This window comes from Stenotrophomonas sp. YJH_SMC_33, assembly GCF_059372295.1.
The window spans coordinates 1-56,455 of sequence record NZ_JCAFVJ010000004.1; the positions used below are offsets into that span (position 1 = coordinate 1).

Below are 56,455 nucleotides of genomic sequence, written 5' to 3' on the forward strand. Positions count from 1 at the left end.
CCTTTCGGGGCTGAGGCGGGGGTGCTGTCAGCCGATCTTGTTGAACAGCGACATCGACTGCATCTGCGAGAAGATCGTCTGTGCCGCCTGCAGCGCGGTGCTCTGCAACTGGTACTGGCTCAGCGCATCGGCGTAGTCCAGGTCGCGCATCTGCGACAGCGTGGTCTTCAGCGTCACGCTGTTGGCTTCGCGCATGTCGGCGGCGTTGTCCAGTGCCTTCAGCTGCGCGCCACCGGCCGCACGCGAATCGATCATCCGCTCCGACGCGCGCGCCACGTCACGCAATGCACTCTGCAGTTCGTTCTGCTGGGCGCTCATCTTCGCGGTGGTGCCGGTGTCGGCATCCAGTGCGGCGATCAGCTTGTCCATGGTGTCAAAGATGTCGCGGCTGCTCGCCGGCTTCACGTTGAAGCTGTCGCCCGCTGCCGGCGCGCCGGTAATCTGCAGCCGCACGCCGTTCACTTCCACGTTGTCACCTGCCTTGAAGGTGCCCGTGCCGGTCACGTTGCCGGCGCCATCCAGCACCTCGTACTGGTCGGCAGCGGTGAAGCGGATGCTGACGGACTGCCCGTTCCAGCTGTCGCTGCCATCGCGGGTGATGTTGGTCAGCACGCCGTTACCGGTGTTGCCCGCTGCGGCACCGCCATCGACGAAGCCATCGCCGGTGGGGATGCGCATGAAGATCTCGCTGCCGGGCAGGGCATCGCGCACGTAGGTATCGGGGCCGACCTCGATCTGGCGCTGGGTCTGGTCACCGCGGTAGACCACCTTGCCATTGATCCTGGCAAACGGCGGATCGCCGTCGTTGGTGCCGCCGAATACATAGCGACCCGTGCCGTCCTCGGCGTTGGCCAGCGACAGCAGGCCGTCGCGGATCTGGTTCAGTTCGGTGATCAGCGTCTTCTTGTCGGACGCGCTCAGGGCGGGGTTGCTGGCCTGGATGGTCAGGTCGTTGACGCGCCCCATCAGATCATTGACCTGGGCCAGGGTGTTTTCCTGCACGCCCAGCCGGTTCTGCACGTTGCCGGCGTTGAGCTTCATCCGTTCCAGTGCGGCCAGGCTGCGGTCCAGTCCGACCGCTGCGCCGGCCCCGACCGGATCGTCCTTTGCGGAGACGATCTTGCTGCCGGTGGCGATCTGCTGCTCCAGGTGGCTGAGCTTGGCCTGCTTGGCCATCATCAGCGACACCGACTGGTTGTACATCATGCTGGTGGAGATGCGGCTGCTCATCGGCGGACGGCTCCCAGGATGGTCTGGAACATGCTGTCGGCGGTGGAGATCAGCTGCGAGGCGGCCTGGTAGGCCTGCTGCAGGCGCAGCATGTCGGCCGCTTCCTCGTCCAGGTTGACGCCGGACACTTCATCGCGCGCTTCCTGCGCCTTGTCGTTGATCACCAGTTGCGCTTCCAGCGAGTACTCGGCCGAACGGGCCGCAGCACCCACCTGGGTGGTGAGGCCACCCAGCGCGCCGTTCAGCGTCACCGTGCCGGCATTGAAGGCCTTGGCGCTCTCGACCTTGGCCAGCCTGGAGGCGTTGCTGTTGTCGGAGGAGCCGGCCGGCGTCGGGGTGATGTTGAAGGTGTCGCCGACCTTCGGCGCACCGTCCAGCACGAAGCTCCAGCCATTGGCGCTGATGGTCTGGCCGGGCGTGTAGGTCTGCGGCGGGCCACCATCGATGGTGTAGGTGGTGGCCGAGGTGAACACGATCGCGGCCGGATTGCGCAGGTTGGCGTTGCTCGAATCGGTCACGGTCACGCCACTCAGCTTGCCGGTGCCCGTGTTGGCCGTCGCGGCGGCGCCCTTTACCGCGGCAGCGGCTGCAATCCGGGACGGATCGGTGATGGCGATCTCCATGCTGCCGGCGACGCCTGCGGTGGGCTGCAGCAGGAATCGGTCGTTGGCAGCGGGGGTGCCGCCCACGACCAGCGTGACGCCGTTGATCACCAGCGGATCGGCGGCGGTGCCGGTGCCGGCCAGCGGAACGCTGGCGCCGGTGTCGGCCCGGCTGGCCTTCCAGTTGCTGCCATCGAACTGCAGCACCACGTTCTGCGCGTCCAGCTTGCCCAGGTCGCCATAGGTGGCGCTGAGGCTGGCGGTGCCGGTGTTGGCGTTGTTGGCGGTGACGCGCGGGTTGCCGATGTTGAAGAAGTCGCCCCCGAGCTGGCCATACATGTCCACGCCCTGGTGATGGGCCTGGTTGAAGGTCTCGGCCAGGCCGACAGCCAACTTGCCCAGTTCGGCCTGGGCCGGGGTCAGCACGGTGTCGCGGAACTCCATCAGGCCGCCGATCTGGCCGCCTACTGCCTTCGGGTCGAGGCGGATGGTGTTGCCCTGCGTTTCCAGGGCCAGCTGCAGGCGCTCGGGCTGGTACGGGTCGGCCACGGTGGTGACCTTGGTCGCGGTGGTGCCCACCACCAGCGCGTTGCCGCCGGCGGTGTAGACATTCATGATGCCGCCGTCCTGGATCACCGCGGTGCCGCCGGTGTAGCCGATCAGCTGGGTGATCAGCTGGTCGCGCCGATCGAGCAGGTCGGGCGCGGCGGTGGCGATGTTGGTGCCGATCGCACCGTTGATCTGCGCGATCTCCTGCGCCAGGCGGTTGACCTCGGTGGCACCGGCCAGCAGGCCGTTGTTGACCTCGCTGTTGAGGTTGTTCAGGTGGGTGTTGAGCTGCACAAAGCGGTTGGCCAGGGCCTTGCCGCCATCGAGCATGTTCTGGCGATCGGCCGTGCCGGAGGCATTGGAGGACAGGCCACTGACCGAGTCGAAGAAGTTCGACCACACACCAGAGACATTCGTGGCCGCATCAGAGAACAGCGCGTTGACCCGGTCGGCCATTCCCGAAAGCTGTTTCAGGCGCGCCAGTTCACCGCTGCTGTCGAGCAGGCGCGAGATGGCCAGCTGGTCGGCGGTGCGGCGGATGTCGGTGATGCGGGTACCGTTGCCGACCGTGCCGTAGCCATAGTTCTGCGGATCGGCGGTGGCGAAGTTGACCTTCTGCCGGCTGTAGCCGGGCGTATTGAGGTTGGCCACGTTGTGGCTGGTGGTCGCCAACGCACGCTGGAAGGCGAGCAGGGCACCGGTACCGGTGGAAAGTACGCTGGACATGGGATTCCTCAACGACGGGTGATACCCAGCGCCGCGGTCGCGGTGCTGGCGAAGGTCTGGCCAAGGCGCGAGCCGGCGTCTGCCACGGCGGCGACGGCGCGCTCGATGGTCGGGCCGCCGGCGATCGCGGCGATCTTGGCCGCGTAGCGCGGATCGGTGGCATAGCCGGCGCGCTGCAGGCCACGGGCGAAGCCCTGCACGTCGGTGCCGGCCTGCAGGGCCTGCTGGTAGCGCGGGCTGGTCTTCAGCAGGCGCACGTAGTCGGCAAAGCTCTCGGCCGGCGAACTGTAGGCGCGGAAGCTGGCGGTCTCGTTGCGGCGCACGCCATCGACATATTCATGGGTGCCGGCTACGGCGCGCTGGCCGCTCCAGCCATTGGCCTTGATGCCGAACAGGTTGTGCGAAGTGCTGCCGTCGGCGTGCTTGATGTGGCGCTTGCCCCAGCCGGTTTCCAGCGCGGCCTGGGCGACCAGGGCGCGGGCATCCACGCCCAGTTCCTTGGCCGCACGCTGCGCGTGCTGCCAGATGCTGGCGACGAAGCCTTCCGGGGTGTGCTCGCCGAGCTGGGCGACAGCGGTGCGGGTCGCCATCGCATCGGCCGGGCTGATCGCGGTGCCGCGGTTGCTGGCGGTGGCCGACCACTGGTCGCTGTTGGCGGCCCAGTCCTCGCCCTGCAGGCTGCCGATGTACGGATCGTCGGTGCCCAGCGAGCGGTGCATGCTGCTGCTCTCGCGCCCGGCGATCAGGTCCAGGGCCTGCTCCATCGGCGCCACTGCCGCCTGCGCACCGTGCTGCGCACCGGCGGCCATCTGCTGCAGCAGGCGCACCGCCTGGCTGCCGTCTTCCAGTGGCAGCGACGGTGCCGGCCTGGCCGGTGCATTGAGCTGGTAAGCACGGCTGGCCTTGGCCGGATCCACGCGGGTATCCAGCGCCGGGCCATCGGCGGCCTGGCCGGACAGCTGCCGGCTGATCATGCTGGACAGGCCCAGGCCTTTGCCGCGGGTCATCGCCTCGGCAATCTTCTGGTCGTACATCTCGCGGAACATCTTGTTCTCGCCGGGAAACAGCGAGTCACCGAAGCTGGCGTCACGCATGCTCTTTACCAGCATCTGCGCGAACTGGCCTTCCAGCTGGCGCGCCACCTTGTCGATCCTTGCCGGATCGTTCTGTTGCGCCGGGTGCAGGTCGAATGCGGGATTGATGCGCATGTCAGATCACCTCGAGCTCGGCACTCAATGCGCCGGCCTGCTTCAGGGCTTCCAGGATCGCGATCAGGTCGCCCGGTGCCGCACCTACGGCGTTCACCGCATGCACGATCTCGTCCAGGGTGGTGCCGCCGCTGAACTTGAACATGCGGCTGCCGTCGTTGGTGGCGGTGATGGTGGACTGCGGGCTGGCCACGGTGCGGCCGCCGGACAGGGCATTGGGCTGGCTGACGTTGGTGTTTTCCTGGATGGTCACGGTCAGCGAACCGTGCGAGATCGCCGCGGGTCCCACGCGCACCTGCTGGCCGATGACCACGGTGCCGGTGCGCGAATTGACCACCACCTTGGCCGGGGCGCTGCCCGGGGTCAGTTCCAGGTTCTCGATGCGCGCCAGCAGGCCGACGCGTGCGCCGGGGTCGGTCGGCGCGGTGACCGCGACGGTCACGCCATCGATCGCGCGTGCCGCACCTTCGCCGAAGGCGTTGTTGAGCGCGGCGACCATGCGCGAGACCGTGGTGAAATCGTTGTTGTGCAGGTTCAAGGTGATGTCGCCGCCGTTGGCCAGCGGATCGGGCAGGGCACGCTCCACGGTGGCGCCGTTGGGAATACGGCCGACGCTGGGCACGTTCACCGAGACACGGGAACCATCCTTGCCCTGCGCACCGAAGCCACCCACGATCAGGTTGCCCTGGGCGATGGCGTAGATCTGCCCGTCGGCCCCGCGCAGCGGGGCCATCAGCAGCGAGCCGCCGCGCAGCGACACCGCGTTGCCGATCGAGGACACCGTGATGTCGATCGGCTGGCCGGGCTTGGCGAACGGCGGCAGCTCGGCATGGATCGCAACGGCGGCCACGTTCTTCAGCTGCGGGTTGACGTTCGGCGGCACGTTCACGCCCAGTTCGCCGAGCAGGTTCTTCAGGCTCTGCACGGTAAAGGGCGCCTGGCTGGTGCGGTCGCCGCTGCCATCCAGGCCGACCACCAGGCCGTAGCCAACCAGTGCGTTGCCACGCACGCCGCCGACCTGTGCCAGGTCCTTGATGCGCTCGGCGCTGGCCGGGGCTGCCACGACCATCAGCATCAGCGCGACGAACGACGCCACGCGGCGCTGCCAGGAAGAAGAGGGGAGGAGTTTCATGGCCATACTCAGAACGGCGTCAGGCCGGAATTGAAGAAGCGGCTCAGCCAGCCCATCGCGTTGGACTGCGCGACCGGTCCGCGGCCGCCGTAGACGATGCGGGCCTCGGCTACGCGGCTGGAGGGAATGGTGTTGTCCTGGCTGATGTCGCCAGGGCGCACGATGCCCTGCACCTGCACCAGTTCATCGCCCTGGTTGAGCCGCAGGTTCTTCTGCCCCTGCACCACCAGGTTGCCGTTGGGCAGGCGCTGGATCACGGTGACCGTAACGCTGCCCTGCAGGCGGTTGCTCTGCGCGCTGTTGCCCTTGCCGGTGAAATCACGCTTGCCTTCCGCACTGGCGCTGAGGATGTCCTTGCCGCCCAGGGTGACCGGCGCGCCAAAGATGCTCGGGCTGCCCAGGCTCAGGTTGGACTCCTTGTTGGTGGCGGTGTTTGCACTGGTCTGCGCGGTGGTGCTTTCCAGCAGGGTGATGGTCAGCAGGTCGCCGACATCGCGTGCGCGGCGGTCTGAATACAGCTGCAGGGTCGGGCCGGCGGCATAGATCGCCCCGGCGGTGGGCGCGGCCTGCGGCGGCATGATCGGCTGGATCGGCGCCATCGCCGGGTAGGGGCGCACGTCGCCCGCGATCACGCAGCCACCGAGCAGGGCGGCCACGGTGCAGGCGAGGGCAGTGCGGGCGAAGTTGGAAATGGGCGACATGGCGGTTTCCCGGTTGGGCCGGTCAGATCTTGTTGTTGAGATAGCCGAGCATCGAGTCGGTGGTGGAGATCGCCTTGGCATTCATTTCGTAGGCGCGCTGGGTTTCGATCATCGACACCAGCTCTTCCACCACATTGACGTTGCTGCCTTCCAGCGCCCCCTGCACCACGGTGCCGAGGCCGTTCAGGCCGGGATTACCGTTCTGGGCCGGGCCCGAGGCCGTGGTTTCCAGGAACAGGTTCTCGCCGCGCGCCTGCAGGCCGGCCGGATTGACGAAGTCGGTCAGGGTCAGCGCACCGACTTCCACCGACGCGGCGTTGTCGGCCATCTTCACGCTGATGGTGCCGTCGCTGCCGATGGTGACCGACTGCGCGCCCTCGGGAATCTGGATGCCCGGCTGCACCGGGTAGCCGCTGTTGGTGACCAGCTCGCTGTCCTGGTTGATCTTGAACGAGCCATCACGGGTGTAGGCCGAGCTGCCGTCGGGCATCTGCACTTCGAAGAAGCCGCGGCCGTTGACCATCACATCCAGGGCGCGACCGGTCTGCTGCTGGCTACCCTGTTCGAAGTTCTTGGCGGTTGCTACCACGCGCACGCCGGTGCCCAGCTGCAGGCCGGTCGGCAGCTGCGTCTGCGCCGACGAAGAGCCGCCGGGCTGGCGCACCTGCTGGTACAGCAGGTCTTCAAAACTGGCACGGTCCTGCTTGAAGCCGGTGGTGTTGGTGTTGGCGAGGTTGTTGGAAACCACCGACATGCGCATCTGCTGCGCATCCAGTCCGGTTTTCGCGATCCACAATGCCTGGTTCATCTTCGATGTCCTGTCTGGTGAAACCGGCCGCGTGGTGCGGCCCTTGTATGCGGGTGTGCAAGCGGTGTGCCAGCGCCGGCATCCGCCGGCGCCGGAATTCCGTCAACTGCCCAGGCGCAGCATGCTGTTGGCGCTGCGCGCGTTTTCGTCGCCGTGTTTGATCACCTGCACCTGCATTTCGTACTGGCGCTGCAGCTGGATCATCTGCACCAGTGCCCCGGCCGCATCGACGTTGCTGCCTTCCAGCTGGCCGCTGTGCACTGCGGTGCCCTGTGCCGGTGCGAACGGCTGTTGCGGGTCGGTATTGCGGAACAGGCCATCCAGGCCGCGCTCGAGGCGCTCGTCCGGTGCCTGCACCACCTTGATCCGGCCGATCTGCGCCATGGTCTGCGGGCCTTCACCCTGCGGGATGATCGAGATCGTGCCGTCGGCACCGATCTCCATCGCCTGGTAGGGCGGAATGGCGATCGGGTTGTTGTTGTCATCCAGTACCGTGCGGCCGCCGGAGGTCACCAGCTGGCCATTGGGGGTGACCGACAAGGCCGCGCCGCGCGTATACGCCTCGCTGCCATCGCTGGCCTGCACCGCCAGCCAGGTGCCGCTCTGCAGCGCCAGGTCCAGCGGTTTGCCGGTGATGTGCTGCGCGCCGGGCGTGCGGTTGAAGCCAGCGTCGACGTGCAGCGCATCCACCCGCGAGGCAAAGCCGGGGCCGCGGATCGGGAAGGCTTCGGTGTTGGCCAGCGCTTCCTTGAAGCCGGGGGTGTCCGAGTTGGCGAGATTGTGGCTGAGCGTTCCCTGCGCCTGCAGGGAGGCGCGGGCACCGGTCATCGCCACGTAAAGGGCTTTATCCATGCGGGGAGTTCCGTGACAGGGTCAGCGGGTCATCAACGGATGTTGATGACCGTCTGGGTGATCTGGTCCTGGGTGGTGATCATCTGTGCGTTGGCCTGGAAGTTGCGCTGCGCGGTGATCATGTTGACCAGCTGCTCGGTGAGGTCGACGGTGGACGCTTCCAGCGAACCTGCCTGGATCTTGCCGAGGTTGGAGGTATCGGGCATGCCGGTGCGCGGCGTGCCCGACTCGAAGGTCTCGACCCACAGGTTGTTGCCCTTCGATTCCAGGCCCTGGGTGTTGTTGAAGGTGGTCAGTGCGACCTGGCCCAGCGGCTTGTCGTCGCCGTTGGAATAGCGGGCGTAGACCACGCCGGATTCGGACACGGTGATTTCATTGAGCTTGCCGGCGGCATAACCGTCCTGCTGGGTGTTGCGCAGCGCGAACTTCTCGCCGTACTGGGTCGAGCCGTTGATATCCAGCGTCATGTTCAGCTGGCCGGCGCCGGTGGTGGGGGTGAACGTGCCGAGGCCGACCTTGCCGTTGGCCGGGGCGGTCAGCTTGCCGCTGTTGTCGAAGGTGACCGCGGTCGGGGTGCCAGCGGGCTGGCCATCGACATAGTTGTGCACGGTCCATTCGTTGGGGTTGGCTCCCTTGACGAAGTACGAGACCTGGATGTGGCTCACGCCCAGCGAGTCGTACACGGTGATGCCGCCGCTGGAATGGTTGTAGCTGTTGGAATCGGCCGGGTCGAAGGTGGCCACCGTCGGCTGCTTGGCGTTGGCCGGCAGGGTGAAGCCGACCTTCACTTCGCTGGTCTGCTTCGGCGGGCTGTCGGTGGTCAGCAGCTGCAGGTCGACCAGGCGGCCGGCGTCGAAGTTGGTGCCATCGGCATTCGGTGCGAACACCTGCAGGCGCGCACCCTGCGGATTGACCACGTAGCCGGCCGAATCGGTCTGGAAGTTGCCGGCACGCGAATACACCCGCGAACCGTTCATGTTCATGGTGAAGAAGCCCTCACCGGAAATGGCCATGTCCAGGCTGCGCCCGGTCTGCTCGTTGTGGCCCTGGATGAACTGCTGGGCGACGTTGGAAACGCGCACACCCGAGCCGGTCTGGTTCTTCGACAGGCCATAGCTGGTGGAGGCGAACAGATCGGCGAACTCGGCGCGCGACTGCTTGAAGCCGGTGGTGTTGACGTTGGCGACGTTGTTGGCGGTGACGCTCAGGTCGGTGTTGGCGGCATTGATGCCGGACAGCGAGACATTGAAGCCCATGGGATGCTCCTGGTTGATGCGGGATGTGCGGCTCAGCTGACGCGGAGCACGTAGTCGATCGGGGCCGTGCCCAGGCCCTTGAGGTTCAGGTACAGGCCGTCGGAACCGACGGTCACGCTTTCCACCGGCGCCTGCACGTAGGTGGACAGCTTGGTGCTCTTGCCGGCGGTATCGACATGGTTGGCGACGATGGAGTACTTGCCCGGCTCCATGCGTTTGCCGTTGGCGTCCTTGCCGTCCCACTGGAAGGCGGTTTCGCCGGCGGCAGTGGCTTCCACGCTCAGCGAGGTGACCTTGGCGCCGTTGGCATCGGTGATGTCCACGGTGATGATGCCGGCCGACGGCGCGGCCACCGTGCCTTCGACGCTGCCCTCCTTCTCCAGTACCAGCTTTTCCGACGGCACCAGCACCTGGTGGCCGACCAGTGCCGCGCCACGCAGCACCTGGTCGCTGGCCATCGACTCCTGGAAGCCCTTCACCGTCTTGTTCAGATCGGTGATGCCCTGCACGGTGGACATCTGCGCCATCTGCGCGACCATCTGGGTGTTGTCCATCGGCTTCAGCGGGTCCTGGTGCTGCAGCTGCTCGGTCATCAGGCGCAGGAAATCGGCCTGGTCCAGCGTGTTCTTCTTCTTGGTGGCGTTGCTGTTCGGGGCGTTCAGACCAAGTGCGGTATAGACGTCCTGGTTGGTCTGGTTGTTGACGGCGGTGGTCATGGCGGTATCCGGTACTGCGGGCCTCAGCGGCCCATGGTCAGGGTGGCCAGGGCCAGTTCCTTGGCGGTGGTCAGCATCTCCACGCCGGCCTGGTAGTTGCGCGAGGTCGAGATCAGGTTGACCATCTGCGCCACCGGGTCGACGTCGGGCTGGTAGATGTAGCCATCGCCATCGGCCAGCGGGTGGCCCGGCTCATAGCGCTTGATCGGCGCCGCATCGCTCTGGGTGATCTCCTTCACCTTCACCGAGGTGATGTTCGGATCGTTCTTGCTGGTGACGGCCTGGAAGATCGGCTCCAGCGGCTTGTACACGGCGTCGGCGGAACCGGCGACGGTATCGGCGTTGGAGAGGTTGGAGGCGATGGTGCTCATGCGCACCGACTGCGCCTGCAGCGCGGAACCGGCGATATCGAAGATCGGCAGGTTGCTCATGGCTTATTGCCCCGTGATCGCGGTCAACATGGAACGCACCTTGCTCTCGACGAAGCTGAGCGAGGCGCGGTACTCAAGAGCGGCGCGGCCATAGGCGGCACGCTCGGCATCGGGATCGACGGTGTTGCCGTCCAGGCTGGGTTGCACGCCTTCGCGCGCGATCTGGAACGGGTTCAGGCCGCTACTGATTTCGTAGTGCTGCTCATGGGTGGTGGCCATCAGGCCATTGGCATCCTGCCCCTGGGCATGGCGCAGGGCGGCGTCGAAGTCCAGGTCCTGGGCCTTGTAGCCGGGCGTATCGGCATTGCCGAGGTTGCTGGCGATCAGCTTCATCCGCTGTTCGCGCAACGGCATGGCCTGGGCGTGGACGCCCAGGTAGTCGGTAATCAGGTTGCGCACGGTGCACTCCCACGGGAACGTTGCCCGGGAAGCTGCAAGGGGTATGCCAAAGCACGCGCGACATCGCGTCCGCCGGGCATGGCCCGGCGCTACCCCAGGGGTCGGGGAGGTTGTGGTAGCGCCGGGCCATGCCCGGCGGAGACCCGTGACGCGGCCTTACGCCGCCATCGCGACCTTGCGCAGGCGGTCCAGCACGAAATCGGCCAGCTCGTGCGGCGAGTACTTGGCGACGAAGGCATTGGCGCCGACGCGCTCGACCATCGCATTGTTGAATACGCCCGACAGCGAGGTATGCAGCAGCACGTACAGGCCGGCAAGGCCAGGGTGGCGCCGGATTTCCGTCGTCAGCGTATAGCCGTCCATGGCCGGCATTTCGATGTCCGAGATGACCATGGCATAGCGCTCGGCCGGGTTCTCGCCCGAGGCGTGGATCTGCAGCAGATGGTCCAGCGCCTGCTTGCCATCGGAAAGCAGGGTGGCGCCAACGCCCAGCTGGTCCAGCACGCTGCGGATCTGCTGGCGGGCCACGCGCGAATCGTCCACCACCAGCACCTGCAGCTGCGGGCCATCGGCAGGCATTGCCATTGCTGGATCGAGTACGGCATCACCGCGTACCTGGGCGATATCGGCCAGCACGCTTTCAACGTCGATCACCTGGATCAGCTCACCCTGGAAGCGGGTCACCGCCGTCAGGTAGCTCGATTCGGCACCCAGTTCCGGCGGCGGGTGGATGTCTTCCACCGCGATGTTGACGATGCGCTCCACGCCGCTGACCAGGAAGCCCTGGATCGAACGGTTGAACTCGGTGACGACCAGGTAGCCAGGCGAGGTGTCCGCGTCAGGCTCACGCTCGGGGTGGCCGATGGCCAGGCCCAGGTCGAGCACCGGCACCGAGCGGCCGCGTACGTCGGCCACGCCGGCAAACTGGCTGGGCAACCCGGGCACCTGGAACAGCTCCGGGCGCCGCAGGACTTCCTGCACCTTGAAGACATTGACGCCAAAAAGCTGACGTCCGCCGAGACGGAACAGCAGCAGCGCCAGGCGGTTGTGGCCGGCCAGTCGGGTTCGCTGGTCGATCCGGTTGAGCAGGTCATGGGACATGGCTGCTGTATCGGCGGGGTGGGCGCCAAACTTGAGGGCGCTCTGCCGCCTGCGCGGTCCGCACCACGTTTGTAGAGTCGACTGTCAGTCGACCGCTCTTCGATCCGATCACGGGAAACCCCGCGCTTCGCGCGAAAGTCGACTGACAGTCGACTCTACCCATCCGGTCGCATCCCCATCCCGGATCCGATCAACGGGTCCCGGCGCTCTGGCACACCCCTTGCACGCACCAGGGCCAGATTCCATCGACAGGAGGCGCCATGCGCCGGGTCACACCTCTATTCGCCATCGTGCTGGCCGTGGCCTCGCCGTGGGCGGCTGCCGCCGACTGGCAGCCGGTGGCAAGCATCCGCGCGGCGGCCTTGTCGACGCTGCCGGCGGGCAGCGAGGGCGAGGCCCAGGTGGCCGATGCGCTGCGCCTGCCGAAGTGCGGGGGGGCGTTACAGGTGCAGCCCACCGCCAACACCACGGTGGAAGTCAGCTGTCCGGATGCGGGCGGCTGGCGCCTGTTCGTGCCGGTAAAGGTGCGGCGCAACCAGACCGTACTGGTGCTCAACCGCGGAATCGGCACTGGAGAAACCCTCACTGCCGCCGATATCACCACTGCCCAGCGTGACGCTGCCCGGATTGCCGGTGTGGTGCTGGCCGATCCCAACGCAGCGATCGGCCGCATCGCCCGCCGTCCGTTGCAGGCCGGGGCCCTGCTGTCGAGCAACGATCTGCTGGTGCAGCGTCTCATCAAGCGAGGAGACAATGTGGCGCTGGTCTCGCGTCGCGGCTCGGTCGAGGTCCGTATTGCAGGCCGTGCGATGGGTGACGCGGGTGAGAACGAGCGGGTCTCGGTCGAGAACCTGTCCTCGCGGCGGATCGTGCAGGGCACGGTCGACGCCGCCGGTGACGTAATCGTGGCGCGTTGAATTACCGCAGAATATCCCTAAAGATCACGGCCCTGCGGCCGTTATCCCATGTGAACGGCAACTCCAGGACACCCCATGAGCCAGAAAATCGACGGCAACCTGCAGGTCCCCCAGGCCCTGCGCAGCGTGACGACCCCGGCCAACAAGCCCGGTGTAAGCACCGATGCGGCGGCACGCCCGGTCGAGGCGGCCGACAGCCTGCGCCTGACCGGCGAGGCCACCAATCTGCAGGCAATCGAGCGTGAGCTGACCACCGCCCCGGCAATCGACGCCCAGCGCGTGGCCGCCGTGCGCGAGGCGCTGCAGAACGGCACCTACAAGATCAATCCGGACGCGATCGCATCGCGCATGCTCGAGCTGGACCAGCAGCTGCACGGATGACTGCGGCGATGAGCGAGCCGCTGCAGCGTCTTGCCCAGGCCCTGGACGTTGAACGCCAGGCCCTGGTCGAGCACGACGTGCACGCCCTGATCCAGGCCACCGGCGCCAAGCTGGAAGCGCTGCGTGCGCTGGAAGGCGCGCCGCCGGTCGGGGAAGGCGAGCAGCTGCAGGAACTGGCCGAACGCAACCGCGCCAACGGCGTGCTGCTGTCGCGCCGGCGCCGCGAGGTCAACTGGGCCCTGCGCCAGCTCGGGCGCACCGAAGATGCCTCGGCCTACGATGCCAAGGGGCAGGCGCACACCGTCACAGCGCGCCGCCCACTCGCCGTCGCCTGAGGCGGCGCTCGAACAACCCCATCACGCGGGCTGAAGCCCGCTGCACGAGCGCGTATATTGGGCGTCTGTTCGAATGCCCCCGAGTCGCCGTGTCCGCTGCCAACGCCCTGGTTACCGCCCCCCTTCCGCCACAGCCGGTACTGCAGGCCCTGCTTGAGCGCCTGCGCGAAGGGCTGCTGCTGTTCACCGAAGACGGGCAGGTTGCGCTGGCCAATCCAGCCGCGCAGAACCTGTTGGCAAGCGGTGAGGATGGTGCATTGCCGCCCCCGCAGCGGCTTCGCGAGCTGCTGCCCCCCGATGCGCTGGAACACGCGCGCCAGCATGGTCACTGGAACGGCAGCCTGCCGCTGGGCGAGGGCGTGGTCATCGCCCACCTGTATCACCACGGCCCGGTGGGGCAGGGGCACTTCCTGGCCTTGTTCCGCCATATCGAAGGACAGGAAGACTACGAGCGAGAACTGCAGCAGCGCCACGCCGAGCTGCGCCAGGCCTACCTGCGGCTCAACGGTACCCAGGAGAAACTGCTGCAATCTGAGAAGATGGCCTCGATCGGCCAGCTTGCTGCCGGCGTCGCGCACGAGATCAATAATCCGATCGGCTACGTGCACTCAAACCTGGGCAGCCTGCAGGAGTACCTGCGCAGCCTGTTCACCGTGATCGAAGCCTACGAACGCGCATTGCGTGCGCCGGACCCGAAGGCGCTGATCCCGGAGATCGATGACATCCGTGACCGCCTGGACATCGATTTCATCAGCCGCGACCTGCCGCAGCTGATGGCCGAATCGCGCGAAGGCATCGAACGGGTGACGCGCATCGTGCGTGATCTGAAAGACTTCTCGTATTCCGGGCGTGACGAGTCGTGGAAGCTGGTCGACCTGCACGCGGGCCTGGAATCGACCATCAACATCATCTGGAACGAGCTCAAGTACAAGGTCACCCTGGTACGCGAGTTCGGCCAACTGCCGCTGGTGGAATGCCTGCCATCGGAGTTGAACCAGGTCTACATGAACCTGCTGCTCAACGCGGGCCATGCCATCGCCGAGCGCGGCACGATCACCGTGCGCACCGGCGTCGATGGCGACCAGGTGTGGGTCGAGTTCGAGGACACCGGCGGTGGCATCTCGCCGGAACTGCGCCAACGCATCTTCGATCCGTTCTTCACCACCAAGCCGGTGGGCAGTGGCACGGGCCTGGGCCTGTCGATCTCCTACAGCATCATCAACAAGCACCATGGCCGGATCGACCTGGACAGCACCCCGGGCGTGGGCTCGCGCTTCCGCGTGGTGCTGCCGGTGAAGCAGCCGCGCTGACCGCTTCGGGTAATGCCGGCCGCTGGCCGGCAACCTCATTAACCCCGTCACGTAGCAGCCGGCCAGCGGCCGGCTCTACCAGGGCCTGTCCCGGCCTGCGTTCGCGCTGGCTCTACCAGGGCCTGTGCCGGCCTGGGTCGCGCCTCGGGTAATGCCGGCCGCTGGCCGGCAACCTCATTAACCCCGTCACGTAGCAGCCGGCCAGCGGCCGGCTCTACCAGGCTGGATTGTTACCGCAGCGGGCGGTCCTCGCCGCCGTCTCCGCTCTCCACCGGCGCCGGCCCGGCGTTGCTGCGGCGCTGTTCCTCGTACGTGCGGAACGCCTGGTGGATATGCTTGCGCAGCTCGTCGTCGTTCCATGGCTTGGTCAGGAAGCGGTAGATCGCGCCGCGGTTGATCGCATCGGTCACCGTGTTCAGATCGGTATAGCCGGACAGCACCAACCGGATCGTGTCCGGATACAGCATCTTCACCCGGCCGAGGAACTCGGTGCCGCTCATGTCGCTCATGCGCTGGTCGGACAGGATCACCTGCACGTCGTTGATCGCCAGCAGGTCGAACGCATCACGCACGTTGCCGGCCGCCAGGATGCGGTAGCCGTCGCGACGGAACAGCCGCACCAGCGATCGCAACACGTTCTCTTCGTCGTCCAGCAAGAGCAGCGTGCGGTCGGGACGGGTCTCGGCGAAAGCTTCCGGGCGCAGGTAGCGGCGGCGCAGGGTCATGCCTGCGGCATCGGCCGACATCGGTTCGCCGAACAGGTAGCCCTGGAACACATCACAGTCGTTGCGACGCAGGAAGCCAAGCTGCGCCTGCGATTCAACGCCGTTGGCGATCACCGTCATGCCCAGCTGATGGCCCATGGCGATGATCGCGCGGGCGATGGCCGCCTCGCGGTTGCCGGCCGGCGCGCTCTTGATGAAGCTGCGGTCGATCTTCAGCTTGTCCACCGGGTAGCGCACCAGCGCACTGAGACTGGAGTCACCGGTGCCGAAGTTGTCCAGGCTCAGGCTGATGCCCTCGTTGCGCAGGTTGGCCAGCGTCTCATGCACGAAGTTGACGTTGTTGGTCAGCGCGCTTTCGTTGATCTCCAGCGTCAGCATCTGTGCCGGTATGCCCGCGGCCTGGATCAGGCCCATCACTTCGGCGAAGAAGTTCGGCCGCAGCAGCTGCAGGGTGGAGACGTTCACCGCGATGGTGAAATCGTCGAAGCCTTGGTCGCGCCACAGGCGGGCCTGCTTGAGTGCACCTTCCAGCACCCAGGTGCCGATCTGCACGATGATGCCCAGCCGCTCGGCGGTGCGCATGAAGCGCTCCGGCACCAGCATGCCCAGCGTCGGTGACTGCCAGCGCAGCAGCGCTTCCATGCCGACCACGTGGCCATCGCGGGCGCTGACCAACGGCTGGTAGCGCAGTTTCAGTTCGCCGTTGGGAATGGCATCGACGATCTGCCGCGCGATGATGCTCTCGCTGTGCGCGCTCGGCGGCGTGTCCACGGCGTGGATGCGCACCGCGTTGCCGCCCTCGCGGGCGGCCTGGTACAGCGCATCTTCGGCGTGGTCCAGCAGGCGTGAAACGTTGCTGGCATGCTCCGGGCACAGGCTCACGCCCAGCTTGCCGGTCATGAACAGCGTGTACGGCAGGACCGACAGCGGCAGTTCCATCTGCTGCCGGATTTCCTCGGCGAAATCCTCCGGCAGTGGCACCTCGGCTGTGCGTGGCACCGCGATCAGGAACTCGTCGCTGCCGTGGCGCCACAGTTTGCCGCGCCCTCGCAGGTAGGACTGCAACCGCTGCGCAACCAGCACCAGGGCCTGGTCACCTACCTCGGCGCTCATGTTTTCGTTGACAGAGGCGAAGTGGTCGATGTCCACATGCATCAGCATGAGTGCGGTACCGCCCGAGGCCGCCTCGGCGACCATCACCTGCAACTCGGGGTTGCCGGCACCGAGGCGATCAGGCGCATCATCGATGCTGACCGGGGGCTGGTTGGGATTCCACATAGGCTCAGTAGTCCGGTGACTCGGCGGCGGCCATGCTGGCTGCCTGGTAGGGGAGATGAACGTCGATCAGGGTGCCTTCACCGTGCGCGGATTCGATCCGTACATGGCCACCGACGCTCTGCGCACGCTCGCGCATCACGATCAGGCCCAGTCCGCGCGGGCCGTCGGGGTCGAAACCCTCGCCGTCGTCGCGGATCTGCAGGTGCAGGCCGCGCTGGCCGACGTCGCGCAGCTGCAGCTGTACCTGGCTGGCACGGGCGTGGCGCAGCACGTTGGTCAGGCTTTCCTGGGCAATACGGAAGCAGGCCTGCTCGATGCTGTTGTCGGGACGGTGCGGCAGCGGCTCGATCTCGGCCAGCAGCTCCACCGGCGAGGAACGGAACAGTACCCGTGCCTGCCAGCTCAGCGCCGCTTCCAGGCCCAGTGCGTCCAGCTGCGGCGGCCGCAGCAGGGTAGAGATGTCGCGCAGCTTGGCCACCGTGGTATCGGCCAGGCTGACGATCTGTGCCAGGTCCTCACCGCGGCGTTGCGGATCGTCCTCGTCCTGCGCGGCATAGGCAGACAGCTTGATCGCCGTGATCGCCTGGCCGATATCGTCGTGCAGGTCGCGCGAGATCGCGCGGCGCTCATCCTCCTGCAGCGAGAACAGGCGGCCGGCCATGGCCTGCAGTTCGCGGTTGCTGGTTTCCAGTGCGCTGCGGATGCGTTCGGAATCACTGAGATCGCGCACGATCAGCAGCTTGCAGTCGCGGCCGCCATAGCGCACCTCGCCCACTGCCAGGCCGGCATGGAAGCTGCGGCCATCTGCGCGCTGCATCGCCACCACGCTGCTGTGGCCCGGCCCCAGGTGCAGCTGGCCCGCACGCAGCTGGCTGCGCACGCGGGCCAGATCGGCGCTGTCCACCAGTGCCGAAAGCGGTTCGCCCAGCAAGGTGTGGCTGCCATAGCCGAACAGGCTGGCGGCCCAGGCGTTGGCGTACAACACGTGTTCGTCGGCGAGGATCACCACACCATCGGGCAGCACCCGCACCAGCTCGCGGAACTGTTCCTCGCGCTCGCGCAGCAGGCGACGCGACTGCTCGCGCTCGGTCACGTCCTGCAGGGTGCCCAGCACGCGGCTGCGGCCAGCTTCATCGATACCGCTGGCGGCGCGCAGGTGCACCATCAACGCGCGCCCGTCCATCGACAGGACGGGCAGCAGCACGTCCACCTGCACCGGCTCGCCGGAGCATAGTTCGGCCAGCAGCTGTTCGGTCTGGGTGGCAGTGGCCGGATCGGCCGGCACCAGCAGTTCGTCGAAGCGGTGCCAGCGGCGGGCCTCGGGCGGGCGGCGGCCAAGCAGCCGGTAGACCTGGTTGGAGTAGCGACCCAGCCCGGTGGACGGGTCCAGCTCCCAGGCGCCGATACGGGCCAGCTCGTGGGCTTCCTCGACCCGGGCCAGCGCCTGGTCGCGGCGCAGCTGGGCCAGGTCTTCGGCGGTGCGGTCGATGGCAATCAGCAAGCGGGCGTTGTGGCCGTCATAGCTGATGGCGTTGGACCGCAGCTCCATCTGCCGTAGCGAGCCATCACGCAGTTGCAGCTGGGCACGCAGGATGCAGAGCTCCTGCGGCGCCTCGCGGATCGCCTCCAGCTTGGTCTGCAGTGCCTGGTCCTGGCCGGGCGGCCACAGCACGTCGATGGTCTTCTCCAGAAGGTCACCGCGCTCCCAGCCGAACGCGGTGCAGGCAGCCGGATTCGCGTCGAGGATCGCCAGCGTGTCCAGGTCGTAGACCAGGATCGGGCCGGGATTGCCCTCGAACATCTGCCGCAGGCGCAGCTCGGAGGCCTGTTGGCGCGCGTGGGTGTGCAGCACGTGCTCGGCCAGCGGGCGCAGCAGCAGATACAGCAGGCCTGCGCTGGCCAGGGCGAAGAACGAGCCCTTCAGGCCCTGCCACAGTGCCGCCTGCTGCGGATCGGGCACCAGCGCCTGCACCACGCTGTCGGTAGAGATCATCCAGGCCAGCGCCATCACCAGGTAGCTCAACACCACCCGGCGCCGGTCACGGCTCAGCGCCTGAGCCATCCGCGGGTCGGGAACAGGGGCGTTGCCGGTCGGTTCTGCAGGCATGGACGAGGCGGGTGACAGGGGCGCTGGTCATCTTACCCCGCAGCGCGCCGTGACCACTCAATTATCCGCCGCAGGCGCCGTTAACCACTGCGTGCCCCGCTGACGGGCGTGTCATCCGGAGCAAGATCGCGTGGACCAAGGGATCATCGCCAGCCTGCTGCAGCACCCGCTTGCGTCGGCGCTGGTCATCGTCGACCGTACCGGGCGTCCGCTGGCGGCCAATCCGGCCGCGCGCGAGCATGGCCTGCCAGCCACCGTGGCGGCCTATGCGCCGATGCTGGAAGATCTGCGCCTGATGGCCGCCGATGGCGGCATCGTGGCCTGCACGCTGCCGGGCGGCCCGCGCGGCCACTACGACGGCCACCTGCGTGCGGTGCACGACGGCGCCGGCAACCTGCTGGCCTTCACCCTGAGCATCCCCGAGCCGGTGCCGGTGGACGGGGGAGGGCGCTGGGAGCTGGCGCTGGACAGTGCCGGCCACAGCCTGTGGGACTGGGACATCCCCAGTGACCGCGTGATGCGGACGCCGGCGCTGGGCGACGAGACCGCCACCGAGCTGCTGGCTCGGGTGCACAGCGAGGACATCGCCCTGGTGCGCGCAGCGCTCGACGAGCACCTGCATGGGCACAGCGAGCAGTACAGCGCACAGTTCCGTTTCCGCCAGGCTGATGGCCAGTGGCGCTGGGTGCTGGACCGGGGCCGCGTGGTCGCGCGCACCGCCGATGGCCAGCCCCTGCGCATGGTCGGCACGCATACCGATATCGAGCAGCAGAAGCAGCTCGAATCGCTGCTGCAGGAACAGCAGCTGCACCTGAGCGAGGCCCAGCGCATCGCCAGCATGGGCAGCTGGTCGTTTGATCCCAACAGCGGCCATTTCTGGTGGTCGCCGGAACTGCGCTCGCTGCTGGCGCTGGAGCAGGGCGCCGTGCCCGGCCAGCGGCGCTGGTTGAAGCAGCTTCACCCCCGCTCGCGGGGTGCGTTGCGTGCGGCCTGGCGGCGCTTGTGGCGCGATGGCCGCGCTGCCAACCTGGAGCTGGAACTGACCCGCGGCCATGAGCCTTCGCAGCATCTTCGCCTGTGGATGCAGCCGCTGCTGGACATGGACGGCCAGCCCAAGCGCCTGCTCGGCCAGGTGCAGAACATCACCGAGCAGCACCAGACCGATGCGCTGATCCGCTGGCGCACCGAACTGCTGAACCGGGTTTCCGCGCTGGGCCGCATCGGCGGCTGCGAGATCGAAGTGCAGACTCGCAGCATGCAGTGGACCGAGGAGTGCTACCGCATCCATGGCCTGCGCAAGGAACCGATCACCCTCGACCAGGCGTTGGCGCTGTACACGGAGGACTCGCGCAACGCGTTCGAGGCGGCACTCGCCCGTATCGCCAACGGCGGCCTGCCCGAGCAGCTGGACCTGTGCTTCTACCGCCAGTCCGGCCTGCGCGTGTGGGTGCAGGTGCTGATTGAACTGGACCGCCGTGATGGCCTGCCGCCGCGCTTCGTGGTGCTGTTCCGTGACATCACCCGCGAACGCGAGGCCAACGAGCGCATTGAACTGCTGGCCCACTACGATCTGCTGACCGGCCTGCCCAATCGTGTGCTGCTCGGCGAGCAGACCGCCGAGGCCATCGAGGAAGCACGCGACCGCGGAACCTCGCTGGCGATGCTGTTCATCGATCTGGATGGCTTCAAGACCATCAACGACAGCTTCGGCCATGCCACCGGCGATGCGCTGCTGAAGGCGGCGGCCACCCGCCTGCACCAGAACCTGCGCAACAATGACCTGTTCGGCCGCTTCAGTGGCGACGAGTTCATTGTGGTGCTGCGCGACCTGGCCGAGCCGGAAGACGCCGGCCACGTGGCGCGCAAGCTGATCGCCTCGCTGGCCGAGCCGCTGCGCCGTGGCGAGACCACGTTGAAGGTCGGCGCCAGCGTCGGCATCGCGATGCTGGGCGATGCGCAGACCGACTTTGATTCCCTGCTGCGTGCTGCCGACGCCGCGATGTACGCGGCCAAGGAAGCCGGGCGCAATACCTACCAGTACTACAGCCAGGACGCATTGGCCCGCATCCAGCGCCGGCTGGACGTCGAGCATGCCCTGCATGGGGCCATCGAGCGCGACGAGTTCAGCCTGGCCTACCAGCCGTTGCTGCACGCTCACCACGGTGAGCCACCGGCGATCGAGGCACTGTTGCGCTGGCACCGGCCCGGGATTGGCTACTGCAGCCCGGCCGAGTTCATTCCCATTGCCGAAAAGTGCGGCGAGATCGTGCGCATCGGCGACTGGGTGCTGAACGAGGCCTGCCGCCAGGCCACCGCCTGGGACCGCGCCGGACTGCAGTTTGATCGCATCGCGGTCAATGTGTCGGCGGTGCAGCTGCGTGATCGTGGCTTCGCCGAACGCGTGATCGAGATCTGCCATGCCCATGGCTGGCCGCCGCAACGGCTGGAACTGGAGCTGACCGAGTCGGCGTTGATCCGTGACACCGACATCCTGCGCCATTGCTTCGACGTGCTCGAACGGCACGGCGTGCCGCTGGCGGTGGACGACTTCGGCACCGGCTTCTCCAACCTCAATTATCTCAACCGCTTCCCGGTGGGGCGCCTGAAGATCGACCGCAGTTTCGTGCAGGGCATGCTGCACGACTCCGGTACGGCCGAAGTGACCCAGGCCATCGTGCACCTGGGCCATGCGCTGGGCATGAAGGTGGTGGCGGAGGGCGTGGAAACGCACCAGGAAGAAGACATGCTGCGCCGGCAGGGCTGCGACGAGATCCAGGGCTACCTGTACTCGCGCCCGCTCAGCCCGCGCGACCTGGCACAGTGGCTGCGCCAGCCGCAGCCGGTTTCGCTGCGCACCGATGCCAGCGGGGAAGTGGTGCTGGTGCGCTGACAGCCATACTTTGGTAGGTGCCGACCGTTGGTCGGCACGAATGCATGTACCTCGCGATCACCCACGCTCGGCGTGCAACTACTTACCGCGGGTATCCAGTTTGGTTGGTCGCGCCTTGGCCACTGTCGCAGCAAGGGCTTCCAGCTCAGCGAGACGATCTGTCTTCACCAGATGCGCCGCATTCCAGCCACCTTCGGAAACCGCGGGCGAAAAGCTGTACATCTCATTCGGAGCCAATGGCCCAAGTCGGTCAAGTGCATGCGCATGCAGGGGCCGCTCATCGTCGTCGGTGACGTCAAGATAGGGCCCATCCAGGGCCTCCAGCAGGAACGCCAGTTTCCAGTTGCGTTCCGCCGCATCGGCGGGGTCTGGCACATCCGATTCTGTCGTGACGTGTCCACTGTGTGGATCGATGCTGATCTGCGTGGAGGTGTTCTCCCCACACAGCAGAATCTGGCCGAAAGCTGTTACCGCGTAGACATGGAGAGTATCGGCACCCTCCATGGGATTGCCTTGCAGGAACGCAGTAGCAACCTCCGCATACAGGTGCGGATCGACCAAGGCGAGCTTGTCGTCCCGATAGCGTGCGAACCCGTCGCGTTGCCACAGCGCCAGCAGCAATCCTGGCAGCTTGCCTTCCCACGCTGCAAAGGCCGCTTCGGAAGCAGGTTCACCTTCGCTGCTCATAGCGAAATTCTGCATGAAACCGTCGGAATCGATCTCTGCCGCCGTCACGTCAGGGTTCGGCCCGGCCAGGGAGTTCGAACCCAGGTTGATGGGCAGGTAGTCCAGGAAATTCAACATTGACTCCGCCTGTGCGGTTTCCTTGTTTGCCTCCTGGGTTGAAATGACGGTCGCTGTGCTTCCAGAGACAAGCAACAACGTTCCCGCCGGAAGGCTTTGCCATGGCTCGTTCAGTACAAGATAGCGCTCGGATGAGTCGTCAACATCAGCGTCCAGGATGATGACCTGTGGACCATCCTTCACACACCCGGCGGAGATCTCGACAGTTGCATCGGTCACACCTGCATCAGGATCGGTCACATCTACAGGTGCGGAGTAGGGCTGTTGAAATTCGCCGAAGGACTGGAGCGCTTGGTGAAGGGCGAGCAGGGAGTCGGGATCTACGGCAAGCGGTTCTGAAGCAACCGGGAGCTGCAAAGCGAGTGAAAGGCAGAGGGCGGCGCTGGTCATCGGGCTGATCTGAACCGGAATCGGCCCTTTACGATGAAGGGCCGAGCGCTCACGATCCATGCAAACAATCCGAAAATCGTGAGTCGCGGGGCATCATCCACGCATGGCGTGGATCTACCTCGAAAATTCCGCCTTCAACTGCATGCGCAGGGCCTCGACGACGGCCGCATAGCGCCGCTTCTGGACCAGATAGCTGGCCAGGAACAGCGGCAGTACCAGCAGCATCGGCGCCACCATCGGGCGCATCGCCACCAGCGGCAACAGCAGCAGCGACAGGATCGCCACGAACCAGCTGCACAGGCCCGTCACCCGCACCTCGTGCCGTCGCGCGTTGAGTACGATGCGACCGCGCATCACCGGGAAGTAGCGCAGGCCGAAGCTCGGCGCAAAGCTCTCACGGAACGCCATGCTGCCGTCAGGCAGCGCATGGAAGGCCAGTTGCAGCCACTTGTCCTGCGGCAGGTCACGTTCCAGGCTGCCCAGCGAGAGGCGGGCCTGCATGGCCGGTGACGCCGCAATGCGTTCGTTGAACAGGGTGATGCCCCAGCTGAAATAGCCGGCCACCCAGGCCATCATAAGGACGGTCTCGATCAGCAGAAGTGCGATCAGAGCGATGGCCATCGGTCTTCCATGAAGGGTACCGGTGGATCATGCCATGCGCGACGGCCCATCCACGCATGGCGTGGATCTACTTAAGCGCATCCCCATCCAGCCCGAGATCCCAGGCCAGGCCCAGCAGCGCCTCGTCCGCCCGCGACGGGGCCGGGCGCGCGTCCGCCAGTTGCTGCAGCTCGCGGATCTCCTCGCGTGCCACATCCTCCAGCTGTTGCAGCTGCTCACGCACGCTCGCGTTGCGCGGGCGTTCGGTGTCGGTGAGGGCGGGCAAGGCGCGGATCAGGGTCATGGTGCGCGTACAGGATGCATCCAATGGCGGGTTACAGGCAAAGGCCCCGGACGAACCGGGGCCTTGCGGGCTGCTGGCGAGGGCAGCGGACATCAGGATCAGAACAGCTCGACGGTGCCGGCGCCCATGCTCTGCTGGGCAACCGGCTTGTGCGGCGGGCGTTCCCATTCGCTGCGCAGTTCGCGCAGGCGGTTGCCGGTGCGCTGCAGGGCGGTGGCGATCTCTTCGTCGAACACGCCGCCATTGCGGTGCAGCAGCTCCTGCAGGGCCACCGCTTCGCGGTTGATCGCGGTCAGGCGGTCCAGGTGGGTGTGCACGCCGCCCAGGGCCTGGGTGGCGATGTCCTCGAACTGCAGGGCGCGCACGGCCTCGGCCACGCTGCCATCGATCGCACGGGCGCACTCGGACACTTCACGCATGCCGTCGCCCAGCGACGCGTTGATCTGCGCGACGTTGTCGAGCATCGCCGCCGCTTCCTGGCGTGCTTCGCGGGAGCGGTCCATGTCGCGCGAGGCCATGTGCGAGACCGTCTCGCGCACCTTGGCAATGGCGTCCTTGGAGCTGTGTGCCAGCTTGCGGATCTGCTCGTTGAAGGTGGTCGAGCGCTCGGACAGGTTGCGCACTTCGTCGGCGACCACGGCGAAGCCACGACCGGCTTCACCGGCACGCGCCGCTTCGATGGCCGCGTTCAGCGCCAGCAGATTGGTCTGGTCGGCGATCGACTTGACGTCTTCCAGCAGCGCGAAGATGCCATCCAGGTGCTGCGCCATCTGGTCGATGTGCTGCACGGTGGTGCTGCTCTGGCCGCTGACCTGTTCCAGCGCTTCCACCAGCTGCTCCATGCGGTGGCTGGCGTGCTGGGCGAAACGGGCAACGTCGAGGCCGGCGTTGCCTTCATCACCGGCGCGGTCGACGATGCGCGACAGGGCCTGGCTCTGCTGGCGCGACTTGCGGTTCATCGCATCGAAGCTGCCACCGAGGCTGGAGACGGCCTGGCGGATCAGGTCACGGGCGCGTTCCACTTCGCCGCGCGAACCGTCGATCTCGTTGCCGACGAAATTGCGCAGTTCGGTCAGCAGCTGGTCCTGCTCACGCAGGACACGGGCATGTTCCGGGGAACGGTGCGCCTGGGCGCGGGTGGTCCACCACGCAAAGCCGAGCCAGCTCAGCGTCATCGTGGTCAGGATCGCCCAGCGCAGGGCGGCCGGCCATTCGAAACCGATGGCGAAGGGGAGCAGCAGGGTCAGAGCCAGGGGGGCGGCCAGACGGATGAAAATGCGTGAGTACATGGACGTTCTCGGGAGGTGCACGGAGGATGTATCGGCCGTACCCCCTTTCTCTTTAACGTCGATGTGCCCCGAAGTGCATTCTGAATGCACCGGTTTTCCGGCGCTGGCGGTGATTCGGTGTCCGATTCCCTTTTCCATGGAAAAGCGCCCGGACCCCATGCGCTTACGCCAGCTGGCGGTCCACCGCCTCGATCATCGCCTTGCGGCCGAACAGGAAGTCCCAGTAGCTGCCGCCCAGCTGCCGCCACAGCACCGCCGAGCGCACCGCTGCCAGCAGCAGGGCGCGGATCTCGGCCACCACGCCAGCCTGGCCCAGGTAGTGCGGGTTGCCCTGCACCATCACCCGCGGCTTGAGGTGGCTGATGGTGTCCGCGTACAGGCTGCCCAGGCTGGCCAGCACATCCGGGTGGCCGCTGTCGCCCAGCTCGGCGGCCTGGCGCTGGGCGCGCTCGATGCCCGAGGCGACCTTGTTCACCGTGGCGCCATCCTGAACGAAGCGGCGCTCCAGCTGCAGCACCGACAGGGCCAGCTTGGGCAGGATCGGATCCTGGCCCTGGTTGCGGAAGTAGTTGTGCAGCAGGCGCAGCCCGGCCTTCAGTGCATGGCGGTCTCCGAACACCGCCTGCGGCGAGGACGCATCCACGCGGAACACGCTGTCCACGGCGGTGCGCACGGCGGCGGCGTCGGAATGGCCGGTATCGGCGATGCGGCGGACCTGCTGCAGGGCCTGGGCAATGCCGGCCAGGGCCAGGACGCGGTCGTCGACAGTGAAACTCATGCAGCGGATACCTCAAAAGGGGAAGGGGTGGTGCGCAGGCGCTGTTCCAGCGGCGCATCGGTGGCGGCGATCACCGCGCCACCCAGGCACACATCACCGTCATACAGCACCAGCGATTGACCGGGGGTAACGGCACGCTGCGGGCGCGCGAAGGTGACCAGCACGCTGCCATCGTCCAGCACCTGGACCGTACACGGCTCGTCAGGTTGGCGGTAGCGGGTCTGGGCGGTGCATTCGAAGCGCCGTGCCGGCGGCGAGCCGGCGATCCAGTGCGCGGTTTCCGAACGCAGCCGGTTGGAAAGCATCCACTTGCTGTCGCGGTCCTGGTCGACGTACAGCACGTTGCTGGCCACATCCTTGCCGACCACGTACCACGGTGCGGCCGGGCGGCCGCGTACGCCGCCGATGTTCAGGCCCTCGCGCTGACCCAGCGTGAAATAGAACACGCCCGGGTGTTCGGCGATCACGGTGCCATCGGCCGGGTCCACGATCTGCCCAGGCTTGGCCGGCAGGTAGCGACCGAGGAAGTCGCGGAAGTCGCGCTCGCCGATGAAGCAGATGCCGGTGGAATCCTTCTTGGCGTGGGTCGGCAGGCCGACGTCGCGCGCAATCCGGCGCAGGTCGGTCTTTTCCAGGTCGCCGATCGGGAACAGGGTCGCTGCCAGCTGCGCCTGGCCCAGCTGGTGCAGGAAGTAGCTCTGGTCCTTGGAGCGGTCGGCGCCACGCAGCAGCAGCCATTGGCCACCGCGCTGGGCTACGCGCGCGTAATGGCCGGTGGCGATGCGCTCGGCGCCCAGCTCGCGGGCGGCATCCAGGAAATGCTTGAACTTCACCTCGCGGTTGCACAGCACGTCCGGGTTCGGCGTGCGGCCAGCGGCGTACTCGGCCAGGAAGTGCTCGAACACACCCTGCCAGTACTCGCTGGAGAAGTCCCGGAAGTGGAACGGGATACCGAGCAGGCCGCATACGGCGACCGCATCGCGGCGGTCATCCTCAGCGCGGCAGTCACCGCTGCCGTCGTCGGCCCAGTTCTGCATGAACAGGCCTGCCACGGCCTCGCCCTGCTGTACCAGGCGCCAGGCCGCGACGGAAGAGTCTACGCCACCGGAGACGCCCACCATCACGCGCGGCGTGCTCATGCGACCTCCCGGACCAGCGAAAGCGGATGGCGCTGGCCACCCAGGTAATCAGCCACCACCTGCCAGACCAGCGGGCTGCGCTGGCGCTCGCCGGCGGCCTGCAGCTCGGCCGGGGTCAGCCACAGCGCGCGGTCGATGCCGGTGTCCAGCGGCTGCGCCGGGTCGTGCGAGAGCGGGCGCGCGGCGTAGCAGAAGCGCAGGAACGCGGTGCCGTTGCCGGCAGTCCACTGGTAGCAGCCGATGAAATGGGTCAGCTGCACCGTCCAGCCGGTTTCCTCGCGGGTCTCGCGCAGGGCTGCCTCGGCCAGGCTTTCGCCCGGCTCGAGGTGGCCGGCAGGCTGGTTCAGCACCTGGCGGCCGTCGATGGTCTCTTCAACCAGCAGCACGCGGCCGCCGTCGACCACCACCGTGGCGACGGTGGCGTGCGGTGCCCAGCGCGGGTCCGGCGTGGCGTTCAACTCAGAACTCGTCCTTCTTGGTCAGCTCCAGCTCCATCGCGTCGGCGGTGCGGATGGCCGCATCGATGGCGTCGCTGAGCTGGTCCGGGGTGGCATCGGCATCGATCTTCACCACGAACATGGCGGTGGTGTCCTGCTTGACCCAGCCGCCCATCTTGGCGTCCTGCGAATCTTCCAGCAGGCGGTTGGCCACGGCCACCGGGAACTGCTTGGTCTTGGCGTTGTACGCCGGCGACCAGATCTCGCGGATGTTGTGGCTGCCGAAATCTTCCACCGCCGAGCGCACGTAGACCATCTGGGTGCGGTCACCCTCGACGTCGAAGACCATGCGGTAGTCGCCGTCCTCGTCGACTTCATAGGTATAGCCCAGCTTGTCCAGGTGGCGGCCCACGGACTTGTCGGCGGTGGTTGCGGCGGTGGCGGCGCCGGCAGGAGCCAGGGCGATCAACAGGGCGGTAAGAAGGGTCCTTTTCATGAAGATCCTGTGAAACAGTGTTGAGAGAGGATGCAATTGTGACGGCGGCCGTGCGTGCCGTCCAATCTGCGGCGGGCCGACGCAGGCTTCTCCGAGCCTCTATAATGGACGGATGCCCCATGAGTCCTCCCCCGATTCCCAGCACGAGCACGGCGTTGCCGTAGAACCTGCGCGCCCGGAAGTGGCGCCGCCGCCGTTCTACCAGGTGATGCTGCTCAATGACGACTACACCCCGATGGATTTCGTGGTGGACGTGCTCCAGCAGTTCTTCAACATGGACTTGGACAAGGCCACGCAGGTGATGCTGCACGTCCATACCCGCGGCCGTGGCGTGTGCGGGGTGTTCACCCGCGAAGTGGCCGAGACCAAGGTGGCCCAGGTCAACGAGTATTCGCGGATGAACCAGCATCCGCTGCTGTGCACGATGGAGAAGGCCTGACCGGCCTTTTGTAGAGCCGAGCCCATGCTCGGCTGCTGTTCGTGCAGGTATCCAGATCGCTGGCAGAGCAGCCGAGCGCAGGCTCGGCTCTACAGCCGGATCACGCTTCCGCCAGCGCCTGCAACGCCATCCTCGCGACCGATTCGTCCACAACCGCTGGGTCGCCATCATCGCGGAACCACACCGCCGACAGCCCTGCGCTGGCAGCAACCCAACGCAGCAGGCGGGTGCGCTCGAGGCCGGCCAGCGCGGTCACCTGTTCTACGCGCGCGGCAAACCGCTCGGGCCGGGTGGCCACATGGATGCCCGGGCCGCAGAGATCCGGGTTGCTGAACAGCGTCGTGTAATCGAACGCGCGCTCGCCCAGCAGCCGCTTCGGGTCGATCGCCAGCCAGCCGCGCGCGCCGAAGTCGAGCACGTTGTCGTGGTGCAGGTCGCCGTGCAGCGGCCGGATCTCCTGTTCGTCACGCAGCACCCCTCCGCCAGTGATCTGCACTGTTCCAGCAGTGGCGGCAGCGCAGCCCTTGGCTGCAGCAGGTCGGCGAACCATCTACGCAGGCAGACCAGTTCCGCTGGCGGCGCGCTCCGTGGCCCGTGCAGCCGCTGCAGGACCTGGCACAGGACCGTGGTGCAGGCGTCATCGTCGCCCGCGATCGAGCGTTGCCGCAGCGAATCGCCTTCGGCGCGCTCGATCAGGATCGCCGGCCCCTCGTGGGCCAGCAAGCGGGCAGCGCCATCACCGTCCCACCAGCGCAGCAGGCGGTGGCTGTTCTGCTCCTCCGCTTCGCTGCTGATCTTCAGCATCGCCGGCGCGCCGGCAGCGGTCAGCACCGGCCAGAGCCGGGCGTGGGGCGTGCAGATGGCCGGGCCATCACGCCGCAATCGCCAGCGGCTCAGGTAGGGTTCGCTCATACCGGTTGAGGTCTTCTGGAGTGAATGAAGATCAAGCGTTCTGCAGTGCTAACGCCATCTGAACGCAGCAATCCGCTAGGGTGATGGAAATCGCGTAGTCAGGCCGCATATTGTTCCCATCTGCCGCCGGAGTAATCCATGTTCAGCAAAGACCTCGAACACACCATCGGCCAGTGCTACAAGCGCGCCCGTGAGGCCCGGCATGAGTTCATGACGGTCGAACACCTGCTGTTGGCACTGCTCGACAACCCGTCCGCCCAGGCCGTACTGAAGGCCTGCGGTGCCGACGCCGAACGCCTGCGCCAGGAGCTGGAGCAGGCCATCGAGGCCTCGGTGTCCCGCCTGGCCGAAGATGACGGCCGTGACACCCAGCCGACCCTGGGCTTCCAGCGGGTGCTGCAGCGGGCCGTGTACCACGTGCAGTCCTCGGGCAAGAAGGAGGTCACCGGCGCCAACGTGCTGGTCGCCATCTTCGGCGAAAAGGACTCCCACGCTGTCTACTACCTCAACCAGCAGGATGTCACCCGGCTGGATGTGGTCAATTACCTGTCCCACGGCATCGCCAAGCTGGGCGAGGAAGGCGAGCAGCCGTCCTCTTCCTCCGAGGGTGAGGGCCGCATGGAAGGCGGGGATGGCGAGCCGAAGGGCGATGCCCTGACCGAATTCGCCAGCAACCTCAACGAACAGGCCCGGTCCGGCCGCATCGATCCGCTGGTCGGTCGTGGCGATGAGATCGAGCGCACCATCCAGGTCCTGTGCCGGCGCCGCAAGAACAATCCGCTGTACGTGGGCGAGGCTGGCGTGGGCAAGACCGCCATCGCCGAGGGCCTGGCCCGCCGCATCGTCGAGGGCTCGGTGCCCGACGTGCTGGCCGACGCGGTGATCTACTCGCTCGACCTGGGCGCGCTGGTGGCCGGCACCAAGTACCGCGGCGACTTCGAGAAGCGGCTGAAGGGTGTGTTGACCGCGCTGAAGAAGGTGCCCAACGCCGTGCTGTTCATCGACGAGATCCACACCATCATCGGCGCCGGCTCGGCGTCGGGTGGCACCATGGATGCGTCCAACCTGATCAAGCCGGCGCTGGCCTCCGGCGAGCTGCGCTGCATCGGCTCGACCACCTTCCAGGAATATCGCGGCATCTTCGAGAAGGACCGGGCGCTGGCCCGCCGCTTCCAGAAGATTGATATCGTAGAGCCGACCGTGGGCGAGGCCTACGAGATCCTGCAGGGCCTGAAGTCCAAATACGAGCTGCACCACAGCGTGACCTATTCGGACGAAGCGCTGCAGGCGGCGGTGGACCTGTCGGTGAAGCACATCGGCGACCGCCTGCTGCCGGACAAGGCCATCGACGTGATCGACGAGGCCGGTGCCCGCCAGCGCCTGCTGCCGGAAGGCCAGCGCAAGGAGCTGATCGACGTCGAGGAAGTGGAAGCGATCGTGGCCAAGATGGCGCGTATCCCGACCAAGCAGGTCAGCGCCACCGACAAGGACGTGCTGCAGCATCTGGAGCGTAACCTGAAGATGGTGATCTTCGGGCAGGATCCGGCGATCGAGACGCTGTCCTCGGCGATCAAGCTGGCCCGCTCGGGCCTGGGCAACCCGGAGAAGCCGATCGGCAACTTCCTGTTCGCCGGCCCGACCGGCGTCGGCAAGACCGAGGTGACCAAGCAGCTGGCGCTGCAGCTGGGCATCGAGCTGGTCCGCTTCGACATGTCCGAGTACATGGAGCCGCATTCGATCAGCCGCCTGATCGGCGCCCCTCCGGGCTATGTCGGCTTCGACCAGGGCGGCCTGCTGACCGAGAAGATCGTCAAGACACCGCACTGCGTGCTGCTGCTGGACGAGATCGAGAAGGCGCACCCGGACATCTTCAACATCCTGCTGCAGGTGATGGACCGCGGCGTGCTGACCGATACCAACGGTCGTGAAGCCAACTTCAAGAACGTGGTGCTGGTGATGACCACCAATGCCGGCGCGGCACAGGCCTCGCGGCGCTCGATCGGCTTCACCAAGCAGGACCATGCCACCGATGCGATGGAGACCATCCGCCGCAGCTTCACCCCGGAGTTCCGCAACCGCCTCGATGCGGTGGTGCAGTTCCAGGCGCTGGGCTTCGAGCACATCCTGCGCGTGGTTGACAAGTTCCTGATCGAGCTGGAGATGTTGCTGCAGGACAAGCACGTGAGCCTGTCGGCCACCCCGACCGCCCGCGACTGGCTGGCCCACCACGGCTTCGACCCGCTGATGGGTGCGCGCCCGATGGCCCGCGTGATCCAGGACAAGATCAAGCGTCCGCTGGCCGACGAGCTGCTGTTCGGCAAGCTGGTCAACGGTGGCAAGGTCAGCATCGATGTCCGCGACGACGAGCTGGTGGTCGAGACCCAGGCCGAGCCGGAGCGGCTGCTGCCGGTTACGGTGGAGTGAGCTGAAGGCTTGGCGTGAAAGACTGGGAATGACAAGGGCGGCTTCGGCCGCCCTTGTTGTTTCCAGTGGGCCTGTCGTCTGCGGCCTTGCTTGAACGGAATGCAGGTGCCAATGCTGTCTTCTGGTCGCGATGGGGTGCTGCCCTGTTTGTATCGCGTAACGATACAGGATACAGTAATGATCATCGGTTTTCGTCACAAGGGCCTTGAGCGGTTCTACCGTTCCGGCAGCAGTAGTGGAATCCGCCACAGTCATGCCAGCAAGGTGTTGATGATCCTGACGATCCTGGATGTGGCTTCGGGTCCTGAGGATCTGGCCATGCCCGGGCTGCGCCTGCATAAGCTCCGGGGCGGCCTGAAAGGACATTGGTCTGTATGGGTCAACGGAAACTGGCGGATTACCTTCCGTTTCACCGGCAGCGGCGTGGAGCTGCTGGATTACCTGGACTATCACTGAGGTCGCGCATGATTCATCACCATCCGCATCCGGGGCAGACGATCAAGGCAATGGTCTTTGATCCAATGGATCTGTCTGTGACCGAGGCGGCCGAGCGCCTGGCAATGTCACGGGTGGCCCTTTCGCGGGTCCTGAACGGCAAGGCGGGCATCAGTCCCGACCTGGCTATCCGCCTGGAGATGGCGGGAGTGAGTACCGCGGTTTTCTGGATGGGGCTGCAATCCAGCTACGATCTTTGGTTGGCGCGGCAGCGCGCGCAACCGAGAGTGTTGTCGCTGGTTGCCGCGACGCGTTGACGTATCTCGCGACAAGGGCGGCTTCGGCCGCCCTTGTCCTGTCTGCTGTCACCGGCTGCGGCGGCGCGCTTCGCGCTTGAACCGCCCGGCATCGATCGGCTCGATGCGCGCAACCTCGCAGCTGCCGCGACCGGTGTCCAGAGCGCTTCGGCCCTCGCTGCACAGCTGGTCAGCCTCCTTGCCGTCGGTCTTGAAGCCGAGGCGGGTGGCCAGCACGGCAGAAGGGCAGCTGTTGCGGAAATGCACCACATAGTGGTCTTCACCGGCGCGAAGCAGGACGTTCCTGTCAGCGCCGGCGCGAACGATCTGCTGTTCGCCGGTCAGTGGTACGCATTGCGCCGGCGGGGTGCCAGCGGCATGGGCGGGCGGCGCCAGGGTGATGGCAGACAAAGCCAGGGGGACCAGCAGGGAAGACAGGTTCATGGCGGGGCAGGGGCGGCGATCCGGACTGGATCGGATTCCAGGTTGCCGCAGCCGCTGCAAATGCGAATCTGCCGCAAGCAAGGCTGACCGACGTCACGGTGAGATCGGTCACGATGACCTTTGGCGCGTCAGGCGGCGATTGAGCGGAATCCTTGCTGGCGCCCTTGGTCGCCGCCATCCTCGATGACGAATGCGACTGCCTCATGTGGAATATGCAGGCGCTGCTTGAGTGTGCTGCCCATGTGTGGGACCTCGCGCTGCACGGCCAGATACAGTGGGTGGGATGCGTCCATGCTGGTACAGACCAGGCAGGGCTGGCCGAACCAGGTGCCGTCCGGCCCCTTGCTGGCGTAGCAGCGGCTGGTGACGGACTGCGGGTCCAGGACGATCAGGTAGGTCATGCGCGCAGCGCCCTCTGTGAAGAACGCGTTGAGTCTAGAGTTCCGGCGCGATGCTGGATTTCAGACAAGGACGAAAATCGGACGATCTCGGTGCCGCGTATTTTCTTCCGCGCACGACAAAGGGCCAGCAGCGAGGCCGGCCCTGTCGGAGTGGCGCACTGCGCCGACCGCTTACTTCATGCGGTAGGTGATACGACCCTTGGTCAGGTCGTACGGGGTCATTTCAACCTTGACCCGGTCACCGGTGAGGATGCGGATGTAGTTCTTGCGCATGCGGCCGGAGATGTGGGCGATGATTTCGTGCCCATTTTCCAGACGAACGCGGAAAGTGGTGTTCGGCAGCGTCTCGCTGACGGTGCCCTCGAACTCGATGGAATCGTCTTTCGACATGTAGTCCTGTGCGGTTCAGAAAACGGCCACGCTGGGCCTAAGGCGCGGTATTTTACGCGTGATGGGCCCGGCTTGCAAAGTTTGTGTTAACCCCCGGCCAAACGCCGTGCTGGCAAGCGTCCGACCGCCTGGGTCCAGGGGCCTTCACGGCCGTCACGGTGTACGGCCTGACGGACGTGCTCCAGAAAGTCCGCGCGCGGCAGGTGCTCGGCGCCCATCCGCAGCAGGTGCGGGTTCTCCACCTGGGCATCGATCAGTTCCCAGCCCCAGTCACGCAGGGTGGATGCGAGGGCGGCCAGGGCGATCTTGGAGCCGCCGCTGGCGCCACTGAACATGCTTTCGCCGAAAAACATCGATCCGATCGCCACCCCATAGATGCCGCCGACCAGCGTCTGCCGGTCCCAGACCTCGAAGGAATGGGCAAAGCCGAGATCGTGCAGCTGGCCATAAGCCTCGACCATCGCCGGGCTGATCCACGTACCGTCCTGGCCCGGTCGCGGTGCTGCGGCGCAGGCACGCATCACACGACTGAAAGCGATGTCGGCGGTGATCTCCCACGTGCTGCCGCGCAACTGGCGGCGGAAGCGGCTGGACAGGTGCACGCCCTCGGTGCGGAACACCATGCGCGGGTCTGGCGACCACCACAGGATTGGCTCGCCCTCGCTGAACCACGGGAAGATGCCGCCGGCATAGGCGTTGAGCAGTCGCACCGGATGCAGGTCGCCGCCCACCGCGAGCAGGCCATCGGGCTGGCGCAGTGCGGTCTCGGCCGGAGGGAAGGGCGCGTCCGGCGCATCGGCCAGGCGCCAGGGCAGCTGGCGGGTCATGCCGTCATTGTATTCGCCGTGGTGATGCGACTGGGATGCGCACGCGCTGCCGGTGCCAATCTTGGTTGGCACACCTTTCCGGGGGCCTCATCCGGCCCGATTCTACGGCTCTACGCGGAACGGACCATGCCCCTGCAATTCCTGCTGGTACCGCCGCACACTCTGCCGCTCCTGCCGGCACCAGTCCTGCAGTGCTTCTGCGAACTCCGGATCGGCCACCCAGTGTCGGCTGCGCACCAGTGTCGGCAGGAATCCCCGCGCCAGCTTGTGCTCGCCCTGAGCGCCGGGCTCGAAACGGCTCAGGCCTTCGCGCAGGCAGTACTCGATGCCCTGGTAGTAACAGGCCTCGAAATGCAGGCCGGGCAGGGTAGCGCCACCCCAGTAGCGGCCGTACAGCGTGTCGCCACCGCGCAGGCACAGCGCGCCGGCAATCGGCTCGCCGTCCTGTTCGGCCAGGAACAGCACCAGCCCGCGTCCCAATGAAATGGCCAGATGGCGCAGGAAGGCCTCGGTCAGTGCCGGGGCGTTGCCGTACTCGAGGAAGGTCTGCAGGTAGAAGCGGTACATCGCCTGCAGGTCGGCACGGCTGGCTTCATCGCCGTGTACCACGCGGAAGCTGATGCCCTGGCGGGTGACCTTGGCCCGTTCCTGGCGGATGTTCTTCCGATGCTTGTGGTTCATCGCACCGAGGAACTGCTCGAATGTCGCCCAGTCACCCGGGTTCTGCCACTGGAACTGCACGTCCTCGCGCAGCAGCCAGTCATCGCCGAACAGGGCCTCGTCCACTGCGGTGTGGAAGTTGATATGGGCCGAGGATACCTCCAGCGCGGGCAGGGCCTCGCGCAATGCCGAAAGCAGGGCGGCGCGCCCTGAATCGTGACGTGCCAACAACCGCGGGCCAGTGACCGGCGAGTAAGGTACTGCGCCCAGCCACTTCGGATAGTAGTCGCGGCCATGCCGCGCATACGCGTTGGCCCAGGCATGGTCGAACACGAACTCGCCGTGCGAATTGGTCTTCAGGTAGCCCGGAATGGCGCCGACCAGGGTGTTGCCTTCCCAGAGCGTGAAGTGCCGGGCCTGCCAGCCCCAGTCCTCGCGCAGGCAACCGTGCTGTTCAAGCCCGGAAAGGAAGGCATGGGTGACGAAGGGGTTGCGGCCGTCGTGCAGGGCATCCCAGTCGGTCGCGGCAATGGACTGCAGGGAGTGGAGAAAGCGGGGGGAAGGCATGGGAGAAGGATAGGGCAGATGAAACAGAAAGGCCGACGCACTGGCGTCGGCCTATCATCCGGAGTCGGGCGTGGCTCGACCCTGCAGGAGCGGGTCAGCCTCTCAGCTGGCCTTGCCCTGGGCGTCCAGGTAGCGCTCGGCGTCCAAGGCGGCCATGCAGCCGAAGCCGGCCGAAGTGATCGCCTGGCGGTAGTGCTGGTCGGCCACGTCGCCGGCAGCAAATACGCCTTCCACCGAGGTCTGGGTGGCGTTGCCGCCCAGGCCCGAGCGGATCTCCAGGTAGCCGTTGTTCATCGCCAGCTGGCCGTCGAACAGCTGGGTATTCGGATGGTGGCCGATGGCCACGAAGAAGCCGTGGGCGTCGATGTCACGGGTAATGCCGTCCAGCGTCGACTTCACGCGCACGCCGGTCACGCCGGCGTCGTTGCCCAGCACTTCCTCCACCTGGTGGTGCCAGACGGTCTCGATCTTGCCGGCAGCAACCTTGGCAAACAGCTTGTCCTGCATGATCTTTTCCGCCTTCAGGGTGTCGCGGCGGTGGACCAGATAGACCTTGCGGGCGATGTTGGACAGGTAAAGGGCCTCTTCCACGGCGGTGTTGCCACCGCCGACCACGACCACGTCCTGGTCGCGGTAGAAGAAGCCGTCACAGGTGGCGCAGGCGGAGACGCCGCGGCCCTTGAAGGTCTCTTCGGTCGGGATGCCCAGGTACTTGGCGGTCGCGCCGGTGGCGATGATCAGCGCATCGCAGGTGTACTCGTGGCTGTCGCCGATCAGCTTGAACGGGCGCTGCGACAGGTCGGCGGTGTGGATGTGGTCGAAAATGACCTCGGTCTCGAAGCGCTCGGCGTGGGCCTGCATGCGCGCCATCAGGTCCGGGCCCATCAGGCCGTGGGCGTCACCCGGCCAGTTGTCCACCTCGGTGGTGGTCATCAGCTGGCCGCCCTGCTGCAGGCCGGTGATGACGACCGGCTTCAGGTTGGCGCGGGCGGCGTAGACGGCGGCGGTCCAACCGGCCGGTCCGGAACCGAGGATGACGAGGCGCTGGTGGCGGGAGGGCAGGCTGGTGCTCATGTAGACTCGCGAAAAGGTAGATGGGACAAGGCGCTGGCGATGTTTGCGCAGCATCCGTGGCTGGTCATAGAGTGGCGGCTGGGGCAGGGCGATTCAAGCCGATGAACGGAACGCCGTCATCCAGCAGTGGTTTCGGCCCTCGGATTGCCCTGTCGGACGTCGCATAACTGAAAACTGACGCCGTCTCATTTATTATCAATCACTAACAGCGCATTCCAAAGGTATGGTCTAAGGTGGCGAAGCAGGTCCCCGAACGCTCCAAGTCCGACGACAGCAAGGCGTCACGTCGCACGGCCGCGGCGGCGACGACCGACAATCCACGCCGCCAGCGCCTCTGGCGCGACCTGGGCCTGATCGCCATCGCGCCGGCCCTGCTGTATCTGGCGGCCAGTCTTTTCACCTATTCAGCGACTGATCCGGGCTGGTCGCACACCGGCAGCGTGGTTGCGCCGGTGCACAACCTGGGCGGCCGCGCCGGCGCCTGGATCGCCGACGTGCTGCTGCAGCTGTTCGGCTACATCGCCTTCCTGCTGCCGGTGGTGCTCGGCGCGCTGGCGTGGATCGCCATGTTCGGCCTCAAGCGCGAGAGCAAGGGCGAGAACGACCTGGATCCGGCATTGCGCCTGGTCGGTCTGGTCGGTTTCCTGATCGCCGGCACCGGCTTCCTGCATGTGCGCCTGTTCAGTGGCGATGTCGCCAGTGCCGGCGGCATCCTCGGCAAGCTGGTCGGCAATTCGCTCACGGTGGGCTTCGGCGCGTTGGGGGCGAACCTGTTCGTGCTGGTGCTGCTGCTGGCCTCGATCACCCTGGCCACCGGGCTGTCCTGGTTCACGGTGATGGAGAAGATCGGCCGCGGCGTGATGTCGCTGGCGCCGTTGCTGGAACGCAAGAAGGAAGAAGTCACCGAGTGGAAGCAGACCCGGGTGATGCGCGAGGAACGCCAGGAAGTACGCAAGGCCGACGCCGAGGTGCGCGCCAAGCGCGAGCCGGTGAAGATCGAGCCGCGTCCGGAGCCGGTGATCGAGAAGAGTGATCGGGCCAAGCGCGATACCCAGATTCCGATGTTCCGCGGCGTCAACGGCGATGGTTCCGACCTGCCGCCGCTGGCGCTGCTGGATGATCCCAAGCCGCAGCCGAAGGGCTACGACGAAGAAACACTGGAAACCCTGTCGCGGCAGATCGAGTTCAAGCTGAAGGACTTCCGCATCGATGCGCAGGTGGTCGGCGCCAATCCCGGCCCGGTCATCACCCGCTTCGAGATCGAGCCAGCACCGGGTATCAAGGTCAGCCAGATCAGTTCGCTGGACAAGGACATCGCGCGTGGCCTGTCGGTGAAGTCGGTGCGCGTGGTCGATGTCATTCCGGGCAAGTCGGTGATCGGCCTGGAAATCCCCAACGTCACCCGCGAGATGATCTTCCTGTCCGAACTGCTGCGCTCGAAGGAATATGACAAGTCGGCCAGCGTACTGACCCTGGCGCTGGGCAAGGACATTGCCGGTCGCCCGACCGTGGCCGACCTGGCACGCATGCCGCATCTGCTGGTGGCCGGTACCACCGGTTCGGGCAAGTCGGTGGCGGTCAATGCGATGGTGCTGAGCCTGTTGTTCAAGGCCTCGCCGAAAGACCTGCGGATGCTGATGATCGACCCGAAGATGCTCGAACTGAGCGTCTACCAGGGCATCCCGCACCTGCTGGCGCCGGTGGTCACCGACATGAAGGAGGCCGCCAACGGCCTGCGCTGGTGCGTGGCCGAGATGGAGCGCCGCTACAAGCTGATGAGCGCGGTGGGCGTGCGCAACCTGGCCGGCTTCAACAAGAAGGTGAAGGAAGCCCAGGACGCCGGCCAGCCGCTGATGGACCCGCTGTTCAAGCCGAACCCGGAGCTGGGCGAGGCACCGCGTCCGCTGGAGACGCTGCCGTTCATCGTCATCTTCATCGACGAATTCGCCGACATGATGATGATCGTCGGCAAGAAGGTGGAAGAGCTGATCGCGCGCCTGGCGCAGAAGGCGCGAGCGGCCGGCATCCACCTGATCCTGGCCACGCAGCGCCCGTCGGTGGACGTGATCACCGGCCTGATCAAGGCCAACATCCCGACCCGTATCGCCTTCCAGGTCAGCTCCAAGATCGACTCGCGCACCATCCTCGACCAGTCCGGCGCGGAAACCCTTCTCGGCCATGGCGACATGCTGTACCTGCCGCCGGGCACCGCGCTGCCCGAGCGTGTGCACGGTGCGTTCGTGTCCGACGATGAAGTGCACCGCGTGGTCGAGCACCTCAAGGCGATGGGCCCGGCCGACTATGTCGACGGGGTGCTGGACGAGGTGCAGACGATGGGCGACGGCGTGGTCGTCGGTGCCACCGGCCTGCCCGAGACCAGTGCAGCCGGCGACGAGTCCGACCCGCTGTATGACGAAGCGCTGCGGGTGGTCACCGAGACCCGCCGCGCCTCGATTTCCGGCGTGCAGCGCCGGCTGAAGATCGGCTACAACCGTGCAGCGCGACTGATCGAGGCCATGGAAGCGGCCGGCGTGGTCAGCCCGCCCGAGCACAACGGCGACCGCACGGTGCTGGCACCGCCGCCGCCGAAGTAAGACCCGACGTATCCCCCACGACGTCCAAGGAACCGACGCATGCTTCACCCCGTACCAAGCGCGCTGGCGCTGGCGCTGGTAGCCCTGATGGCTGCCGGCCCGGCACTGGCAGACACCGCCACCTCCGCGCCCGCCACGGCGCCGCCTTCCACCAGCGGCGATACCGAAGCCAGCAATAATTTCAGCATTGTCCGTTACCGCGCCGACTACCAGGTGCGGCCCGATGCGGGCAATGTGCAGACCGAAACCTACGAAGTCCTTCTCAAGACCAAGGCCTCCGTCGAGCAGTTTAGCCAGGTGCGGCTGAGCTACAGCGAAAAGATGGAGACGCTGGAAGTGCTCGGTGCCTACACCATCACCGCCGATGGCCAGCGCCGCGACGTGCCGGCCGACCGCATCTACACCCAGGAGAGCTACTCCAGCGCCTCGGCGGCGATGTATGCCGACCGCAAGGTGCGGGTGATCGTGTTCCCGAACCTGGCCCCGGGCACGCGCCTGTACTACCAGGTGCGCCGCACCCAGGCTACGCCGTACTTCCCGGGCTATTTCGGCCTGTGGGAGACCTTCAACGTCTTCACCGAGTACGAGGACGCCGAGGTCACCCTGAGTGCGCCGGCCAACCTGCCGATGTTCGTCGACAGCCGCGGCGTGCAGGGTAGTGACCGGCCGACGGTGAAGAACGGCCAGGCGCAATGGCGCTGGCGCTACCAGCGTCGTGAGGCGATGCCGGCGCAGAACTGGTCGGCGGCGGGCTGGGAGTTCGGCCCGAACATCATGGCCAGCACGTATCGTGACTGGTCGCAGATGGGGCGCGCCTACCAGCTCAAGGCGGGCCCGGCGGCCGAGGTGACCCCGGCGCTGCAGGCGCTGGCTGATGAGATCACCGCCGGCATCAGTGACCGCCGCGAGCAGGCTGATGCGCTGTATCGCTGGGTCGCGCAGAACATCCGCTATGTGGCGGTGTACCTGGGCAACGGCGGCCTGGAGCCGAACAGCGCGCAGAGCATCCTCGACAACCACTACGGCGACTGCAAGGACCATGTGACGATCCTGGAGGCGCTGCTGGCGGCCAAGGGCATCGCCAGCTCGCCGGTGCTGATCGGTGCGGGCGGTGGCCCGACGCTGCCGAAGATTCCGGTGCTGGGCCGCTTCAACCACGCCATCACCTACATCCCCGAATTCGATCTGTACCTCGATTCGACCACCGCGTGGGCGCGCTTCGGTCAGCTGCCAGAGGGTGACCTGGGTGCACCGGTGATGCGTACCCGTGACGCTACGCTGGCGCGTACCCCGGCCAATACGCCGGAGCGCAATGCGACGTCGATGGAGGTGCGTTTCACGTTTGATGCCAACGGCAACCTGCGCGGCGAGACGATTCCGAAGCTGGGCGAGAACGCCGAGATCGGCATGCGCGCCCAGTTCTCCCAGCTCAACGCGCAGAACCGTGCGCGCGCCGAGGAGCAGATCATGGCCGCGTCCGGTTTCGACGGGCGAGGGCAGCTGCAGATCCAGGGCGTGCCGGTCGACCTGACCCGGCCGTTTGGCTATCGCATGGCGTTCCAGGCCGAGGACTACGCCGACTTCAGCGTGGCCGGCGGCATGGCCGTGCCGGACCCGCCAGGTGGCGAGTCGGTGCGTGGCCTGTACGCTACCGCCTCGGCGCCGGCCAACGAGACGCCGTTCTACTGCAATGCCAGCCTGCGCGAGGAAACCTATCGCCTGCAGTTCCCGGCCAACGCGCCGATCATCGCCATTCCGGCCAGCCAGCGTTTCGCCAATGCCGCCGGCGAGTACCGCGTGGACTGGAGTCGCGAGGGCCAGGAGGTGATCGTGCACCACCGCTTGCAGCAGAATGCGGTGCGCGGCCCGGAGGCATTGTGCCAGCCGCAGGACTATCCGGCGTTCCGCGCGCTGTATCGCGAAGTGCGGCGTGGCTTCCGTGGCCAGGTGCTGTACGGCAAGCTGCCGGGATCCGGTGGCTGAATCGCCGATGGACGTTCAGGGCGGCATAATGTCGCCCTGATCGCCCATTCATCTTTCCCCGGGCACACTGGCAACCACCTTTCCTGGCGCCCGCGCCCACAGGATTCCCGCATGAACTTCCGCTTCCGTCGTTTCCTTGCCACCACCACCCTGGCCGTGGCCTGCGCCGCCGCCGGCAGCGCCTGGGCTGGCGCCCGCGATGACCTGAAGACTTTCACCAGTGGCCTGAAGGGCCTGGACGGACAGTTCAGCCAGCAGGTGTTCGACAGCCGCGGCAAGGTGAAGGAATCGACCAGCGGCCGTGTGGCGCTGTCGGCGCCGCGCCTGTTCCGTTGGGAATACGTGCGCCCGCACGAGCAGTTGATCGTGGCTGACGGCAAGAAGGTCTGGATGTACGAGCCGGACCTGGAGCAGGCCACCGTGCGCGAGCAGGGCAAGGAAGAACAGAACAGCCCGCTGACCGCACTGATCAACCCGGCGCTGCTGGAGCAGCAGTACGACGTCAGTGAAGAGGCCGCACAGCGCGACGGCCTGCAGTGGCTGTCGCTTTCGCCGAAGCGCGAGACCGAAGCCAGCTTCCAGTACGCCGCGTTGGGCTTCAACGCTCAGGGCTTGGCCAAGATGGAAATCACCGACGCGGTCGGCCAGCGCACCGTGATCAGCTTCAGTGGCTGGAAGCGCAACCCGGGCTTCGCTGCAGGCACCTTCAGCTTTACGCCGCCCAAGGGCACCGACGTTATCGGTAATTGATGGCGGTCGCCGGGCATGGCCCGGCGCTACCTGCTCTGGTGGGTGCCAACCGTTGGCTGGCACGCTTGGGATCTGCCGGCCGGCCGGCCGGCTGGCTCATCCGTTGTCCGGATGAACGATCACCTGCCACGCGGTGCCATCAAATCGAATCAGGTCCCAGGGCGTCAGCACCCACAGCACGCTACCGACGGAACTGATATCAACAATCGTTGCATCTCTCAGTTCTTCGGGGATGCTTTCCAGCAACGGTTCAACTACGCCGGTTTCTAGACTGTAGACGTAGAGGCCGCCATTCTCCGAGCCGATGTAAACCTGTTGCTTGTACTGGCACACAGAGTTGAAGTTGATGCCTTCGCCGACCTCGTGGTGCAGGCACTCGAATCCAGTGGAGATATCGCCCGTAACGATGGTGCCGTCCATGCCTACAAAGACGAGGCGGCCTTGGTCAGTCCTGCAAGCATGAAACAGCTCCGCAGTAGTGACTTGTTCGGGCACGGTCCAGCTCGAGCCATCCCAGTGCGCAATCAAGCCATGGGAGCCGATTGCGTAGAGGTCGGCAAAGCCCGTTCCGCAGAGGTCGTTCACGCTGCCCACGTGGAACTCAGCGAGTAGCTGGTTGAATCCTCCATCCTCCCGTACACCGGTCATGTGAGCGCGCCAATCGGCCAATCTCCGGCGAAGCTCTGCGTAGCATTCCATCGGATCTTGAGGAAGTGCGGGAAAATCGCCCAGTTCGAGCAGATGGCCGAAATCGTCGAGCCAACTGTCGAAGTCATCCAGGTCCGAGTCGTCTTCGTCCTCCTCGCAGAAGACAGTCGCGAATTGGGTTGGAAGCTGCTGCCATCCGGCTTCACCCCGATGATGGATCTGTCCTCTTGTGCCCGCGCAGAAAAGGTCGTCGCCCAGCAATCGCAAACAGGTAAGACCTCCGGGGAAGTCGGCGCCTTCCGCCGAGACGTACTCGATCGTGGCCCCAGCACGGGAGTAATCTTCCAGCTGCCCATGGAAATCCAGGGCAAGCACACGACGGGGGCGGCCGCCTTCCTCCTCTGGAACAAACTGTGTGGACATGACCTGGAAGTCCTGCAGGTCATGGTAGAACCACTCCTCTTTGGGGGTGCGGCCAAAGACGAACATGCGGGTGGGTGGGCCGGGATCCGGGTCGTAGTAGTCATGCCCGGGGCCAAGGGCGGCAGCCAGATAGTAGATGTCCTCGTCGACCGCGCAGCCAGCAATGAACTCAAGGAGATTGGATTCGGGATCTCGCACGCTTGGGTCCTGAAGGGTTGAGTTCCAAATTCTCGGCTACTGACGAGGGTGCACGACCCCCGGGAAAGTACACTCCATGTGAATCAGTGGCTTACCGAAGAATTGGCTGCGGCGGCTTCGGCTCATTTCCGACACATTGCCAAGCTGCCGGCCAGCGGCCGGCACTACTGATCCCTGCGGCTTGATCCGCCGGGCATGGCCCGGCGCTACCGTTGGGCGGCGCGGTACAATAGCCGCGTGCCAAGACATCGCTCCACTTCCTCCCCTGGCCCCGATCTACTGAGCGTCGATCGGGATCACCTGCGCCCGCTGGCCGAGCGCATGCGCCCGCGCACCCTCGACGAAATGGTCGGGCAGAAACGCCTGCTGGCGCCGGACAGTGCGCTGCGTCGCGCCGTCGAATCCGGGCGCGTGCATTCGATGATCCTGTGGGGGCCGCCGGGCTGCGGCAAGACAACGCTGGCGCTGCTGCTGGCCGAGTACTCCGACGCTGAATTCCGCGCCATCTCCGCGGTGCTGTCCGGGCTGCCGGAGGTGCGCCAGGTGCTGGCCGAGGCCGCGCAACGCTTCGCCGAAGGCCGCCGCACCGTGCTGTTCGTGGATGAGGTACATCGCTTCAACAAGGCGCAGCAGGATGCGTTCCTGCCGCATATCGAGCGCGGCACCATCCTGTTCGTCGGTGCCACCACCGAGAATCCATCGTTCGAGCTGAATTCGGCGCTGCTGTCGCGTTGCCGCGTGCATGTGCTGGAAGCGGTATCACCAACCGATATCGTCGAAGCGCTGGAACGTGCGCTGGGGGATCGCGAGCGCGGCCTGGGCGAGGAGGGTATCGAGGTCGCTCCCGAGCTGCTGCTGGAAATCGCCACCGCTGCCGATGGTGACGTGCGCCGTGCGCTGACCCTGTTGGAAATTGCCGCAGAACTGGCGGGCGGGGAGGGTGGCCGCATCACCCCGCAGACCCTGACCCAGGTGCTGGCCGACCGTACCCGCCGCTTCGACAAGGGCGGCGAGCAGTTCTACGACCAGATTTCGGCGCTGCACAAGTCCGTGCGCAGCTCCAACCCCGATGCTGCGCTGTACTGGCTGACCCGCATGCTCGATGGCGGCTGCGATCCGTCGTATCTCGCGCGCCGGCTGACCCGCATGGCCATCGAGGACATCGGCCTGGCCGATCCGCGCGCGCAGAGCATGGCGCTGGAAGCCTGGGACATCTACGAGCGGCTGGGCAGCCCGGAAGGCGAGCTCGCGTTCGCCCAGTTGGTGCTGTACCTGGCCAGCACCGCCAAGTCGAACGCGGGCTACGCCGCGTTCAACCAGGCCAAGGCCGACGTGCGCCAGAGCGGTACCGAAGAGGTGCCGCTGCACCTGCGCAATGCGCCGACCAAGCTGATGAAGGAACTGGGCTACGGCGCCGAATACCAGTACGACCACGATGCCGAAGGAGGCATCGCGCTGGACCAGACCGGTTTTCCGGACGCGATGGGCGAACGGGTGTACTACAACCCGGTGCCGCGCGGCCTGGAGATCAAGCTGAAGGAAAAGCTGGATCGGCTGCGCGCCGAGCGCGAGGCGGCGCGGGCCGCAAAGGGCCGTTGAGTCGGCTCATGTAGCGTCGAGCCACGCTCGACTCCACTCTGGACCGAGCCAGCAGCACCTGCGGAAACAGCAGCCGAGCATGGCTCGGCTCTACAGGGCTAATGGCGGTCAAGTGTGGTTCGTCATCACATTGTCCTGCGGGCGTTCCTTTGGCAGACTGCGCGGCTACTTTTTCAAGGATCGATGCCGTGCAGGAAATGATTCTGCCGTTGAAGCGTTATGCCCAGTTCGAGGGCCGTGCCAACCGTCGCGAGTACTGGATGTTCCAGCTGTTCCTGTTGATCGTCTCGGCCGTCCTGATGGTGCCGCTCATCGCCGGGCTGGTGATGCAGTCCGACATGCTGGGCATCGCGTCGATCATCCTGTTCGTCGTGTTCTGGCTGGCCACGTTCGTGCCGGTCATCGCCGTCACCGTGCGCCGCCTGCATGACTGCAACCAGTCGGGCTGGCTGTACCTGCTGGCCTTTGTTCCGTTCGGTGGCCTGGTGATCTTCGTGTTCGCGCTGCTGCCGGGTACACCGCAGGAGAACGTCTACGGCCCGGTGCCTGCGGGGCCGTGAGACTGCGTGAGTCGAGCATGGCTCGACTTCTACAGGACGGGAAAACGAAGCCGGCGTTTCGCCGGCTTCCTTCTTACTTGATGCTGCAATCGCCGAAGGACAGGAAATCCGTTCCCGAGCTGAACTGCAGCGTGCAGCTGGCGGTGAAGGTCGCGCCTTCTTCCAGCGCGCCCAGCTTGGCCGCCTGCTGCTCATCGTCGCTGGTCAGCCGGGCCAGGACATTGCCCTGGTCATCGCCGGCCTCGATCAGCGGTTCGCCCGCCAGGTTGCTGGAAACGCTCAGTGCCACGGCAGTGAATGTCACCGTCTGGTTGAGTTCGTCCATACCCAGTGACGAATTGCCGGCTTCTTCAAAGGCCTGGTAGAGCGTTGGCAGGTCCTGTGCGGCATGGGCGGCCAGCGGTGCGAGCAGGCCGAGGGAAAGGGCGATCAGGGTGGTGCGCTTCAAGGTGTTCTCGCAGTCACGGGATCCATTCCCGTGGGTGGTGGTGAGCAGATCCACGCCATGCGTGGATGGGTTTGGCAAGGGACAGGGCGCGGCCGATGGCTCGATCGCCCATCCATCCGCAGCCCTGCGAGGGAAGGGCGCTCCTGCGCCCCGCTGCCCGGCAAAATAGTGGATTCGGTGTTTCTGGCGCAACCGGGAAAATGAACGCATCGCGCGCGTGATACACAGTGTGACATTTGATCGATGTGATAATCATTCGCGTTTAAGGTAGACTGCGGTCCCCTGTGAACCGGCGGCCATCGGCCGCTCGTGCCGCCGCTGATGAAGCATTTCGTCCCTCCTTTGCGCCGTGGTCCACTGGCCCGCGGCATGGCCGCCTTGATGATGGGTCTGCTCCTGGCCACCCCGTACGCCCATGCGCAGCAGCGCAATCCGCTGCAGAAGATCGGCCACACCGTGCTCGACGAGCCGGCGGCCAGCTATCGCTTCGAGCATTTCGTGTTGGACAGCCCGGACCAGCAGCGCCGTTGGCGGGTGAACCTGGCGATCCCGGTCAAGGCCAGCAAGGTGCCCTCTCCGGTGCTGTACGCGCTGGACGGCAACGCCGTCGCCATGGTCCTGGACCAGCCGCTGCTGGCCGAACTGGCCACGCGCAAAGCGCCACCGGTGCTGGTGCTGATCGGCTACGACAATGACCTTCGGATCGATTCCAGGGCGCGCACCCGCGACTACACCGCGTGGATCGACCGTGCCGACGACGAGAGCGGTACAACCCAGGCGGTCGGTGGTGGTGCCGCGGCCTTCCTGGATGTGATCGAGCGCCGCATCAAGCCGGAAGTCGAGCGACGCGCACGCATCGATACGCAGCAGCAAGCACTGTGGGGGCACTCGTTGGGCGGGCTGTTCGTGCTCAATGCGCTGTACACCCGTCCCGCCGCCTTCCAGTCCTATCTGGCCGCCAGCCCGTCGCTGTGGTGGAGCCAGGGCGCGGCGCTGGGTGATCCGGAGCAGCAGTTCGTGCAGAACGTGCACGGCCAGCCGGCAAAGCTCTGGCTGATGCTGGGCGGTGCCGAGCGTGTTGGCGATCGTGGCAAGCGCGACCTGAGCAACCCACGGGTGGTCGCGCACCTGCGCCGCATTGGCGGTGCCACGCCGGATGCGGCGATGCAGCTGTCCGAGCGGCTGGCGAAGGTGCCGGGCCTGAGCGTGCAGTACCGCGAGTTCCCGGGGCTGGGACACGGCCCGATGCTGCCGGCCTCGTTCCATGCCGCGCTGCATGAACTGTACGGCGTGACCGACCGCAGCGCCGGCGATGGCGCGCCCAGTGGCGGGGACAACGCCGCCGAATGAATGCCTTCGCACGCGATGCCGTGCGACCCCACTACCCAGGCGAGGCTGCCGGCGTGCAGCGGCCCAGGCAACCGATGACTCCCGCGCCGCGTGGCGCGGCCTACGTGTGCAAGGAGCCTTCCATGTCGTTCCGTCCGTCTTTCCGTCTCACCTCTCTCGCCGCCGGCCTCTTGCTGGCGGTGACCGCCACCGCGCAGCCGGTGTTCGACCAGCCGGCCAACGCCACCTTCAAGGGTGAAGTCGTCTCACGCGGTGAGAACGTGGTTCCCGGCAGCACTGCCGACGTGGTCGGCCGTGGGTTCTTGCCGGGCCAGAAGGTCAGCCTGCTGCGCGGTGACAGCGTGCTCAACGCGCAGCCGCTGGTGGTCGATGCTGATGGCAACTTCAAGACCCAGTTGAGCATTCCGGCCGACGCGGTGCCGGGCACTCATCCGGTGGTGGTGCGCGCCAGCCAACCGGCTGCGGCCACCGTGCTGAAGCTGCGCGTCTCGCCGCAGCTGCCGCTGTCCGGCCAGGCGCAGTTCGCCACCCAGTCCAGCAAGCTGGTGCCGGGCCTGTACCAGTCCGCTTACAGCGCCGCCAGCAATGCGGTGTTCGTGACCTCGGCGGTGGGTCGCCCGCCGGTGACCCAGTCGCAGCTGCTGAAGCTGGACCCGAAGTCGCTGAAGGTGACCAAGGCGATCACCCCGGCGCAGGTGCCGGGCAGCACCAATGGTGCGGTGTATGCGGTCTACGGCGTGGGCGTGGATGACACCAACGGCAATGTGTGGGTGACCAATACCCGCCAGAACTCGATCGCGGTCTACCGCCAGAAGGACCTGTCGCTGGTCCACCAGTTCCCGGTCGACACCGTGCCGCACGCGCGCGACGTAGTCGTCGACGGTACGCACGGCAAAGTGTTCGCTTCTGCCACCGGCGGGGACCACCTGACGGTGTTCGATGCGAAGACCCTCAAGGAACTGCCGCAGGTGACGCTGGAATCCGGCGTGGACGACGGCAAGTTCACCCCGATGAGCCTGGTGCTGGACGAGAAGGGCGGCAAGCTGTTCACCGTCAGCATCGGCACCCCGGAGGCGGCAGTGATCGATGTGGCCAGCGGCAAGGTCGAGAAGGTCATCGATCTGGGCAATTCGATCAGTGCCTCGGGCGTGGCCTTCGACGCGGCGCGCAACCGCCTGTACGTGGCCTCGCAGGGCACCGACAACCTGCTGATCGTCGACGTGGCTGCCGGCAAGGTGCTGCATGACGTGCCGGTCGGCGCCGGTGCGCTGAACGTCGCCTTCGATGATGCCTCCGGCCTGGCCTATGTCAGCAACCGTGGCGCTGGCACGGTCACCGTGGTGAACGGTGACGGCAAGGTGGTCGCCAATCTTGATGGCGGCACGCTGCCGAACCATGTGCGCGCCGATGGCAAGGGCAACGTGTTCGCGGTGAACAAGTCGCGCGGCGCCGAAGACCCGAAGGGTGACCGCATCACCCGCATCACCCCGAAGCAGTAAGTCACACGGTGGGGCGGCGTGTGCGTCGCCCTGCCAGCAAGGAGATTGTGCATGAACATCGCGTCCCGTCTGCGCCTGTGTGCGCTTCCGTTGGCTGTTTCGCTGGCGCTGGCTGCCTGTGGTGGCTCGTCGGCTCCCTCTGATGCCAATACGCCTGCCGAGTCGCCCGCAGCAACGGCACCCGCTGCGGAAACCGCGCTGCCGGCAGGCTGGCAGCGCGTGGCAGGTGCCGAAATGCCGGCCGTGCACGGCCGGAAGGCGGTGCTCCCGGCCAAGGTGCATTCCGACGATGGCGCTGACATTGAAGTGGCCGATACCAGTCGCATCATCGCCGGTGGCGACGACGTCATCGCGGTGATCGAAGCACTGGGGCTGGGCAAGCAGGTCTTCGCCGCGCCGACCAACACCACCACCCAGGCCGGCCTGGCCGCGCCGCACCAGTTCCTGTTCAACCGGACCACTGGCGTGGAGGGCGTGCTGAGCCTGCAGGGCTCGCTGTTCCTCGGCAACAGCCTGCGCCGCCACACCGAGCTGGCGAAAAAGCTGCGCGAGGTGGGCGAGCCAGCGGTGGTCATCGATGACCTGCAGCCGGCGCCGGACAAGGTGCGCAAGGTCGCCGCCGCACTAGGGCTGGCCGAGGCAGGGCAAGCACTGGCCATGCAGGTGCAGCGCCAGCTCGACGAGGCTGCAGCGATTGGCAAGGGCCTGGGCCATGCACCACGAGTGATCCACGTCTCGGCCACCGGCGCCGGTGGCTCTCCGACCGTCGCCGGTGCCGACAGTGCGTCGGCGCAGCTGATCGCACTGGCGGGCGGCATCAACATCGGCACCGAGGCGGGGGTGAAGAACTACTCGCAGCTGAGCAATGAAGGCGTGGTCGCCGCAGCGCCCGAGGTGATCCTGGTGACCGAGCATGACCTGCAGCTGTTCGGCGGTGCCGAGGGCCTGTGGAAGGCATACCCGACGCTGAAGCAGACCCCGGCCGGGCAGGCCAATCGGGTCTGGGTGATGCCGGACGTGCAGCTGAAGTACACCAGTGTCGGTTCCGGTGCTGGCGCGCTGGCGCTGGCCAAGGCCCTGGCGGCGTTGCCGAAGGCATGAGTCCGGCGGATCGGCGCCGCCGTCGCGGGCGGACGATGTTGCTGGTGGCGTTGCTGGCACTGCTGGGGGCAGTGCTGGCGTCGTTCGCCGTGGGCCCGCTGCGGCTGCCGCCGCTGGAGGTGATGCAGGCGCTTGCGGTGAAGCTGGGCCTGCTGGATCCGCAGGCAGTCAGTAGCCGCGATCTGGCCGTGGTCTGGCAACTGCGCATTCCGCGTGCCCTGCTGGGTGCGATGGTGGGCGCGTCTCTGGCGATGGCCGGTGCCAGCCTGCAGGGCCTGTTCGGTAATCCGCTGGCCGACCCCGGCATCGTCGGTGTCAGCCAGGGTGCTGCGCTGGGTGCGGTGGCTGCCATTGTTCTCGGCGCTGCAGGTGCGGCCGGCTGGCTGGTGCCGGTGGCAGCCTTCGTCGGCGGCGCGCTGGCGATCGGCCTGACGTATGCGTTGGCACGGCCCGGCAAAGGCGCGGGTAACGCCACGCTGCTGCTGGTCGGTATCGCGATGGCCGCGTTCTGCTCGGCGCTGATCGGTTTCCTCACCTACATCGCCAGCGAAAGCGAGCTGCAGTCGCTGGTGTTCTGGCAGATGGGCTCGCTGGCGCGTGCCAACTGGGCCGATGTGGCGGCGGTGGTGCCCCTGTTTGCCATCGGCGTGTTCGCGTTGCAGCGGTTGGCCACGCCGCTGGACATGCTGGCGCTGGGCGAACGCCAGGCGCAGCATCTGGGGCTGGACGTGACCCGCACGCGGCGTCGCCTGGTGGCGTTCAGTGCGCTGCTGGTGGGCGCGGCGGTGGCCTTTGCCGGCTCGATCAGCTTCGTCGGCCTGGTGGTGCCGCACGTGGCGCGCCTGTTGGTCGGCCCCGGGCATCGCTGGCTGCTGCCGTTGTCCGGCCTGCTCGGTGCGCTGCTGATCGTGGTGGCCGACACCGCCGCACGCACGCTCGATCCGCCCGCGGAGATTCCGCTGGGCTTGTTCTCGGCCGCGCTGGGCGCACCGTTCTTCCTCTGGCTGGTGCTGCAGCAGCGCCGCAAGGCGGCCCCATGAGCGTGCTGCTGAAACTGCACGAGGTGGTGGTGCGCCGCCAGCAGCGCGAGATCCTGCATGGCATCTCGCTGGCGTTCGAGCCGGGTACGGTGACCGCCCTGGTTGGACCGAATGGCGCGGGCAAATCCACGCTGTTGGCGGTGGCTGCCGGTGACCTGCGGGCCGATGCGGGCGAGGTGAGCCTGTTGGGCAAACCGCTGGCCAGCTACAAGGCCGGACCACTGGCGCGCGAGCGCGCGGTGATGCCACAGGAGCACGGCGTGCGCTTTGCCTTCAGCGTGGAAGAAGTGGTGGCGATGGGGCGTTTGCCGCATCCGCCGGATCCAGTGGTGGATGACGCCCAGGTGGAAGCGGCAATCGATGCCGCGGAACTGCAGGCGCTGCGCCTGCGCGAGGTGCAGCAGCTGTCCGGTGGTGAATCGGCCCGCACCACGTTCGCGCGCGTGCTGGCGCAGGACACGCCGCTGTTGTTGCTTGATGAGCCGACGGCCGCGCTGGATCTGCGCCACCAGGAGCGCACGCTGCGCAGTGTGCGTGCCTGTGCCGAAGCCGGTGCGTGCGTGATCGTGGTGCTGCACGATCTGAACCTGGCGGCTGGCTATGCCGACCGCATCGTGCTGCTGGAGCAGGGCAGGGTGGCCGCTGATGGTACGCCGCCGCAGGTGCTGACCGAAGATAACCTGCAGCGGGTCTACCAGCAGGATGTGGTGGTGCTGGAGCATCCGCGGCGCGGGGTGCCGCTGGTTGTGGTGACCTGAACGAAGGCCGCCGGGTTGCTCCGGGTATCATGGTTGCTTCGTTTTCTTCAATGGACTGATGCCATGTTCCGTACCGTCACGCGCAGCGTGCTGCTTGCCACGATGATTGCTTCCGTTTGCGCAGCCCATGCAGCTTCGACCTCCCAGGTTTCGCTGACCGACGCGGCCGAGAACGCCTCGCTGATAGAGACCTGGCATTCCAGTGGCGAGGGCGCCGCTGTGACGTCGATGAAGACGCAGTACTTCGCCAACGAGGAAATGTCGGTGAGTTGGGACGACCAGCAGGTGCTGGTGCTGTGCAGGGAGACGGCGTATCTGAAGATTCCTGCGGCCAAGCTCAAGGCCGGAGCGTTGACCACCGAGCAGCGGCAGATGATCGTCTATCAGGCATTGATGTCCGGCCTGGCGGCTGTCGCGGGCGTTGTCGGGCCGGCAGGGGAGAGGGTGACCGTGGCTGATGATGGCAGCGAGACCCGCAGCGTTGGCGAAAATAACTGGGCATATGGTGTTGAGCGATACGAAGTGATCACCCAGCGGCTGCCGGACGGTGCACTTCGGGTCCGGACCCGCAAGACGGAAACCGTGAATGCCACGCCGCCGGCGGGCCCGGACGACATGTTCAGCACCGAGGACGACCAGGCGGCGCGCTTGTCCGAACTGGCGCCGGTGGGCAGCTGGACCGAAGTGGTGGTCCACGGTGGCGCACGGCAGCCGCATGTGGATCCGGCGATGTCGTTGAAGGGGTGGATTTCGATGGGGGATGACCAGGCAGCGACCGTGGCGGATGCCCGCACGCTGCATGGGTGCAAGTAAGGCGTCAGGCACTCATCACAGCCACCCGCGGGGTGGTTCTACTGTGGTGTGCCTCGTTCCATTTATGCGTTCAATATTCACTTGCGCGCCAGATTGGCAGGTCTAGAATGCGCCCCATGAACCGGATGCCGCTCCTGAAGTTTTTCACCCTGACCCGCGCAAGCGCGGAACGGGCGTGTCTGCCTGGAGCCCCACGAGACCGTTGAAACGGCCATCGCTGGACCTTCGACAGAGCGCCCTCCGGGGCGCTCTTTTCGTTTTTGTTTTTTGTGAGTCGACTGACAGTCGACTCTACCCAGTACCGCAAAGGAGAACGTGCCATGCACCAGATCGCCGAGACCGAACGCTAGCCGCGCACCCTGTCGCCAACCGGGGTGCGCGGCCCCCAAAGTTGGCTTTGCAGGAACCTTTCCCATGAACACCCAAGTCCTTTCCCGTCGTCGCAACCTTGGCATCATTGCCCACATCGACGCCGGCAAAACCACGTTGACCGAACGCCTGCTGTGGAAAAGCGGCGAAATCCATCGCGTCGGCGAAGTGCACGATGGCAATGCGACCACCGATTTCTCGGCAATCGAGCGCGAACGGGGCATCACCATCGGCGCGGCCGCCGTGCAGGCGCAGTGGGCACCGCGTGACCTGCCGCCGCATCGGCTGACCCTGATCGATACCCCTGGCCACATCGACTTCGCCATCGAAGTCGAACGTTCGCTGCGCGTGCTCGACGGCGCCGTGGCCGTGTTCTCGGCCGTGGATGGCGTGCAGCCGCAGTCCGAGACGGTGTGGCGCCAGGCGCGCCGTCATCGCGTGCCGCTGATCGCCTTCGTCAACAAGATGGACCGCGTCGGCGCGTCGTTCGAGCGCGTACTGGAGCAGCTTCAGGACAAGCTTCAGGCGCGACCGTGGGCGCTGGGCGTGCCGTTGGGCAGCGAGAGCGACTTCAACGGCTGGGTCGACCTGGTCGATGAGCGCGTGCTGCAGTGGCGCGACGGCGCGACGACCATCAGCCCGTGGGACGACGCGGCACGTATCCAGTGGCGAGCCCAGCGCGATGCTCTGGTCGAAGCCGTGGCCGATCATGACGAAGAACTGGCCGATGCCTGGCTGGAAGGTCGGGTGATCGATGCCGGGGCGCTGCGCGCGGCGATCCGCCGGGCGACGCTGGCGGGTGCGGGCGTGCCCGTGCTGGCCGGTGCTGCGTTCAAGGACAAGGGCATCGAGACGCTGCTGGATGCCGTGGTCGATTACCTGCCGTCGCCGCTGGATCGCCCTGCCGTCAGCGCCGAAAGCGATGAGGGTGAGGTGGTCTTGCCGCCCGATCCTGATGGCCCGCTGGCGGGGCTGCTGTTCAAGATTACCCACCAGCAGCACGGTGCACTGAGCTTCGTGCGGCTGTACTCGGGCACCTTGAAGGTGGGCGACGCGGTGGCCAGTTCGCAGCATCCGCAGGGACGGCGGGTCAGCCGGCTGGTGCGGGTGCAGGCCGACCAGACCCACGACATTGAACAGGCCGTGGCCGGTGACATCGTCGCGGTGCTGGGCTGGAAGGATGCGGTCAGCGGTGAAACGCTGAGCGGCCGTGCGCTGCCGTTGCGCCTGGAGAACATCCAGGCACAGGCGCCGGTGCTGGCCTGGCGGTTGGAACCGGCGCGTGCGGCCGACCTGATCCGGATGGCGCAGGGACTGGCGAGCCTGGCCCAGGAAGATCCGTCGTTCCGCGTTGAAACCGATCGCGATACGGCAGAGACCCTGGTCTGGGGTATGGGCGAGCTGCACCTGGAAGTGATGGTCGAGCGCCTGCGCAGCGAGTGGAACGTCGACGTGGGCGTAGGTGCGCCGCGCGTGGCCTACCAGGAGACGCCGATGCGCGCGATGACGGGTGTCGTTGGGCGGCTGGTCAAGCAGACCGGTGGCCAGGGCCAGTTCGCGCACGTGGTGCTGGACGTGGCGCCGCGTGAGGACGACCAGGTGGTGTTCAACGACCGCATCGTCGGTGGCGTGGTGCCGCGCAGCTTCATCGCGGCGGTGGAGAAGGGCGTGCGTGCCGCACTGTCGGAAGGGCCGCAGGGTCATCCGGTGGTCGGTATCGAGGTCAGTCTTGTCGATGGCCAGACCCATGCCAAGGACTCGTCGGAGATGGCGTTCCATCGCGCAGGCGCCGAGGCGATCAAGGCGGCGCTGGCCGAGGGTGGCACGCAGCTGCTGGAGCCGGTGATGGCGGTGACGGTGCATTCGCCGTCGACATCGGTGGGTGACGTGGTGGGCGACCTCAACCGGCGCCATGGCCGCATCGCCCGCATCGACGATCAGGACGGTCGGGCCGAGGTCAGTGGCTTTGCGCCGCTGGCGCAGCTGGTGGGGTACACCACCGCGCTGCGGTCGCTCAGCCAGGGACGGGCCAGCAGCGAAGCGCACCTGCACGGCTATGAACCGGTACGCGCTGCATGAGGAAGGCGAGGGGAGCCCGTTCGCGGGCTCCCACTTTATTTGTTCGGGTTTCCGCATCCACGCATGGCGTGGATCTAGCGGGTGACCGGGTCGCGAGCTCTGCAGTAGATCCACGCCATGCGTGGATGGATCCGCACCGACACGGCAACTTTGGCGCTGCATCGCAACAAAAGTGCAGAAAAAGCTGGATTAAAGTGATGCCTCACGATAAATTGCGCCCCCCGTTGCTCGCCGCCGCCCGCACCCCTCTCATGCGTGATGACAAAGACCCCGGAACCCTGGAGCTGACCCTGCCGCGCAAGCGCGGCCGTCCGCCCAAGTTCGGGTACGCGATGAGCGATGCGCAGCGCGCCGCGCGTTATCGCGCGCGCCGGGCAGGGCAGGCCAACCATGCCGACGTGCGTTCCTGCAGCGATATGGTGCTGCTGGACAAGATCCGTGCCGCGGTGAGCGCGCGCGACACCGAGCTGGCCGGGTTCCTGGTGCACGTGCTCTGGCAGCGCTACCCCTTGCAGCTGAAATAGGCCGTCGGTGGGGTGGCCGTTGTCATCGAGCTTGTTGATAATGCGGGATTCAGGTTGTTCCCGCTGGCGCGCCCGGGATGGCAGGCGCGCATGATTGAACGGTTCCCAAGATGACCACCACCAGCGACACCACCACCGAAGCGGCGCCGAGCGGCGCTCCCCTGTTCTATACCCGTCCGGTGCCGCTGCAGGCCGATGTGCACGCCGATCTGCGCATCCTGCCGGGCAGGCTCGAGTTTGCGGCCGGCAACAACGCCATTCCGCTGGTGCTGGGCGAGTTCTCACTGGCCCTGCACCACTTCCCGATTCTGTTCGCTGGCCCGACCGCCGTGCCGATGGCGGCCGTCGGTGTGTCCGACCAGAACCTGTTCATCAAGGACGGCCTGTGGGAAGACGAGGCCTACATTCCGGCCTACCTGCGTCGCCACCCCTTCATTTTCATCGACACCGGTGCGGACAACGACTTCCTGCTGGGCATCGACGAAGAGAGCTCGCGCGTGGTCAAGGGGGGGGACGAAGGCCAGCCGCTGTTCGTGGACGGCAAGGCCACCGACATGGTGCAGCAGGCGTTGGAGTTCTGCGGCCAGTACACCCGCGAGCACGAACAGACCCAGGCCTTCTCCAAGGCCCTGATCGACAACGGCCTGCTGGTCGAGCGCAACGCCACCGTGCGCACTCCGGGTGGCCGCGAGTTCAACCTCAATGGCTTCCTGGTGGTGGACGTTGAGAAGTTCGTGGCGTTGCCGGAAGCGACCGTGGTCGAGTGGCACCGCAGCGGCTGGTTGGCGCTGATCCATCAGCACCTGATGTCGCTGGGGCGATTCAACGACCTGACCCGTCGCCAGGTCGAGCGCCTGGCGGCCTGATCAGCTTGAAGGCACGGCTTCCGCCTTGCGGGAGCCGTGCCACTGCTGCAATCCCTGCAGCAGTCGCCATGCCTCGACCCAGTCGGGCGTGGC

Annotated in this window: 54 protein-coding genes and 1 pseudogene (1 of these 55 cut by a window edge); 23 read left to right on the forward strand and 32 right to left on the reverse strand. The window is 66.4% G+C overall.

All coding sequences use genetic code 11. The features are described from left to right. Positions 1-27: 27 nt before the first annotated feature. The 12 genes from flgL to AC5P9W_RS08335 form a co-directional block, all read right to left on the reverse strand. The gene (flgL, locus tag AC5P9W_RS08280) at positions 28-1,230 is read right to left on the reverse strand and encodes a flagellar hook-associated protein FlgL (RefSeq protein WP_111104201.1); all 1,203 of its coding nucleotides are present in this window, start codon (positions 1,228-1,230) and stop codon (positions 28-30) included. Next, on the reverse strand, positions 1,227-3,107 hold the full coding sequence (gene flgK, locus AC5P9W_RS08285) for a flagellar hook-associated protein FlgK (protein WP_021201758.1): 1,881 nt from the start codon (positions 3,105-3,107) through the stop codon (positions 1,227-1,229). The genes flgL and flgK overlap by 4 nt, the downstream gene beginning before the upstream one ends. 8 nt (positions 3,108-3,115) lie before the next feature. Beyond that, entirely contained in the window at positions 3,116-4,315 is a 1,200-nt protein-coding gene (flgJ, locus tag AC5P9W_RS08290) for a flagellar assembly peptidoglycan hydrolase FlgJ (RefSeq protein WP_111104199.1), read from the reverse strand. 1 nt (position 4,316) lies between these two features. After that, entirely contained in the window at positions 4,317-5,453 is a 1,137-nt protein-coding gene (locus AC5P9W_RS08295; RefSeq protein WP_019659617.1) for a flagellar basal body P-ring protein FlgI, read from the reverse strand. 2 nt (positions 5,454-5,455) lie between these two features. Continuing rightward, positions 5,456-6,148 carry a flagellar basal body L-ring protein FlgH gene (flgH, locus tag AC5P9W_RS08300; protein WP_019659618.1) on the reverse strand — a complete coding sequence of 231 codons (693 nt, stop codon included), beginning with the start codon at positions 6,146-6,148 and terminating at the stop codon, positions 5,456-5,458. A 22-nt stretch (positions 6,149-6,170) separates the two neighbouring features. Continuing rightward, positions 6,171-6,956, reverse strand: a complete 786-nt coding sequence (gene flgG, locus AC5P9W_RS08305) for a flagellar basal-body rod protein FlgG (RefSeq protein ID WP_101765416.1) — start codon at positions 6,954-6,956, stop codon at positions 6,171-6,173. A gap of 102 nt (positions 6,957-7,058) precedes the next feature. Beyond that, positions 7,059-7,808, reverse strand: a complete 750-nt coding sequence (locus AC5P9W_RS08310; RefSeq protein WP_019659619.1) for a flagellar basal body rod protein FlgF — start codon at positions 7,806-7,808, stop codon at positions 7,059-7,061. A gap of 32 nt (positions 7,809-7,840) precedes the next feature. Further along, a complete protein-coding gene (gene flgE / locus AC5P9W_RS08315) occupies positions 7,841-9,064 on the reverse strand; it encodes a flagellar hook protein FlgE (RefSeq protein WP_019659620.1) in 1,224 nt (407 codons plus the stop codon). A 32-nt stretch (positions 9,065-9,096) separates the two neighbouring features. Further along, positions 9,097-9,780, reverse strand: a complete 684-nt coding sequence (locus AC5P9W_RS08320) for a flagellar hook assembly protein FlgD (protein WP_019659621.1) — start codon at positions 9,778-9,780, stop codon at positions 9,097-9,099. A 23-nt stretch (positions 9,781-9,803) separates the two neighbouring features. Then, a complete protein-coding gene (gene flgC / locus AC5P9W_RS08325) occupies positions 9,804-10,211 on the reverse strand; it encodes a flagellar basal body rod protein FlgC (protein WP_005409575.1) in 408 nt (135 codons plus the stop codon). Between the two features lie 3 nt (positions 10,212-10,214). Then, positions 10,215-10,610 carry a flagellar basal body rod protein FlgB gene (flgB, locus tag AC5P9W_RS08330; protein ID WP_005409576.1) on the reverse strand — a complete coding sequence of 132 codons (396 nt, stop codon included), beginning with the start codon at positions 10,608-10,610 and terminating at the stop codon, positions 10,215-10,217. A 156-nt stretch (positions 10,611-10,766) separates the two neighbouring features. Beyond that, the gene (locus AC5P9W_RS08335; protein ID WP_019659622.1) at positions 10,767-11,711 is read right to left on the reverse strand and encodes a chemotaxis protein; all 945 of its coding nucleotides are present in this window, start codon (positions 11,709-11,711) and stop codon (positions 10,767-10,769) included. Between the two features lie 260 nt (positions 11,712-11,971). On the opposite strand from AC5P9W_RS08335, the gene flgA reads away from it, so the two are divergent. From flgA to AC5P9W_RS08355, 4 genes are all read left to right on the forward strand, one after another. Further along, positions 11,972-12,628, forward strand: coding sequence for a flagellar basal body P-ring formation chaperone FlgA (gene flgA / locus AC5P9W_RS08340; protein ID WP_188249945.1), 657 nt, complete (start codon positions 11,972-11,974; stop codon positions 12,626-12,628). A gap of 75 nt (positions 12,629-12,703) precedes the next feature. Beyond that, entirely contained in the window at positions 12,704-13,009 is a 306-nt protein-coding gene (gene flgM, locus AC5P9W_RS08345) for a flagellar biosynthesis anti-sigma factor FlgM (RefSeq protein WP_019659624.1), read from the forward strand. Then, positions 13,006-13,344 (forward strand): flagellar protein FlgN, encoded by a 339-nt coding sequence (locus tag AC5P9W_RS08350; protein WP_495219045.1) that lies wholly within the window; start codon positions 13,006-13,008, stop codon positions 13,342-13,344. Before flgM ends, AC5P9W_RS08350 begins: the two co-directional genes overlap by 4 nt. Before the next feature lie 89 nt (positions 13,345-13,433). Continuing rightward, positions 13,434-14,654, forward strand: coding sequence for an ATP-binding protein (locus AC5P9W_RS08355; RefSeq protein ID WP_019659625.1), 1,221 nt, complete (start codon positions 13,434-13,436; stop codon positions 14,652-14,654). Positions 14,655-14,884: 230 nt separating this feature from the next. Here AC5P9W_RS08355 and AC5P9W_RS08360 read toward each other — a convergent pair whose 3' ends face one another. Next, entirely contained in the window at positions 14,885-16,657 is a 1,773-nt protein-coding gene (locus AC5P9W_RS08360; protein WP_019659626.1) for an EAL domain-containing protein, read from the reverse strand. Positions 16,658-16,661: 4 nt separating this feature from the next. Beyond that, positions 16,662-18,764, reverse strand: coding sequence for a sensor histidine kinase (locus AC5P9W_RS08365; protein WP_021201762.1), 2,103 nt, complete (start codon positions 18,762-18,764; stop codon positions 16,662-16,664). Between the two features lie 130 nt (positions 18,765-18,894). Between AC5P9W_RS08365 and AC5P9W_RS08370 the strand changes: the two genes are divergently transcribed. Then, the gene (locus tag AC5P9W_RS08370) at positions 18,895-21,654 is read left to right on the forward strand and encodes a bifunctional diguanylate cyclase/phosphodiesterase (protein WP_111104354.1); all 2,760 of its coding nucleotides are present in this window, start codon (positions 18,895-18,897) and stop codon (positions 21,652-21,654) included. Positions 21,655-21,732: 78 nt separating this feature from the next. Here the strand turns inward: AC5P9W_RS08370 and AC5P9W_RS08375 are convergent, their stop codons facing one another. The 8 genes from AC5P9W_RS08375 to AC5P9W_RS08410 form a co-directional block, all read right to left on the reverse strand. Continuing rightward, positions 21,733-22,908 (reverse strand): GAD-like domain-containing protein, encoded by a 1,176-nt coding sequence (locus AC5P9W_RS08375; RefSeq protein WP_111098327.1) that lies wholly within the window; start codon positions 22,906-22,908, stop codon positions 21,733-21,735. 54 nt (positions 22,909-22,962) lie between these two features. Then, positions 22,963-23,469, reverse strand: coding sequence for a hypothetical protein (locus tag AC5P9W_RS08380; protein WP_111104361.1), 507 nt, complete (start codon positions 23,467-23,469; stop codon positions 22,963-22,965). 67 nt (positions 23,470-23,536) lie between these two features. Then, positions 23,537-23,752 (reverse strand): hypothetical protein, encoded by a 216-nt coding sequence (locus tag AC5P9W_RS08385; RefSeq protein WP_005416471.1) that lies wholly within the window; start codon positions 23,750-23,752, stop codon positions 23,537-23,539. Between the two features lie 98 nt (positions 23,753-23,850). Continuing rightward, positions 23,851-25,041 carry a methyl-accepting chemotaxis protein gene (locus AC5P9W_RS08390; RefSeq protein ID WP_005416472.1) on the reverse strand — a complete coding sequence of 397 codons (1,191 nt, stop codon included), beginning with the start codon at positions 25,039-25,041 and terminating at the stop codon, positions 23,851-23,853. Between the two features lie 163 nt (positions 25,042-25,204). Further along, positions 25,205-25,819, reverse strand: a complete 615-nt coding sequence (gene hflD / locus AC5P9W_RS08395; protein ID WP_021201771.1) for a high frequency lysogenization protein HflD — start codon at positions 25,817-25,819, stop codon at positions 25,205-25,207. Then, positions 25,816-26,958, reverse strand: coding sequence for a tRNA 2-thiouridine(34) synthase MnmA (gene mnmA, locus AC5P9W_RS08400; protein WP_021201772.1), 1,143 nt, complete (start codon positions 26,956-26,958; stop codon positions 25,816-25,818). Before mnmA ends, hflD begins: the two co-directional genes overlap by 4 nt. Then, the gene (locus tag AC5P9W_RS08405; RefSeq protein ID WP_288040446.1) at positions 26,955-27,416 is read right to left on the reverse strand and encodes an NUDIX hydrolase; all 462 of its coding nucleotides are present in this window, start codon (positions 27,414-27,416) and stop codon (positions 26,955-26,957) included. Before AC5P9W_RS08405 ends, mnmA begins: the two co-directional genes overlap by 4 nt. A 1-nt stretch (position 27,417) precedes the next feature. After that, positions 27,418-27,891, reverse strand: coding sequence for a hypothetical protein (locus AC5P9W_RS08410; RefSeq protein ID WP_021201774.1), 474 nt, complete (start codon positions 27,889-27,891; stop codon positions 27,418-27,420). 112 nt (positions 27,892-28,003) lie between these two features. On the opposite strand from AC5P9W_RS08410, the gene clpS reads away from it, so the two are divergent. Then, positions 28,004-28,330, forward strand: a complete 327-nt coding sequence (gene clpS, locus AC5P9W_RS08415) for an ATP-dependent Clp protease adapter ClpS (protein WP_019659637.1) — start codon at positions 28,004-28,006, stop codon at positions 28,328-28,330. A gap of 100 nt (positions 28,331-28,430) precedes the next feature. Here clpS and AC5P9W_RS08420 read toward each other — a convergent pair. Continuing rightward, positions 28,431-29,242: pseudogene (locus AC5P9W_RS08420) on the reverse strand (APH(6) family putative aminoglycoside O-phosphotransferase). Positions 29,243-29,380: 138 nt separating this feature from the next. On the opposite strand from AC5P9W_RS08420, the gene clpA reads away from it, so the two are divergent. From clpA to AC5P9W_RS08435, 3 genes are all read left to right on the forward strand, one after another. Then, positions 29,381-31,666 carry an ATP-dependent Clp protease ATP-binding subunit ClpA gene (gene clpA / locus AC5P9W_RS08425; protein WP_021201776.1) on the forward strand — a complete coding sequence of 762 codons (2,286 nt, stop codon included), beginning with the start codon at positions 29,381-29,383 and terminating at the stop codon, positions 31,664-31,666. Between the two features lie 177 nt (positions 31,667-31,843). Next, complete coding sequence (locus AC5P9W_RS08430) at positions 31,844-32,122, forward strand: type II toxin-antitoxin system RelE/ParE family toxin (protein WP_227854433.1); 279 nt, start codon at positions 31,844-31,846, stop codon at positions 32,120-32,122. An 8-nt stretch (positions 32,123-32,130) separates the two neighbouring features. Then, on the forward strand, positions 32,131-32,418 hold the full coding sequence (locus AC5P9W_RS08435; RefSeq protein WP_019659640.1) for a HigA family addiction module antitoxin: 288 nt from the start codon (positions 32,131-32,133) through the stop codon (positions 32,416-32,418). A 48-nt stretch (positions 32,419-32,466) separates the two neighbouring features. Here AC5P9W_RS08435 and AC5P9W_RS08440 read toward each other — a convergent pair whose 3' ends face one another. From AC5P9W_RS08440 to trxB, 6 genes are all read right to left on the reverse strand, one after another. Beyond that, positions 32,467-32,841, reverse strand: a complete 375-nt coding sequence (locus AC5P9W_RS08440; RefSeq protein ID WP_111104376.1) for a hypothetical protein — start codon at positions 32,839-32,841, stop codon at positions 32,467-32,469. 128 nt (positions 32,842-32,969) lie between these two features. Beyond that, positions 32,970-33,242 carry a hypothetical protein gene (locus AC5P9W_RS08445; protein WP_019659642.1) on the reverse strand — a complete coding sequence of 91 codons (273 nt, stop codon included), beginning with the start codon at positions 33,240-33,242 and terminating at the stop codon, positions 32,970-32,972. Positions 33,243-33,413: 171 nt separating this feature from the next. Beyond that, positions 33,414-33,632 carry a translation initiation factor IF-1 gene (infA, locus tag AC5P9W_RS08450; RefSeq protein WP_005409596.1) on the reverse strand — a complete coding sequence of 73 codons (219 nt, stop codon included), beginning with the start codon at positions 33,630-33,632 and terminating at the stop codon, positions 33,414-33,416. Positions 33,633-33,718: 86 nt separating this feature from the next. After that, complete coding sequence (aat, locus tag AC5P9W_RS08455) at positions 33,719-34,459, reverse strand: leucyl/phenylalanyl-tRNA--protein transferase (RefSeq protein WP_495219048.1); 741 nt, start codon at positions 34,457-34,459, stop codon at positions 33,719-33,721. Positions 34,460-34,561: 102 nt separating this feature from the next. Further along, on the reverse strand, positions 34,562-35,686 hold the full coding sequence (locus AC5P9W_RS08460) for a GNAT family N-acetyltransferase (RefSeq protein ID WP_495219051.1): 1,125 nt from the start codon (positions 35,684-35,686) through the stop codon (positions 34,562-34,564). A gap of 102 nt (positions 35,687-35,788) precedes the next feature. Next, positions 35,789-36,760, reverse strand: a complete 972-nt coding sequence (trxB, locus tag AC5P9W_RS08465) for a thioredoxin-disulfide reductase (RefSeq protein ID WP_021201782.1) — start codon at positions 36,758-36,760, stop codon at positions 35,789-35,791. A 233-nt stretch (positions 36,761-36,993) separates the two neighbouring features. Between trxB and AC5P9W_RS08470 the strand changes: the two genes are divergently transcribed. The 3 genes from AC5P9W_RS08470 to lolA all read left to right on the forward strand — a co-directional run bounded on the left by AC5P9W_RS08470 (position 36,994) and on the right by lolA (position 42,087). Beyond that, the gene (locus AC5P9W_RS08470; protein ID WP_019659648.1) at positions 36,994-39,354 is read left to right on the forward strand and encodes a DNA translocase FtsK; all 2,361 of its coding nucleotides are present in this window, start codon (positions 36,994-36,996) and stop codon (positions 39,352-39,354) included. 39 nt (positions 39,355-39,393) lie between these two features. Continuing rightward, positions 39,394-41,337: a DUF3857 domain-containing protein gene (locus AC5P9W_RS08475; RefSeq protein ID WP_021201783.1), complete on the forward strand. Its 1,944-nt coding sequence runs from the start codon at positions 39,394-39,396 to the stop codon at positions 41,335-41,337. 111 nt (positions 41,338-41,448) lie between these two features. After that, positions 41,449-42,087, forward strand: coding sequence for an outer membrane lipoprotein periplasmic chaperone LolA (lolA, locus tag AC5P9W_RS08480; protein ID WP_005413289.1), 639 nt, complete (start codon positions 41,449-41,451; stop codon positions 42,085-42,087). Positions 42,088-42,183: 96 nt separating this feature from the next. On the opposite strand, the gene AC5P9W_RS08485 is transcribed toward lolA, so the two are convergent. Further along, complete coding sequence (locus AC5P9W_RS08485; RefSeq protein WP_495219052.1) at positions 42,184-43,356, reverse strand: hypothetical protein; 1,173 nt, start codon at positions 43,354-43,356, stop codon at positions 42,184-42,186. A 321-nt stretch (positions 43,357-43,677) separates the two neighbouring features. On the opposite strand from AC5P9W_RS08485, the gene AC5P9W_RS08490 reads away from it, so the two are divergent. Together AC5P9W_RS08490 and AC5P9W_RS08495 are read left to right on the forward strand one after the other, a co-directional pair. Then, positions 43,678-44,955, forward strand: a complete 1,278-nt coding sequence (locus AC5P9W_RS08490) for a replication-associated recombination protein A (protein WP_227852611.1) — start codon at positions 43,678-43,680, stop codon at positions 44,953-44,955. A gap of 188 nt (positions 44,956-45,143) precedes the next feature. Then, on the forward strand, positions 45,144-45,515 hold the full coding sequence (locus tag AC5P9W_RS08495; protein ID WP_111098317.1) for a DUF805 domain-containing protein: 372 nt from the start codon (positions 45,144-45,146) through the stop codon (positions 45,513-45,515). A 73-nt stretch (positions 45,516-45,588) separates the two neighbouring features. Here the strand turns inward: AC5P9W_RS08495 and AC5P9W_RS08500 are convergent, their stop codons facing one another. Next, positions 45,589-45,963 carry a hypothetical protein gene (locus AC5P9W_RS08500; protein ID WP_495219138.1) on the reverse strand — a complete coding sequence of 125 codons (375 nt, stop codon included), beginning with the start codon at positions 45,961-45,963 and terminating at the stop codon, positions 45,589-45,591. 321 nt (positions 45,964-46,284) lie between these two features. On the opposite strand from AC5P9W_RS08500, the gene AC5P9W_RS08505 reads away from it, so the two are divergent. The 9 genes from AC5P9W_RS08505 (at position 46,285) to AC5P9W_RS08545 (ending at position 56,362) form a co-directional block, all read left to right on the forward strand. Then, positions 46,285-47,313 (forward strand): alpha/beta hydrolase, encoded by a 1,029-nt coding sequence (locus tag AC5P9W_RS08505; RefSeq protein WP_495219054.1) that lies wholly within the window; start codon positions 46,285-46,287, stop codon positions 47,311-47,313. Positions 47,314-47,435: 122 nt separating this feature from the next. Then, on the forward strand, positions 47,436-48,812 hold the full coding sequence (locus tag AC5P9W_RS08510) for a YncE family protein (RefSeq protein WP_111098316.1): 1,377 nt from the start codon (positions 47,436-47,438) through the stop codon (positions 48,810-48,812). 51 nt (positions 48,813-48,863) lie between these two features. After that, the gene (locus AC5P9W_RS08515; protein WP_021201790.1) at positions 48,864-49,913 is read left to right on the forward strand and encodes a heme/hemin ABC transporter substrate-binding protein; all 1,050 of its coding nucleotides are present in this window, start codon (positions 48,864-48,866) and stop codon (positions 49,911-49,913) included. After that, entirely contained in the window at positions 49,910-50,953 is a 1,044-nt protein-coding gene (locus AC5P9W_RS08520; RefSeq protein ID WP_111098315.1) for a FecCD family ABC transporter permease, read from the forward strand. The genes AC5P9W_RS08515 and AC5P9W_RS08520 overlap by 4 nt, the downstream gene beginning before the upstream one ends. Beyond that, positions 50,950-51,711, forward strand: a complete 762-nt coding sequence (locus tag AC5P9W_RS08525) for a heme ABC transporter ATP-binding protein (RefSeq protein WP_111098314.1) — start codon at positions 50,950-50,952, stop codon at positions 51,709-51,711. Before AC5P9W_RS08520 ends, AC5P9W_RS08525 begins: the two co-directional genes overlap by 4 nt. A 63-nt stretch (positions 51,712-51,774) precedes the next feature. Then, on the forward strand, positions 51,775-52,524 hold the full coding sequence (locus AC5P9W_RS08530; RefSeq protein ID WP_021201793.1) for a hypothetical protein: 750 nt from the start codon (positions 51,775-51,777) through the stop codon (positions 52,522-52,524). A 414-nt stretch (positions 52,525-52,938) separates the two neighbouring features. Then, a complete protein-coding gene (gene fusA / locus AC5P9W_RS08535) occupies positions 52,939-54,972 on the forward strand; it encodes an elongation factor G (RefSeq protein WP_111098313.1) in 2,034 nt (677 codons plus the stop codon). 251 nt (positions 54,973-55,223) lie between these two features. Continuing rightward, positions 55,224-55,496 carry a hypothetical protein gene (locus AC5P9W_RS08540; protein ID WP_005409616.1) on the forward strand — a complete coding sequence of 91 codons (273 nt, stop codon included), beginning with the start codon at positions 55,224-55,226 and terminating at the stop codon, positions 55,494-55,496. 110 nt (positions 55,497-55,606) lie between these two features. Beyond that, positions 55,607-56,362 (forward strand): SapC family protein, encoded by a 756-nt coding sequence (locus AC5P9W_RS08545; RefSeq protein WP_495219055.1) that lies wholly within the window; start codon positions 55,607-55,609, stop codon positions 56,360-56,362. Here the strand turns inward: AC5P9W_RS08545 and AC5P9W_RS08550 are convergent, their stop codons facing one another. Then, on the reverse strand, positions 56,363-56,455 hold the final stretch of the coding sequence (locus AC5P9W_RS08550; RefSeq protein WP_495219056.1) for an ATP-binding protein. The gene runs 2,232 nt beyond the window's last position; the window shows 93 of its 2,325 coding nt (coding positions 2,233-2,325); the start codon falls outside the window, past its right edge; it ends in the stop codon at positions 56,363-56,365.

Coding starts and splice junctions, on each gene's coding strand:
- flgM (WP_019659624.1), top strand. CDS start 12,704: ATGAGCCAGAAAATCGACGGCAACCTGCAGGTCCCCCAGGCCCTGCGC.
- AC5P9W_RS08320 (WP_019659621.1), bottom strand. CDS start 9,780: ATGACCACCGCCGTCAACAACCAGACCAACCAGGACGTCTATACCGCA.
- AC5P9W_RS08530 (WP_021201793.1), top strand. CDS start 51,775: ATGTTCCGTACCGTCACGCGCAGCGTGCTGCTTGCCACGATGATTGCT.
- AC5P9W_RS08460 (WP_495219051.1), bottom strand. CDS start 35,686: ATGCCTTCCCCCCGCTTTCTCCACTCCCTGCAGTCCATTGCCGCGACC.
- AC5P9W_RS08435 (WP_019659640.1), top strand. CDS start 32,131: ATGATTCATCACCATCCGCATCCGGGGCAGACGATCAAGGCAATGGTC.
- flgC (WP_005409575.1), bottom strand. CDS start 10,211: ATGAGCAACCTGCCGATCTTCGATATCGCCGGTTCCGCGCTGCAGGCG.
- AC5P9W_RS08490 (WP_227852611.1), top strand. CDS start 43,678: ATGCGCCCGCGCACCCTCGACGAAATGGTCGGGCAGAAACGCCTGCTG.
- flgE (WP_019659620.1), bottom strand. CDS start 9,064: ATGGGCTTCAATGTCTCGCTGTCCGGCATCAATGCCGCCAACACCGAC.
- clpS (WP_019659637.1), top strand. CDS start 28,004: ATGCCCCATGAGTCCTCCCCCGATTCCCAGCACGAGCACGGCGTTGCC.
- flgG (WP_101765416.1), bottom strand. CDS start 6,956: ATGAACCAGGCATTGTGGATCGCGAAAACCGGACTGGATGCGCAGCAG.
- flgL (WP_111104201.1), bottom strand. CDS start 1,230: ATGAGCAGCCGCATCTCCACCAGCATGATGTACAACCAGTCGGTGTCG.
- AC5P9W_RS08445 (WP_019659642.1), bottom strand. CDS start 33,242: ATGACCTACCTGATCGTCCTGGACCCGCAGTCCGTCACCAGCCGCTGC.
- flgK (WP_021201758.1), bottom strand. CDS start 3,107: ATGTCCAGCGTACTTTCCACCGGTACCGGTGCCCTGCTCGCCTTCCAG.
- AC5P9W_RS08545 (WP_495219055.1), top strand. CDS start 55,607: ATGACCACCACCAGCGACACCACCACCGAAGCGGCGCCGAGCGGCGCT.
- AC5P9W_RS08390 (WP_005416472.1), bottom strand. CDS start 25,041: ATGTACTCACGCATTTTCATCCGTCTGGCCGCCCCCCTGGCTCTGACC.
- hflD (WP_021201771.1), bottom strand. CDS start 25,819: ATGAGTTTCACTGTCGACGACCGCGTCCTGGCCCTGGCCGGCATTGCC.
- AC5P9W_RS08515 (WP_021201790.1), top strand. CDS start 48,864: ATGAACATCGCGTCCCGTCTGCGCCTGTGTGCGCTTCCGTTGGCTGTT.
- AC5P9W_RS08430 (WP_227854433.1), top strand. CDS start 31,844: ATGATCATCGGTTTTCGTCACAAGGGCCTTGAGCGGTTCTACCGTTCC.
- AC5P9W_RS08410 (WP_021201774.1), bottom strand. CDS start 27,891: ATGAAAAGGACCCTTCTTACCGCCCTGTTGATCGCCCTGGCTCCTGCC.
- AC5P9W_RS08510 (WP_111098316.1), top strand. CDS start 47,436: ATGTCGTTCCGTCCGTCTTTCCGTCTCACCTCTCTCGCCGCCGGCCTC.
- AC5P9W_RS08440 (WP_111104376.1), bottom strand. CDS start 32,841: ATGAACCTGTCTTCCCTGCTGGTCCCCCTGGCTTTGTCTGCCATCACC.
- AC5P9W_RS08475 (WP_021201783.1), top strand. CDS start 39,394: ATGCTTCACCCCGTACCAAGCGCGCTGGCGCTGGCGCTGGTAGCCCTG.
- flgH (WP_019659618.1), bottom strand. CDS start 6,148: ATGTCGCCCATTTCCAACTTCGCCCGCACTGCCCTCGCCTGCACCGTG.
- aat (WP_495219048.1), bottom strand. CDS start 34,459: ATGACCCGCCAGCTGCCCTGGCGCCTGGCCGATGCGCCGGACGCGCCC.
- lolA (WP_005413289.1), top strand. CDS start 41,449: ATGAACTTCCGCTTCCGTCGTTTCCTTGCCACCACCACCCTGGCCGTG.
- AC5P9W_RS08505 (WP_495219054.1), top strand. CDS start 46,285: ATGAAGCATTTCGTCCCTCCTTTGCGCCGTGGTCCACTGGCCCGCGGC.
- trxB (WP_021201782.1), bottom strand. CDS start 36,760: ATGAGCACCAGCCTGCCCTCCCGCCACCAGCGCCTCGTCATCCTCGGT.
- infA (WP_005409596.1), bottom strand. CDS start 33,632: ATGTCGAAAGACGATTCCATCGAGTTCGAGGGCACCGTCAGCGAGACG.
- AC5P9W_RS08525 (WP_111098314.1), top strand. CDS start 50,950: ATGAGCGTGCTGCTGAAACTGCACGAGGTGGTGGTGCGCCGCCAGCAG.
- flgA (WP_188249945.1), top strand. CDS start 11,972: ATGCGCCGGGTCACACCTCTATTCGCCATCGTGCTGGCCGTGGCCTCG.
- AC5P9W_RS08385 (WP_005416471.1), bottom strand. CDS start 23,752: ATGACCCTGATCCGCGCCTTGCCCGCCCTCACCGACACCGAACGCCCG.
- AC5P9W_RS08350 (WP_495219045.1), top strand. CDS start 13,006: ATGACTGCGGCGATGAGCGAGCCGCTGCAGCGTCTTGCCCAGGCCCTG.
- AC5P9W_RS08335 (WP_019659622.1), bottom strand. CDS start 11,711: ATGTCCCATGACCTGCTCAACCGGATCGACCAGCGAACCCGACTGGCC.
- AC5P9W_RS08295 (WP_019659617.1), bottom strand. CDS start 5,453: ATGGCCATGAAACTCCTCCCCTCTTCTTCCTGGCAGCGCCGCGTGGCG.
- AC5P9W_RS08365 (WP_021201762.1), bottom strand. CDS start 18,764: ATGCCTGCAGAACCGACCGGCAACGCCCCTGTTCCCGACCCGCGGATG.
- AC5P9W_RS08380 (WP_111104361.1), bottom strand. CDS start 23,469: ATGGCCATCGCTCTGATCGCACTTCTGCTGATCGAGACCGTCCTTATG.
- flgJ (WP_111104199.1), bottom strand. CDS start 4,315: ATGCGCATCAATCCCGCATTCGACCTGCACCCGGCGCAACAGAACGAT.
- AC5P9W_RS08360 (WP_019659626.1), bottom strand. CDS start 16,657: ATGTGGAATCCCAACCAGCCCCCGGTCAGCATCGATGATGCGCCTGAT.
- AC5P9W_RS08375 (WP_111098327.1), bottom strand. CDS start 22,908: ATGGATCGTGAGCGCTCGGCCCTTCATCGTAAAGGGCCGATTCCGGTT.
- fusA (WP_111098313.1), top strand. CDS start 52,939: ATGAACACCCAAGTCCTTTCCCGTCGTCGCAACCTTGGCATCATTGCC.
- mnmA (WP_021201772.1), bottom strand. CDS start 26,958: ATGAGCACGCCGCGCGTGATGGTGGGCGTCTCCGGTGGCGTAGACTCT.
- AC5P9W_RS08310 (WP_019659619.1), bottom strand. CDS start 7,808: ATGGATAAAGCCCTTTACGTGGCGATGACCGGTGCCCGCGCCTCCCTG.
- AC5P9W_RS08540 (WP_005409616.1), top strand. CDS start 55,224: ATGCGTGATGACAAAGACCCCGGAACCCTGGAGCTGACCCTGCCGCGC.
- clpA (WP_021201776.1), top strand. CDS start 29,381: ATGTTCAGCAAAGACCTCGAACACACCATCGGCCAGTGCTACAAGCGC.
- AC5P9W_RS08520 (WP_111098315.1), top strand. CDS start 49,910: ATGAGTCCGGCGGATCGGCGCCGCCGTCGCGGGCGGACGATGTTGCTG.